The organism is Kitasatospora herbaricolor (genome assembly GCF_030813695.1).
Classification (GTDB): domain Bacteria; phylum Actinomycetota; class Actinomycetes; order Streptomycetales; family Streptomycetaceae; genus Kitasatospora; species Kitasatospora herbaricolor.
This window is the reverse complement of sequence record NZ_JAUSVA010000002.1, coordinates 7118873-7175118: the sequence shown is the minus strand read 5'-3', so window position 1 is coordinate 7175118 and position 56246 is coordinate 7118873. Positions and strand designations below refer to the sequence as shown.

Below are 56246 nucleotides of genomic sequence, written 5' to 3'. Positions count from 1 at the left end.
GGCGCCTGGCGCAACGGCGAGCGGCTGACCCGTACGCCCGCCTCGGCCCGGCCGGGCGACTGGCGCGGCTCGGTCAAGAGCCGGTTCGTCGACCCCGCCGAGCGCGACCGGCTGCGGGCCAACGCGGCCGCCTTCGGCGAGGTCACCCCCGGCCGGCACGCCGCCGGGGTGGAGTACCCCCAGATCGCGGACGGCGAGCAGGAGTTCATCTTCTACTGGCGCACCCTGCCGTGGGACCACGCGCCCGGCTCCCTGCTGGTCACCGAGGCCGGCGGAGTCTCCGCCCGGCTGGACGGCTCCACCTACCGGCCCGACCCGCCGGGCGGCCAGGACGGCCTGCTGGTCGCCGCCGACCCCGCCACCTGGGAGCGCACCCGCGAGATCCTGCTCGGCGTACGGGCCTGACCTCGGAGGCCGCCCGGCCCGGCGCCGGGTCCCCGCGGCCCGGTCGGTGTCCGGCCACGGCCGCCGGACCGTTCCCGGCCGGGACGGACGGGCCCCGACGAGGTCGTCCGGGCCCGTCCCCGGGGTTAGGAGGGGCCCGGCTCGTCCTCCGCGCCGGACCCGACCGACCCGGACCGTGTCGCCGTCACCAGATCACCGGCAGCCGCTCCGGCAGCCGCTTGATGAAGCCAGGACGCCAGGCCAGCTGCTCGATCGGCAGGGCCGGCCGCAGCCCCGGCAACCGCTCCACCAGGGCCGTCAGCGCGATCTCGGCGTGGGTGCGGCCGAGCGCGGAGGCCGGGCAGAAGTGCCGGCCGGCGCCGAAGGCCAGGTGCGGGTTGCTCTCCCGGTCGAAGTCGATCCTCTCGGGGTGCGGGAACACCTCCGGGTCGAAGTTGGCCCCCTCGACCAGGACCAGCACCAGCTCGCCCTCCTTCACCAGCACCTCGCCGAGCCGGACGTCCGCCGTCGCCAGCCGGGGCAGCGCGTCGCCGATCGAGAGGTTGACCCGCAGCAGCTCGTCGACCGCCCGGCCGATCACCGCCGGCTCGGCCCGCAGCCGGTCCGCCAGCTCCGGCCGCTGGAGCAGCGCGATGATCGCGTGCAGCAGGAAGGCGGAGGTGGAGACCGCGCCGGCGCCGAACAGCGAGAGCGCGACGGTGGCCAGCAGTTCGTCGTCGACCCGGTCGGACACCTCGGGCGAGCGGCGCAGCGCCGCGAACCGTCCGAACAGGCCCTCGGTCGGCGCGGGATCGGCGTTGAGCCCCTCCACCATGTAGCCGAGGTCCTTGTACCAGTTCGGCGAGGAGCCCTCGAAGGGCGTCGGGCTGGTGACGAAGGCGAGGTCGATGCCGGACATCAGCCGGCGCCAGTCGTCGACGGGTATGCCGAGCAGCCGGCAGTGCAGGGCCGCCGAGTACGGCTCGGTGAAGCCGTCGCGCAGTTCGCCGGGCGCGCCGTGCGCGACCAGGGTGTCGATCAGCCGGTGCGCCTCGGCCTCCAGCCAACCGTCCAACTCCTTGTCGGCGCGCGGCGAGAGGGTCTTCATCACGGCGTTGCGCAGGCCGGCGCTGTTGATGTTGCCCATGTTGTTGACCACCTCGGGCGGGATGGTCAACGCGTACTGCCGGGGCACCCCGGGGTTGGCGGTGTCCTTGAGGCTGAAGCGGTCGTCCTCCAGCACCTGCTTGGCGAGGGCGTAGCTGCTGACCAGCCAGGCCTCGTCCCCGGTCATGGTGCGGACCCTGGCCACCGGCTGCTCCTCCCGGAGCCGGGTCGCCTCGGCGGGCAGGACGTCGCCGCGCCGGGAGAGGGGGAAGGTCGCTTCGCGCTGAGCACTCGTGGTCATGGAACGGAACTCCTGAGGGTGTGGTGAGGGTGGCACGCGTCGGCGGCCGGTCGGGCGACGGGTCGGGTGGCGGGTCAGGCGGCCGGTCGGGCGGCCGGTCGGGCGGTGGCTTGCGGCGGGACACCCGCCACGGCGGCCTGACGGACCACTGCGTAGCCCTGTCCGGCGGCCGCGCGCAGTCCGGCGTCCCGGCCGAAGAGGACGGGGGTGAGCGGGAGCTGGACGTGGTAGCAACTGACCGAGGAGGGCACCCGGAGCAGCGCGGGGGTGTCCAGGAAGAAGGGCAGCTCGGCCGCGATGTACCGCAGCCCGGCCTCCAGTTGGTCCTCGGTGGGCGGCAGGCCCTCGCCCAGCCTCGCCGTCAGGAAGGAACGGGCCATGCCCTCGGCCGCCTCCCTCAGCACCGGGTCGGTGCGCAGGGCGTCCAGGACGGACCGGTGCAGGCGCTGGTAGACCGGGTCGCCGGTGAAGGAGGAGAGCGGATGGACGCCCACGCCCGGGCGGCCCGACTCCTCGACGCCTCGCCGGATCCGGCGGGCGGTCGCCTTGATCTCCTTGGCGGCCCGGCGCTGGGCCTGCTCGGGCGGGCGGCCGAAGGCCTGGTACTGGACCTCGACGTGCAGGTCGGCGTAGACGATGTCGACGGCGGCGAAGAACTCCGTGGACCAGGAGACGAGTTCGCTGATCCGCTGAGGTCCGAAATAGCTGTTTCCCGGGCTGACGCCGATCAGCAGGTGGTCGCCCCGGCGCCAGATCGCCTGGCAGCGGGGGGAGAAGGGCTGTGCCTCGAACATGGTCGGGGTGGTGCTGAGGAGCGTTTCGCTCATGCCGGGGCCTTCGCGCTCGCAGGAATGGATCACGGTGCTCTGAAAGGTGTTTCGGGCATGGCCGGGCCATGCGCGTGCTCGGTACGGGAAGTCCGCCGTGGTCGGGCGGGAATCACCCGGCTGGATCCGAATGCACCGGCTCGGGTGAGGGTTCCGGCCCGGATGTCGGCTCCGGCACGGATGACGGATCCGGCAGGTGTGACGGCATCGCGGAGCCGGCCGGGGCGCGGTGCGGCACCGGACGGACGGGCGGGCCAGGAGGCGGAGGACCGCCCGGTGGGGCGGCCTGGGCGGGGTCACACGCGGAAGCAAGGTCGCGGCGCCCGGGCGAACGCGGGCGCGGGCGGTGGATCCCCCTTGTGCCGCTAGTCCCGGGGAGCCGTGTGCTCCTGGTGTGGCGGCGACTACAAGAAGTTACCGCCGTTGTTCGGGCGCTCCGCAAGGCCTGTCCGGGGGTTGGCGGAATTCGGTCCTCCGGTGACCTGAATCAGCCTGTACGACCCTGGCATTGGTATGTCTACGGAGACACTTCACCGGCCCCGCCCGGGCGCTTCCGCATTCCCATCCGGCGCTCGCGGGCACCAGTGTACTTTCCTCCAACCCGACCACCCGGAAAGGTCGGTGCATGCATTTCCGCGACCAGTTCGCCGGGGTGGGGGAAGGCCGGTCCGGGCCACCGGGCCGCCGGCCGGGTTCACGTCCCGGCCCCGCGCACACGCCGGGCTCAGACGCCGGACGTCTCGACCTCCCGGCCGGCCCGGACCACCTCGTGCAGCAGGGCCGTCGTCCGCTCGGCGGTGGTGTGCGGATTGAGCAGGGTCAGCTTGAGCCGGACCCGACCCGGACCGCTGCCCGGGAGTTCCGTCCGGCCGACGACGGCCCGGCCCTCGCGCAGCAGCAGCCGGCGCACCTCGGCGTTCACCCGGTCCGCCTCTGCCCCGATCCGGTCCGGGCCGCTCCGGCCGGGCTCGGCCCCCGTCCCGTCCGGGCCGCCGGGCCGGGCCGCGGCCGGGAGGTAGCGGAAGACCACCGTGCTGAGGACCGGCGGGCAGTGCAGGTCCAGGGCGGGCTCGGCGCGGACCGCCTCGGCGGTGGCGAGGGCGAGGTCGTGACAGGCGTCCACCAGGGCGCCGAGGCCGGCCCGGCCGAGGGTGCGCAGGGTGACGGCCAGCTTGAAGGCGTCGGCCCGGCGGGTGGTGCGCAGCGACAGGCCGAGCAGGCTCGGGTAGCCGGCCTCCTCGTCGTCGGCCGGGTTGAGGTAGACGGCGCGGCGCAGCAGCGACACGTAGGTCTCGGCCCGCCGGGCCAGGAAGATCCCGGCGGCGGCCGGCTGCCAGCCCAGTTTGTGCCAGTCGAGCGAGACCGAGTCGGCCCGGGCGATCCCGTCGAGCAGCGGGGCCAGCCGGTCGGAGAGCAGCGCTCCGCCGCCGTAGGCGGCGTCCACGTGCAGCCAGGCGCCGTAGCGGGCGGCCAGGTCGGCGGCCCGGTGCAGCGGGTCGACGGCGCCGGTGTCGGTGGTGCCCGCGGTCGCGACCACGGCCAGCGGGGTGCCGCCCTCCCAGACGGCCTCGGCCATCGCCCGGGCCAGCGCGTCCGGGTCCATCCGCAGGTCGCGGTCGACCGGCACGGCCACCACCGCGCGCTCGCCGAGCCCGAGCAGGGCGGCGGCGCGCTGGACGGAGAAGTGGGCGGCCTGCGAGGCGAAGATCAGCGGCCGGGTGCCGGCCGGCAGGCCGTCCACCTCCACGATGCCGTCGAGGATCTGGTCCCGGGCCAGCATCAGGCCCATCAGGTTGGACTCGGTGCCGCCGGAGGTGAGCACCCCGGTGGCCTGCCGGGGGTCGAAGCCGACCAGCGCGGCGAGCTCGGCGAGCAGGGCGGTTTCCAGGGCGGTGGCGGCGGGGGCCTGGTCCCAGGAGTCCTGGGAGGGGTTGAGGGCGCTGACGGCGAGGTCGGCGGCGACCGCCACGGCCAGTGGCGGGCAGTGCAGGTGGGCCGCGCAGGCCGGGTCCGCGGGGTCGGCGCTGCCGTACGCGAGGAGTTCGGTGAGCCGGCGCAGCGCGTCGGGGCCGGCCGCGCGCCCGGCGAACTCGGCGCTCACCTGCTCCGCGAGCGGCCCCGGTCTGCCGGCCGGCACCGGCCCGGCCCGGCGGGCGGCGCCGGCCGCCAGCGCGTCGAGCACGGTGTCCAGCAGCGGGCGCAGGGCCTGCGGGCCGTCGGCGCCGCCGGAGAGGGCGGCCGGTCCGGGTTCGCGGGGACCACCGCCCGGGCCGGCCCCCCGGGCTCTCCCGGTGCCCGCGAGCCCGAGGCCCGGGCGCCGGCCGGGCGGGCCGGCGGTCACGGACGGGCCCCGGGCAGCGCGGGGCCGGCGGCGGCCGCGCGGATCGCGTCGGCGAGCCGGTCCAGCACCGCCTCGGTCTGCTCGTCGGTGATGGTGAGCGGTGGCAGCAGCCGCAGCACCGCGTCGTGGCGGCCGCCGAGTTCGACGATCAGGCCGCGGGCCAGGCAGGCCTCGCGGACCCGGACGGCCAGCTCCGGCGCGGCCGGCCGCGAACCGCAGGCGTCCGGCTCGGCGTCCGGGTCGACCAGTTCGACCCCGATCATCAGGCCCCGGCCCCGGACGTCGCCGATCACCGGCAGCTCCCCGGACAGCGCCCGCAGCCGGGTGGTGATCCGGGCGCCGACCACGGCGGCCCGCTCCACCAGTCCCTGCTGGGCGACGAAGCGCATGGTGGCGGCGCCGGCCGCCATCGCCAGGGTGTTGCCGCGGAAGGTGCCGGTGTGCGCGCCGGGCCGCCAGCCGTCGTACTCCTGGCGGTAGACCACCACGGCCAGCGGCAGGCTGCCGCCGATGGCCTTGGAGAGCACCATCGCGTCCGGTGTGACGCCGCTGTGCTCGACGGCCCACATCGCGCCGGTGCGGCCGACTCCGGTCTGCACCTCGTCGACGATCAGCGGGATGCCGCGCTCGGCGGTGATCCGGCGCATCTCGCGCAGCCAGCCGTCCGGGGCGGGCACCACGCCGCCCTCGCCCTGCACGGCCTCCAGGATCATCGCGGCGGGCTTGACCACCCCGCCGGCCGGGTCGTCCAGCAGCCGCTCGGTGAAGGTGGCGGCGAGTTCGGCCCCGGCCGGACCGCCGACGCCGAACGGGCAGCGGTAGTCGTAGGGGTACGGGAGCCGGGTGACCTCGCCGCCGCCGGGCAGCGGGGCCTTGACCGCGACGTTGCCGGTCACCGCGAGGGCGCCGGCCGTCATGCCGTGGTAGGCGCCGGTGAAGGCGAGGGCGCCGCGCCGGCCGGTGGCGGTCTGCATCAGCTTGAGCGCCGCCTCGACGGCGTCGGTGCCGGCCGGCCCGCAGAAGTGCACCCGGGAGCCCTCGCCGAACCCGCGCGGGAGGCTGGCGAAGAGGGCTTCGGTGAAGTCGTCCTTCTCGGCGGTGGCGAGGTCGAGCAGGTGCAGCGGAGCACCGCTGTCGAGGGTGCGGCGGATGGCCTCCAGCACCACGGGGTGGTTGTGACCGAGCGCCAGGGTGCCGGCGCCGGACAGGCAGTCGAGGTACCGGCGGCCGTCGGCGCCCTCGACGGTCATCCCGTTCGCGCGGACCGGCACGATCGGGAAGGACCGGGCGTAGGTGCGGGCGGCCGACTCGCGGATGCGCTGTCGGCGCAGCACGGCGTCCCCCGGGGCGGGCGCGGGTGCGGCGGGCTCGGCAGGCTCGACGGTGACGGTCACAGGCAGACTCCCATAAAGTTAGGTAAGCCTAACTTTACTGGATCACGCCGGTCGGGCCGGCGACGGGGGCCGGGGATCACCCGTACGAGTGACACGGGCCGCGCTGACCAACGAGCCGGCCGCCGGAAGGTCACGGCCCGGTTCGAAGTTCCCCGGAGGACCGCTCCCCCGGCGGACCGCACCGGGCCGGCGGTCGCTCGGTACCCTGGCCCCGGGACCACCGAGGGAGCCACCGATGCCGGAGCGGACCGACCGCAGCACGCCGACCGACGCCGCCGATCCGGGCCCGGCCGCCCGCCCGGCACCCGCCGGCCAGGACCCGGCCACCGCCGCCCACCGGGCCGAACTCGCCCGCACCCGCGAGTTCTTCGGCGCCCGCGCGGCAGGCTGGGACGCCAAGTTCCCGGACGACGGGCCGCGCTACGCCGCCGCGGTGGCCGAACTCGGCCTGCGGCCCGGCCAGCGCGTCCTGGACGCCGGCTGCGGCACCGGCCGCGCGCTGCCCGCGCTGCGGGCGGCCGTCGGGCCGGACGGCGCCGTCACCGGCGTGGACGTCACTCCCGAGATGCTGGCCGAGGCCGAGGCCCACCGCGCGCAGGCCACCCTGCTGCTGGCCGACTGCGCGGACCTCCCGCTGCCGGACGCCGCCTTCGACGCGGTGTTCGCCGCGGGCCTGGTCTCGCACCTGCCGGCCCCGGCCCTCGCCCTGCGCGAACTCGCCCGCGTCACCCGCCCCGGCGGTCTGCTCGCCCTCTTCCACCCGGTCGGCCGCGCGGCGCTGGCCGCCCGCCACGGCCGGCAGATCACCCCCGACGACCTGCGCGCCGAGCCCAACCTCCGGCCGCTGCTGGCCGCCGCCGGCTGGGAGCTGGCCTCGTACGCGGACGAGGACGAGCGCTACCTCGCCCTGAGCCGGAGGACCGGCTGAGTGTCGGGGCAGCCTCGGAGGACCGGCTGAGCATCGGAGCGGCGCCGGAGGAGGAGCCAGGTCAGCCCGAGGCGCCGGCCCGCCAGCGGTAGCACAGCTCGGGGCGGCCGACCTGGCCGTACTGGGGTTCGCGGTCGGCGAGGCCGGTGTCGACGAGGTGTTCGAGGTACCGGCGGGCGGTGATCCTGGAGACCCCGGCCGCGGTGCCCGCCGCCGCGGCGGACAGGCCGGCGTCCGCCCCGCGCAGCACGCCCGCGACGGTGTCCAGGGTGGGGGCGCTGAGGCCCTTGGGGAGGGCGCTGCGCTCGGTGGTGCGCAGCACCGCGAAGGCGTGGTCCACCTCGTCCTGGCCGGTGGCGTCGCCGCTGCGGCCCAGCGTCTCGCGGTACCGCGCGTAGCGCTCCAGGCGGTCCCGCAGGGCCGCGCCGCCGAACGGTTTGAGCAGGTACTGGACGACCCCGGCCGAGACGGCCTGCCGGACGGTCGCCAGCTCGCGGGCCGAGGTCACGGCGATGATGTCGGCCGGGTGCCCGGCCGCCCGCAGGGTGCGGCAGAGCTGCAGGCCGTGGCCGTCCGGCAGGTGGAGGTCGAGCAGCACGAGGTCGATCGGGGTGCCGGCGGCCCGGGCCCGGTCGAGGGCGCGCAGCGCGTCGGCGCAGCTGTGCGCGGTGGCGACGGTCCGGAACCCCGGCGCGCGGTCCACGTGGAGGGCGTGCGCGGCGGCGGCCACCGGGTCGTCCTCGACCACCAGAACGCCGATCGGGCGGGCGGCGGGGCGGGTCACCGGGCCGTCACCCCCGCGCGCTGCAGCGGCAGCCGGACGGTGAGCACGGCGCCGCGCTCGCGCCCGACCTCGACGGTGCCGCCGTTGCGGCGGGCGGCCTGGGCGACCAGGGCCAGGCCCAGCCCGTGGCCGCTGCTCTTGGTGGTCCAGCCGCGCCGGAAGACGTCCTCGACGGCCCGCGGGTCGATGCCGGCGCCGGTGTCGGCGACCCGCAGCAGCAGCCGGTCGTCCTCCACCCGCGCGGTGACGGTGACCTCGGGCGCGTCGGCGCGGTCGGCGGCGCCCTCGACGGCCGCGTCCACGGCGTTGTCGAGCAGGTTGCCGAGCAGGGTGACCAGGTCCCGGGCGGGCAGTTCGGGCGGGAGCACGCCGTCGTCGATCCGGCTGTCCTCGGTGAGGGTCAGCTCCACGCCGCGTTCGGCGGCCTGGGCGGCCTTGCCGAGCAGCAGGGCGGCCAGCACCGGCTCACCGACGGCGGCCACCACCCGGTCGGTGAGCCGCTGGGCGAGGGCGAGTTCGGCGGTGGCGAACTCCACCGCCTGTTCGTGGCGGCCGAGTTCGATCAGCGAGACGACGGTGTGCAGCCGGTTGGCCGCCTCGTGGGCCTGCGCCCCGAGCGCCTCGGTGAACCCGCGCACCGAGTCCAACTCACCGGTCAGCGCCTGGAGTTCGGTGTGGTCCCGGAGGGTGATGACGCTGCCGAGGCCGGCCCCGATGGCCGAGGTGTTCAGCACCACCACCCGCTCCGCGGTGAGGTGGACCTCGTCGCGGGCCGGCTCGGGGGCGAGGACGGCCGCCACCAGCGATTCGGGCAGCTCCAGCCCGGCGATCGGGCGGCCCTCCAACCCGCCTTCGAGGCCGAGCAGCTCCCGGGCCGCGTCGTTGCAGAGCACCACCCGGTGCGCGCGGTCCAGCAGCACCAGGCCCTCACGCACCGAGTGCAGGGTGGCCTGGTGGTACTCGTACAGGTGGCTCAGCTCGGCGGCGCCCATGCCGTGGGTGTGCCGGCGCAGCCGGGCGCCGACCAGGTAGCTGCCGAGGCCGCCGAGGGCGAGGGCCGCCAGCGCGACGCCGGCCAGCGCGAGCAGCGGGGCGCGCAGCTCGTCGCTGATCGAGCGGACCAGGATGCCGACGCTGACCAGCCCGGTCACGTGCCGGTCGGCGTCCAGCACCGGGGTCACCACGCGGACGGAGGGGCCGAGGGTGCCGGCGTAGGTCTCGGTCCAGGTCTGCCCGGCGAGCGCCCGGTCGATGTGGCCGAGGAAGGGCTTGCCGATCTGGGCCGGGTCGGGGTGCGTCCAGCGCACGCCGTGGGTGTCCATCACGGTGACGAAGGAGACGCCGGTGTGCGCCACCACCTGCTGCGCGTACGGCTGGAGCACGGCCGAGGGGTCGGGGCCGGCGGCGGCCTCGCGGACGGACGGCGAGTCCGCGACCGAGCGGGCCACCGCGACGACCTGGTTGCGGGCGGCGTCCTCGGCGCGGCTCGCGGTGAACAGGTACGCCAGCACGGCGCCGCCGGCCACCACGGCCGCGACGATGACGATCTGGACGACGAAGAGCTGCCCGGCGAGGCTGCGTACCCGCCGGCGCGAGGAGGGGAGCGGGCGCGCGGACATGCCAGCCAGTGTGCACTGCCGGACGGCGGACGGGACAGGCCCGGGGTGCCGGGCCCGGCGTGAACTCTATGAACGTAAACGTGACCCCGGTCACTGCGGCGCCCCATAGTCGGAGCGGCCCACCACCCGGGGCCGCCAGGACAGCAGGGCGAAGGAGCCGCAGATGACGATCGTCGGAGCAGGAAACGGGAGACGGCGGGACCGCACGCACCACCTCTACCTCGCGGTGATCGCGGCGGTGGTCGCGGGCATCGCGGTCGGACTGCTGGCGCCCGGCTTCGCGGTGGAGCTGAAGCCGGTCGGGACGGGCTTCGTCAACCTGATCAAGATGATGATCAGCCCGGTGATCTTCTGCACCATCGTGCTGGGCGTCGGCTCGGTCACCAAGGCCGCCCAGGTCGGCCGGGTCGGCGGCCTCGCCCTCGGCTACTTCCTCGCCATGTCGACCGTCGCCCTGGGCATCGGCCTGGTGGTCGGCAACCTGCTGGAGCCCGGCTCCGGCCTGCACCTCACCCAGGCCCTCACCAAGGCCGCGCACGCCCAGGCCGCCGCCGGCGAGGCCCAGAACACCACCGACTTCCTGCTCGGCGTCATCCCCACCACCATGCTGTCCGCCCTCACCGAGGGCAAGGTGCTGCAGACCCTGCTGGTCGCCCTGCTGGCCGGCTTCGCCCTGCAGGCGATGGGCCCCGCCGGCGCGCCCGTGCTGCGCGGCGTCGAGCACGTCCAGCGACTGGTCTTCCGGGTGATGTCGATGATCATGTGGGCGGCACCGGTCGGCGCCTTCGGCGCGATGGCCGCCGTGGTCGGCGCCACCGGCACGGCCGCGCTGAAGAGCCTCGCCGTCATCATGATCGGCTTCTACCTGACCTGCGCGCTCTTCGTCGTGGTCGTCCTCGGCCTGCTGCTGCGCCTGGTCGCGGGGGTGAACGTGTTCGCCCTGCTGCGCTACCTCGGCCGCGAGTTCCTGCTGATCCTCTCCACCTCCTCCTCGGAGAGCGCGCTTCCCCGTCTGATCGCCAAGATGGAGCACCTCGGCGTGAGCCGCCCGGTCGTCGGCATCACCGTGCCGACCGGCTACAGCTTCAACCTGGACGGCACCGCGATCTACCTGACGATGGCCTCGATCTTCATCTCGGAGGCGATGGACAAGCCGATGTCGATCGGCCAGCAGCTCTCGCTGCTGCTCTTCATGGTGATCGCCAGCAAGGGCGCGGCCGGCGTCACCGGCGCGGGCCTGGCCACCCTGGCCGGCGGCCTGCAGTCGCACAAGCCGGAGCTGGTGGACGGTGTCGGGCTGATCGTCGGCATCGACCGCTTCATGTCCGAGGCCCGGGCGCTGACCAACTTCGCCGGGAACGCCGTCGCGACCGTGCTGATCGGTCACTGGACCAAGGCGTTCGACCACGACCGGGCCCGGCAGGTGCTGGCCGGCCGGCTGCCCTTCGACGAGACGACGCTGGTCGACAGCCACGCGGCCGCCCCGCAGGCCCAGGTGCCCGTCCAGGGCGCCGCCCCCGGGCAGGAGAAGCTCACCGCCTGACCCGCCCCCGCGCTCCCCGCTCCGGCCGCCGGCTTCCACCCCCGGACGGCGGCCGGGCCGGGGTCCGCGGCCGCCGCCCGGCAGGCTGAACCGGGCGGCGGCCGCTCGTTCCCACCACCGCCGGCTCCCCCGTCGATCGCCCGGGAGCGGCTCACTCCACGTCGTCGCCGCTGACCGCCCAGCTCAGGCCGGTCGCCGGGTCCTCCAGGGCGACGTGCAGGTAGCGCAGCTCGTCCGCCGGGTCGCACCAGGTGAAGCAGCGCAGCCGGGCCACCAGCGCGTTCACCTCGGCGCGGTCCGGCCGGGCGGCGCCGGTCATCGCGACCAGCGCCCGCCAGACCACCAGCCGGCCGCGGGCCACCCCGTGCGCCCGGACCCCGGCCCCGGCCTGGACGAGCACCGGGTACGCGGCGGCGAACGGCACGTAGCCGCCGGTCACCCGGCGGGCCGGCGCGTACTGCGCGGCCGCGTCCGGCGCGGTGCCGCGCACGCAGGCCACCTGGGCCCAGTCGGCGAGCGCGGCGAACTCCTTGGTGGCCCGCTGACCGGCGACCCGCTCGCGGCGGACCGGCAGGTCGACCGGGCCGAGCCCCTCCCGGGTGGCGGGCAGCGCCAGCAGGGAGCTGCGCGAGCCGCCGGCCCGCAGGTAGTCCCGGACCCGTCCGCTGTCGCCCCAGCCGGCCACCTCCCAGGGCTCCAGTACCAGCGGCACGCCGTCCGGGTCGGGTTCGGCGCCGTACGAGAGGTCCTCGCCGACCAGCACCCTGGTGTGCGCGACCAGCCGCCGCACCGGCGCCGGCCCGAGCAGCGGGGCCAGCCGCAGCCAGGAGTGCCGGGTGGCCAGCACCTCCCAGAGGGGGCCGGAGTCGTGGTCCCCCACCCCGGCGGCGGTGCCCGGCCCGCCGTCCTCGTCGAACAGCCGGACGGCCACCTCGGGCGGCGCGCCGTGCGCGATCAGATGGCCCAGCGGCGCGGTCTCGGCGGCCGCTCCGGCCTCCCCCGCCCGGGCCGAGGCCGCGGCCCTGACCTGCCGGTAGATGCCGAGCAGCTCGGGCCAGCGGCCCGCCTCGGCCAAGGCGTTCAGGCTGCGGTCCTGGTACGTGATCACGTTTGGCAGCGTACGTCGCGGCGGGCCGCATCAGCTGACACGACGTCAGGCCGGTGCGTCGCCGCCGGCCCGGGTCGTGGGGCGGGCCCGGGCCGGCGGCGACGCACAGACCCGGGACCGGGCCGGGGCTCAGGCCCCCGGGGCCACGTCCGCCAGCAGCCTGGCCGCGTGCACCTTGCCGGCGTGCTCGACCAGGTCGATCAGGACGCGCTTGCCGGAGGCGCGGGTCCGCGCGTCGCAGAGCACCACCGGGGTGTCCGGGTCCAGGTCGAGGGCCCGGGAGACCTCCTCCGGGGTGTGCTCCCGGGTGCCGGCGAAGCGGTTGACCGCCACCACGAACGGGATGCCGCGGTGCTCGAAGAAGTCCACCGCCGGGAAGCAGTCGGTCAGCCGCCGGGTGTCGGCCAGCACGACCGCGCCGAGCGCCCCCTGGGCCAGCTCGTCCCAGAGGAACCAGAAGCGGTCCTGCCCGGGCGTCCCGAAGAGGTAGACGGACAGGCCCTCGCGGATGGTGATCCGCCCGAAGTCCATCGCCACCGTGGTGGTGGACTTCTGCTCCACCCCGCCGGTGTCGTCGACCCCGCGCCCGGCCTCGGTGAGGCGCTCCTCGGTGCGCAGCGGGCGGATCTCGCTGACCGAGCCGACCAGGGTGGTCTTGCCGACCCCGAAGCCCCCGGCCACCAGGATCTTCAGGGCCAGGACCGGGGAGTCGGGGTGGCCGGGACCGGCCGGTTCACAGCGCACGGAGTCCATGGACGACCTCCTGGAGGATGTGCTCGTCGGGGAGCAGGGCGGGCGGGACGGGCCGGCCGACCCGGATGAGCCCGGCGGCCAGCAGGTCGCCGAGCAGGACCCGGACGACACCGAGCGGCAGGTCGAGATCGGCGGCGATCTCGGCCACGGAGAGGGCGTTGCCCCGGCAGAGGTCCAGGATCAGGCCCTGCTCGGGGCCGGCCGGCAGCTCCCGGCCGTCGGGGCCGCCGTCCGCCCCGACATCACCGACGACCAGCGCGATCAGGTCGAACTCGTGGCCGCCCGGCCTGGTGCGGCCCTTGGTCATCGCGTACGGGCGGACCATCGGCCCGGCCGCTTCGTCGTACCGGCGCAGGTACTGCGCCCCCGGCGGCTCCCCGCGGCCGTTCCCCGCCGGCGGGCCCCCGGGGCCCGGTTCGTGGCGGCGGTGCGGGTAGGGCGCCGGGCTCATTCCCGACCTCCGCCGCGCGGCGACGCGTACAGGTGCTCGCCGACCCGGCGGACCAGCCGGGCCATCTCGTAGGCGACCAGGCCGAGGTCGGCCTCGGCGCCGGAGAAGACGGCCAGGCAACTGCTCTCGCCCGCGACCGCCACGAACAGGAAGCCGTGTTCCAGCTCGACCATGGTCTGCCGGACCTCGCCGGCCTCGAAGTGGCGGCCGGCCCCCTTGGCCAGGCTGTGCAGGCCGGAGGCGACGGCGGCGAGGTGCTCGCCGTCCTCCCGGCCCAGCCCGGCCGAGGTGCCCATCGCCAGGCCGTCGCCGGACAGCATCACGGCGTACCTGACCTGCGGGACCCGCGAGACCAGCTCGTCGAGCAGCCAGTTGAGGCCGCCCGCCTGGTGGGTGGTGCCGATCATCGGAGATCTCCTAGGGGTGACGGACGGTCGGGGGCGGCGGCCGGCCGCTGCGGCCCGCGGCCGCGGGCCCAGCCCTGCTGGAAGGCGGCCATCGCGGCCCGCGCCTCCTCGGGGTTCCGGCCGGTGCCGCCGGCGTCGGACCGGCCCGCGCCGGACCGGCCGGCGGCGACGGGGCCCGGTCGGGTCGGGGCCTCGCGCAACTGCGGGGCGAGGCTGGCCTGCCGGACCCGGCGGGGCAGCTCGTCCGGGTCCTCCGGGACAGGGACGGGGACGGGGGCAGGGGCAGGGACAGGGACCGGCGAGGCGGCGACGAAGGGCCGGACAGGTGCCCCGGCGTCGGGCCGCGGGCCCGCGGACGGACGGGCGGACGGGCGCGCGGAATCCGGCGGTACGGCCGGCCCGGGCCCGCGGCGGGCGGGGTACACCGTCCCGTCCCGGTGCAGGGCGGCGGGGGCGGCCGGCGCGGCGGGCGGCGGCGGGACCTCCGCGCGGGCGCCGTCGGCCCGGAACGGGCTCGGGCGCAGCACGCCCGGGTCGCCGGCCCGGGCGCCGAAGGGCCGCAGCTGCGCCGGCCGGCCCGGCCGCACCGCGCCGGGGGCCCGCCCGCCCGCCGGGTCGGGGGCGTGCGCGGCGGCGCCCCCGCGCCGCGGGGTGCGGTCACGGGCCGGGTGCGCGCCGGCCGCCGGGCGGTGGGCCGGCCGGCCCGCGCGGGCGGGGAGGCCGTCCTCGGCCCGCTCCTCCAGCAGGGCGGTCGGCAGCAGGACCACGGCGGTGGTGCCGCCGTAGGCGGACGGGCGGAGCGAGACCCGGACGTTCTGGCGCCGGGCCAGCCGGCTGACCACGAAGAGCCCGAGCCGGTCGCTGTCGAAGAGGTCGGTCTGCTCGGCGGCGGCGATCCGCCGGTTGGCGTCCGCCAGCGCCTCGGTGCCCATCCCCAGGCCGCGGTCCTCGATCTCCAGGGCGTAGCCGTTGCCGACCCGCTCGCCCCGGATGTGCACCTTGGTGGGCGGCGGGGAGAAACCGGTGGCGTTCTCGACCAGTTCGGCGACCAGGTGGGTGAGGTCCGCGACGGCCGGGCCGGCGAGCGCCGCGAACGGCAGCCGGTGGACCTCGACCCGGGTGTACTCCTCCACCTCGGCGACGGCCGCCCGGACGACGTCCAGCAACGGCACGGGCCGGCGCCAGGCGCGGCCGGGGGCGGCGCCGGAGAGGATGATCAGGCCCTCGGCGTGCCGGCGCATCCGGGTGGTGAGGTGGTCGAGACGGAAGAGGTCCTCCAGCTCGGCAGGGTCCTCGGTGCGGCGCTCCATCGCGTCCAGCAGGGTGAGCTGACGGTGCACCAGCACCTGGCTGCGGCGGGCCAGGTTCACGAAGACGCCGGAGACCCCGGAGAGCACCTCGGCCCGTTCGACGGCGGCGGTGACGGCGGCCCGCCGGACGCTGCCCAGTGCCCCGTGCACCTGCCCGATCTCGTCGCCGCCGTGCGGCGGCAGCGGTGCCTCCGTCGCGATGTCGATCTCCTCGCCGGCCCGCAGCCGCCGCATGGTGGCGGGCAGCCCGCGCCCGGCCAGCTCCAGGGCCGAGTTGCGCAGCCCGACCAGCTCGGTGACCAGGCCGCGCCCGATCTGCACCGAGATCAGCAGCGAGGCGATCACCGCGACCAGCCCGAGCAGCACGGCGAGCCCGGACGGGCCGAGGAGCCCGAAGGCGTACGGGTCGAGGCGCTCGCCGGCCGCGCGGGCCGCGTCGGTGTCGACCGTCCGCAGGGCGCGGGCGACGCCGTCGGCCGCCACCGACCAGCGGTCCGGGTCGACAGCGCCGAGGGCGGCCCGGCCGTCGGCGGCGGCACGGACCTTCTCCTCGTAGCTGGTGAGGTTCTTGGACTCGGGGCCGGCCAGGACGGCCAGCAGGGCGGCCCGGTCGGCGGGGCGCAGGTCGGCGGCCGGTCCGCGCTCGAACTGGCGGCGGGCGAAGACCGCGCCGGAGAACTCGCGCAGCTGGTCCTCCGTCAGCGTGCCGGCGCTCCGGCCGGCCCGCAGCAGGGCGTCCTCGCGGGCGAGCAGTTCGCGCGACCGGGCCAGGTCGAGCAGCACCCGGGCGTCGGAGGCGGCCGCGCCGTCCTGCTGCAGCCGGGTCACCGCGCCGGCCACCTCGAAGGCCTGGTCGACGGCGGAGCCGTAGGCGGCGTACGCCTCGGGCCAGCCCACGGTACGGGCGAGCACCCTGGTCCGCAGGTCGGGCAGGCCCGCGAGCGAGGCGCCGAGCGCGTCCAGCCGGGTGGCGGTCCCGGTGCCCAGGCCCAGGGCGTCGGCCCGGTTGTAGGCGGGGCCGAAGGTGAGGCGGGCGGCCGCCGCGTCGGTACCGGCGGCGGCCTCCCGCAGGGCGCTCTCGCGGGTGGCGTCGGGGGCCGCCAGCAGCAGGCCGGCCGCCGCCCGCTCGGCCTGCAGGCCGGCGACGGCGTCCGAGACCGGGGTGAGCAGGCCGGTTCTGACCTCCAACAGCGTGGTCCGGTCCCAGACGCTCCGCGCGGTGGTGACGCCGGCGAAGGACCAGAGCGCCAGCACCGACACCACCGGGACCATCAGCAGGGCGAGGATCCGGGCCCGGACGGTACGGGGGCGCAGCCGGGCCGGGCCCGTGGGCCGCGGGCCCGGAGGCCGGCGGCCTTGGGGGAGGAACTCCTCGGCGGGCGGGCCGGCGTGGGCGCCGCGTCGGGTACCGGCGGCTGGCGGCCGGGCCGGGCCGCGCGCGGCGCCGGGCGCGGGTGCCGGCGCGCTGCGGGGCGATCCGCGGCGTACTCGCATGGGGCGGGACCTTTCCTGGGGGCGGGCGGTACCGGGGGGAGGGGGTGAGGGAACGGAACGCCGGGGGACGGTGGGGACGGTGCGGGGTGCGGTGGGGGACGGCGCGGTGCCGGGCTCAGCCGGCCGCGTGGCCGGCCGGCTCCCCCGGGTGGAACTCCTCGATCGTCAGCTCGGTGGCCTCCGCGTAGGCGGCGCGCTCCTGGACCGTCGGGGAGAGCGCGACGAAGGCGGAGGTGAGGAAGAGGAAGGAGCCGAGCCCGACGGCGAGCGGGAAGACGAACTCCATCGGGGCGGCCCCGCCGAGGGCGGTGCGGGCGGGCTCCATGTGGACGTGCACGGCGGCCATACCGGTGTAGTGCATGCAGGTCACCGCGACGCCCATGACCAGCGAGGCGCCGCCGGCCGCGACCACGTTGCGGATGGTGACGGCGGCCCAGAGCGCGACGGTGGCGGCGCCGACCGCGATCAGCACCGAGAGGCCGACCGTGCCCGGGTCGTAGTCGATGCCGCCGTGGATCCGGACGGCGGCCATCCCGAGGTAGTGCATCGCGGCGACCCCGAGGCCGGTGGTGAGGCCGCCGAGCAGGATCGAGCGCCCGCGGTGGCGGCCGTGGCCGACCACGAACACCCCGAGGCCGGTGACCAGCACGGCGACGACCAGGCTGAGGAAGGTCAGCGCCACGTTGTAGCGCAGTTCGCTGCCGTCCACGGTGAAGCCGAACATCGCGACGAAGTGCATGGTCCAGATGCCGGAGCCGATCGCGGCGGCGGCGGTGAGCAGCCAGTTGCGGCGGGAGGCGCCGGTGGCGGAGAGCGCCCGCAGGGTGCAGCGCAGGCCGAGCGCGGCGCCCACGCAGGCCATCAGGTAGGAGAGCGTGGGGGTCAGCCAGCCGAAGCTGAAGTGGTGCATGGTGCCCATGGGACCTCCGGTAGACCGGTCGGGCCCGGGGGCGAGCACGACGCTCCCGGGCTTCCCCTCGACCGTGCGGTCTGCGGCGGATCGGCTGACGACGTGTCGTCACATGTCAGTTCGACATATGCCGTCCGCACGTGCGCTTTCGGTCTCGGGTCCGAGGGACGCTACCGAGCGCCCGGAAATGCGCCGGCGAAGATGTGAAAAGCGGCCCGACGCGCACGGGCCGTGTGCTCGAATGGACTCCTCCTGTGCGAGCCGCGGGCCGTACCGCGCCGCGCCCCGGGCGCTCCGGCCGGGACGACCGCACCGGGCCGGCCGCACCGGGCCGGCGAAGGGCCGCAGGGCCGGGCGCACCCGACCCGGCGGCCCCCGGGTCAGAGCCCGCCGTTGACGACGGCGCTGGAGACGGCGCCCGGCCGGATGTTCCACTTGGTCAGGATCTTGTCGTAGGTCCCGTTGCGGATCAGCTGGTCCAGCGTCCTGGCCAGCACGTCCCGCAGCTGCGTGTTGTCCTTGCCCAGCGTGATGCCGTACGGGCCGGACTGCACGAAGTGCCCGTTGGTCAGCTGGAACCTGCCGCCGCGGTCGGGCGCCGTGGTGTTGTACACGGCCACCGGGTAGTCGTTCAGGCCTGCCACCGCCGTCCCGTTGCCGACCTCGGCCAGCGCCTGGTCGTCGTTGGTCAGCGAGTGGAGCTGCAGCGGCTTGCCCAGCTTGGCGCAGGCGACCGTCTGCCGGCCCATCATCGCCTCCTGGAGGGTGCCGCGCTGCACCGCGACGGTGTGGCCGCAGAGGCTGTCCAGCATGTTGATGCCGGCCGGGTTGCCGGTCTTCACGACGATCGAGGTGCCGCTGGTGAAGTAGTCGACGAAGTCGACGCCGGGATCGATCCGGCGGCCGTCGTCGTCGGTGCCGGTCTGCCGTTGGCGGGTGTCGACGACCGCCGACATGGCCAGGTCGATCTGCTTCGACTGGACGGCCGGGGTGAGCTTCTCGAAGGGCATGTCGACGAACTCGGCCCGCAGGCCGAGGTAGCCCGCCAGGGCGTCGGCGAGGTCCGGGTCGAGGCCGGCGGGACGGCCGTCCGGGGTCTTGAAGTCGACCGGCACGTAGTTGAGGTACGAGCCGACCTTCAGGACGCCGGCCGCCCTGACCGAGGCGGGGAGCTTGCCGCGGAGGGCCGCGCCGGAGCCGTCGGACGGGGCCGGGTCGCCGCCGCAGCCGGAGAGCAGCAGGCCGCCGACGCCGAACGCGGCCAGCGCCCGGGAGGGCGCCCGGAGAGGTCTTGGAGGGGCGGGAGGGCATGCGGACATGGAGGTACGGGACATGCTGGTGCTTCGCTCCTGAGGGAAGGAGAGGGGAGAGGAGCGCCAACCGGGAAGGCTGCCGGGGTGTTCGCAGCGCGGGTCTCGTCCGGTGCCCGTTCCGGCCGCCACGGGGTGGGTGGGCGGCCGGCCGGTCGAGTCCCGCCGTCGGGGGCGGAAGACGATCCTCGCATCCCCGGGTGTGGCCCCCACCCCCCAGGGGGCATCCCGGGCGCCGTTTCCCGCCCCGGCCGGGCCGCGGAAAGCAAGCCCGACCTCCTGATGTTTTCCCTGAGCCGGTCATGAGTCCGGCCTGCGCACCGGCCCCGCGCACGCGACCGGCCCGCGCCCTCCAGGGGCGCGGGCCGGTCGGCACGGTCGCTCACTCGTACTCGGTGCCGCCCTTGCGGGTCAGGTAGGCGCCGCTGACCACCTTGGCGATCGCCCGGCCGCCCAGCAGGGGGCTCCAGCGCTCGGTGACCGGGCGGACGACCACGCCCTCGCGCAGGTGCAGCTCCCGTCCGGAGACCGTCTCGCGACCCTCGGCCAGCTCCAGGACGGTGGGCGCGTCGAACGGACCGCGCCACAGCTCGGGCACCAACGGCAGCTCCCCGGCCAGCAGGTCGGCGGCGTCCAGCCACCGCAGCTGCCCGTCCACAAGCGCCGAGACGTCGAAGGCCGCGTAGCCGGGCAGCTCGGTCCGGCCGGACTCGCCGTAGGTCAGGTCCTGCACGCCCGCGCCGAAGACCTCGCCGAAGACGCCGACCCGCTCGGCCCCGAGCCGCTCGGCGAGCCGGGCCGCGACGGCCGGGATGCCGTGGGCCCGGACCGCCCGCCAGTACAGGTTCCGCCCGTCCTCCTTGAGGGCCAGCCCCTGCGCGCCGATCCCCTTGGAGGAGACCTGCACCTCGCCGGTGGCGGCGTGGTACGTGACCAGGCAGCAGCTGCCGTGCAGCTTCTCGGTCAGCACCACCGGCTCGCCGGGCTCGAAGACGTCCGGGAACCGCTTGAGGTTCTCGATGTCGACCCAGGGCAGCAGGTCCGGCGCGTGCTCGACCTCACCGCTCATCGAGGTCGGGATCGGCGGCACCCACTTGACGATGCCCAGGGCCTCGGCGAAGTCCTCGCCCTGCTCGGCGGCGGCCGCCAGGTCGACCCCGGCCAGCGCGGCGGGCCGGCAGACGATGCCCTGGGACAGCTCCCCGCGCAGCCGGACCGCGCGCACCCGGTCGGACCGGGAGCCGGCCAGCCGGCCGGTCAGCCCCAGCTCCTCGATCAACCCGGCCGGCAGTACCGCCTGCTCGGGTATGTAGAGGGCCGACTCGCCGGTGCGGTAGGCGCCCTTGGCGACGACCGCGCGGTAGAGGCCGACCTGTGCCAGCTCCAGGGCGTCGGCGTTCGGGTGCTCAAGGATGGTGAGCCGCTCAGCGGTCACCCTAAGCGTGGACATGGTGGGACCTCCCCCTGGGTCGGACGGCCGGAGCGGCGGACGGGACGCCCGGGCGCCGGCAGCGGCCGGGCACGCCGAGCGCCGGACCGCGCCGGACGGGCCTGGTGATCGAACCCGACCACTCTCCCCGGTCGGCGCCGCGGAGGCGACGGGTTTTCCCCGCCCCGGGGTTACGGGCGGGTTTGAGGCTTCGCACAGCCGGGCAGCAACCCTCCTGGTCGGCCGCCTGTGCGATGGAACAGAGGACGCGACCCTTGCATCTGCGGCAGTATGATCGCCGTATGGACCGCACCTGCGGCATGGCTGGCCCCCGCCGCCCGCAGGTCCCGGGGGCCGCCCTCTTCCGTCCCACCGCCGCGACGGACCGGCCCGCCCACCACTCGCACCCCGCGCCCCTCCCGGCGCGCCAGGAGGGGAACACCCCATGACCACCACCACCCGCAGACTCGTCGTCGCTGCCGCGGCGGCCCTCGCTCTCGGCCTCGGGGCCACCGCCTGCGGCAGCGACGGCGGAAAGACCGGCGCCGACGTCGCCCCCACCGCGACGGGCTCCGCCTCCGCCGCCGCACCCAAGCTCTCCGGCGAGGTCAACGTCTTCGCGGCCGCCTCCCTCACCGGCACCTTCACCGAGCTGGGCAAGAAGTTCGAGACGAACTACCCGGGCGTCAAGGTCAAGTTCAACTTCGGCGGCAGCTCCGCGCTGGCCCAGAGCATCAACTCCGGTGCCCCCGCAGACGTGTTCGCCGCCGCCAGCACCAGCACCATGAAGACCGTCAGCGACGCGGGCGGCGTCAACGGCACCGCCGCGAACTTCGTCCGCAACACGCTGACCATCGCCGTGCCCAAGGGCAACCCCAAGCACGTCGCCACGCTCAAGGACCTCACCACCCCCGGTGTGAAGGTCGCGCTCTGCGCGAAGGAGGTGCCCTGCGGCGCCGCCGCCGTGACCGCCCTCAAGGCGGCCGGTGTCGACCTCACCCCGGTCACCCTGGAGCAGGACGTCAAGGGCGCGCTCACCAAGGTCGAGCTGGGCGAGGTCGACGCCTCGCTGGTCTACAGGACCGATGTGAAGGCCGACGCCGCGAAGATCGACGGCGTGGACTTCCCCGAGGCCGAGAAGGCCGTCAACGACTACCCGATCGCCGCACTCGCCAAGGCGCCGAACAAGGACGGCGCCGCCGCCTTCGTCGCCTACATCCAGTCGGCCGAGGCCAAGCAGGTGCTGACCGCGGCGGGCTTCCAGGCCCCGTGAGCACCCGCACCGCCTCACGGTCGGTTCCCGCCGGTGCGGACGGCCCCTCCCCGGGCCGCCCGCGCCGGCGGCGCGCCGCGGCGCGGCTGCCCGTCACCCTGCTGCTGCCCGCCCTGCTCGGCCTCGGCTTCCTGGTGCTGCCACTGGTCGGGCTGCTGGTGCGGGCGCCGTGGAGCGCGCTGCCCGAACAGCTCACCAGCCCCGGGGTCTGGGAGGCGCTGCGCCTCTCGCTGTTCTGCGCGACGGCGGCCACCGGGGTCTCCCTGGTGCTCGGCGTCCCGCTCGCCTGGCTGCTGGCCCGCACCGAGTTCCCCGGCCGGCGGCTGGTCCGCGCGCTGGTGACGCTGCCGCTGGTGCTGCCGCCGGTGGTCGGCGGCGTGGCGCTGCTGCTGGTGCTCGGCCGCCGCGGCATCGTCGGGCGCTGGCTGGACTCCGCCTTCGGCATCACCCTGCCGTTCCACACCTCCGGGGTGGTGCTCGCCGAGGCCTTCGTCGCGATGCCCTTCCTGGTGATCAGCGTGGAGGGCGCGCTGCGCGCCGCCGACCCCCGCTACGAGGAGGCCGCCGCCACCCTGGGCGCCTCCCGGCTGACGGCCTTCCGGCGGGTCACCCTGCCGCTGATCGCGCCCGGCATCGGCGCGGGCGCCGTGCTGGCCTGGGCCCGGGCGCTCGGCGAGTTCGGGGCGACGATCACCTTCGCCGGCAACTTCCCCGGCAAGACCCAGACCATGCCGCTCGCGGTGTACCTGGCGATGGAACGCGACCCGGAGGCGGCGATCGCGCTGAGCCTGGTGCTGCTGCTGGTCTCGGTGGCCGTCCTGGTCGGTCTGCGGGACCGCTGGATGTCCACCCCATGACGCGCCGCCGGACGGTGCCGGGGCGGCCGGCGCCCGCTGGGTGCCGGCCGCCCCGGCACCGTCCGGTGCACTGCCCCGCGCACGCCCACGACCCGGTGGGCCCGCCCGCCCCGGCCGCCGAACCGGCCCTCCCCCGCAGCCCCTGGACGCCCACGCCATGACATCACGCGCCGAGCACTCCCCCGACGGCCCCGAGGCCCAGGGCCCGGCCGACACCGAAGGCCCCGCCGGGCCCGACCCTACGGCCGATAGCACGGCCGAAAGCGCGGCCGAAGGCACCGCGGGCAGCACGGCCGAAAGCGCCGCTGCCGAACCCGCCCTGGACGCACGACTGCTGGTCGAGCGGGCCGGGTTCCGCCTCGACCTGACCCTCACCGCCGCCCCCGGCGAGGTGGTAGCCCTGCTCGGCCCCAACGGCGCCGGCAAGTCCACCGCCCTGCGCGCGCTGGCCGGTCTGCTGCCGCTGACCGGCGGGCGGCTCCGCCTGGACGGCCGGACCCTGGAGGACCCTCGGCAGCACCTGCACACCCCGGCCGAGGACCGCCCGGTCGGCGTGGTGTTCCAGGACTACCTGCTCTTCCCGCACCTGAGCGCCCTCGACAACGTCGCCTTCGGCCCGCGCTGCCAGGGCCGCCCCAGGAAGGAGGCCCGCGCCGAGGCGGCCGGCTGGCTGGAGCGGATGGGCCTGGCCGACCACGCGGGCGCCAAGCCGGGCAGCCTCTCCGGCGGCCAGGCCCAGCGGGTGGCACTGGCCCGCGCCTTGGCCGTCCGCCCGCGCCTGCTGCTGCTGGACGAGCCGCTGGCCGCCCTGGACGCCCGGACCAGGCTCGACGTCCGCTCCCAACTGCGCCGCCATCTGGCCGAGTTCGAGGCGGTCGCGGTACTGGTGACGCACGACCCGCTGGACGCGATGGTGCTGGCCGACCGGCTGGTGGTGATCGAGGAGGGCCGCCAGGTGCAGGCCGGGACGCCCACCGAGATCGCCCGCCACCCGCGCACCGACTACATCGCCCGGCTGGTCGGCCTCAACCTCTACCAGGGCACCGCCGACGGCCGCCGGGTCACCCTCGCGGACGGTCGGGTGCTCGCCACCACCGAGGAGCTGACCGGCCCGGCCTTCGTGGCCTTCCCGCCGTCCGCCGTCACCCTGCACCTGGCCCGGCCCGAGTCCAGCGCCCGCAACGTGTGGCGGTTGCGGGTCGCCGGCCTGGACCTGCACGGCGACCAGGTCCGGGTCGACCTCACCGGCGAACTCCCGCTCGCCGCCGACCTCACCCCGGCGGCCGCCGCCGAGCTGGACCTCGCCCCGGGCAGTACGGTCTGGGCCTCGGTCAAGGCCGCCCAGACCCACGCCTACCCGGCCTGACCTGGCGGGCAGCCCCCGGCCACGCCCCGGGGGCTGCCCGCCAGGTCAGTCGCCGTCCGGCGCCACGAACCCGGACTCGTACGCGGCGATCACCGCCTGGGTGCGGTCCCGCGCACCCAACTTGGCCAGCACGCTGCTGACATGGGTCTTGACCGTCTGGACGCCGAGGAACAGCTGCCCGGCGATCTCGCCGTTGGAGAGCCCGCGCGCCACCAGGCGCAGGATCTCGGCCTCCCGCTCGGTCAGCGCGGCGCGCGACATCGCCTCCCGGGCCGGGCGGTTGCCCTGGCCGGCCGCCAGCCGGCGGATCGCGGCCGGGAACAGCAGCGACTCCCCCGCCGCCACCAGCCGTACGGCGTGCGCGATCTCGGCCGGACGGGAGCGCTTGAGCAGGAACCCGTCGGCGCCCGCCCGCAGCGCCTGGTACACGTAGTCGTCGTTCTCGAAGGTGGTGACCACCAGGATCTTCGGCGGCTCCGGGCAGCCCTCGATCAGGGCGCGGGTCGCGGTCAGCCCGTCCATGTCGGGCATCCGGACGTCCATCAGCACCACGTCGGGCCGCAAGGTCCGCACCAGGCCCAGGACCTGACTGCCGTCTGCGGCCTCACCGACCACCGTCAGGTCGCCCTGCGCCTCCAGCACGGCCCGCAGCCCGGCCCGGACCAGCTCCTCGTCGTCGACCAGCAGGATCTTGATCATCACGCCCCCAACCTTAGGGGCAGCCGCACGGCCAGCACCCACTCGTCGTCCTGCCGGGCGGCCGTCGCCTCCCCGCCCAGCAGGGAGGCCCGCTCCCGGATCCCGCGCAGCCCCTTGCCCCCGCTCGCCCGTGAACGGCCGCCGCCGTCGGTCGCGTTGACGCAGCGCAGCTCCAACCCGCCGTCCCGGACGGCGATCCGCACCGTGATCGGCTCACCCGGCGCGTGCCGCAGCAGATTGGTGACCGCCTCCTGGACGATCCGGTAGGTCTCGCGCGACAGCACGCCGGGCAACCGCCCCGGCGGGACGTCGATCCAGGCCTCGACCGGACTGCCGGCCGCCCGCGCCGCCTCGAAGAGCTGCGGCAGCTGCTCGATGCCGGGCTGCTCGGTGACGGCGCCGCCCTGGGTGTCGCGCAGCAGGACGAGCGTGCGCTCCAGGTCGTCCATCGCCCGCCGGCCGGTCTCCTCGATCACCTCCAAGGCCTTGGCCACGAACGCCGGATCGCCGACCTCGCGGGCCGCCCCGGCCTGCAGCACGGTCACCGTCAGGGCGTGGCCGATCGAGTCGTGCAGCTCGCGGGCCAGCCGGTTGCGCTCCAGCAGCCGCTCGGCCCGCAGCTCGGCCTCGGCCAGCCGCTCGGCCGGCGAGGGGCCCAGCAGCCGCACCGCCATGGCCAGTTGCAGCCGCCCGGCGAGCACCACCAGCCAGCCGGCGCCGAACAGCACCAGCGGGGCGAACAGCGGGTACCAGAGATCACCGCCGACCGGCAGCGCCTGCCCGTACAGCACGAGCGGCTCGTCCCGGCCGGGGGCGCCGGCCAGCAGGACGGTCACCGTCATCACGTTCACGCTCAGCAGGCCGACCGCCATACCGAGGGCGACGCGGGCGATCAGCCAGGCCGTCGTGCGGCGGCGGTCGGCCCAGGTACGGGAGCGCTCGACCCCGATGTCCTCCTCGCGGTCCGGCATCAGCAGCAGCCGGGCCTGGACGCCCTCGGCCCGCCGCATCGCCGGGACCAGCGCCGCCAGCGCCAGCAGCACGCTGTCGCAGACGGTGGCGGAGGTGACGAGTCGCAGCATGCCGACGCCCTCCTCGATGCCCGGGTACACCATCAGCACCACGCCGGCGAAGACCATGCCGATCAGCAGGTGGAGCCACCGGGCGTAGGTGGCGGCGGCGAACAGCGGCGCGAGGATCCTGGGCACCCGGCCATCGTGCCAGGCCACCGGCGCCACGGGCCTCCCTCCCGGGAGGGAGGCCGGTCCCCTCCCTGGCGGGATCCGCCGCCCCGGCCGCACCGGGTCGAATGGATCCCGTCACCAACGAGTCAGGGAGGCAGCCATGATCGAGGTCCAGGGCCTCAGCAAGACGTACGGGCAGACCCTCGCCGTCGACGACCTCAGCTTCGGCGTCCGCCCCGGGGTGGTCACCGGGTTCCTCGGGCCCAACGGGGCCGGCAAGACCACCAGCATGCGGATGATCCTCGGCCTGGACCGCCCCAATGCGGGCCGGGCGCTGATCGACGGGCGGCCGTACGCCGAACTCGCGGAGCCGCTGCGCCAGGTCGGCGCGCTGCTGGACGCCCACGCCGTGCACGGCGGCCGCACCGCCCGGGGGCACCTGCGCTGGCTGGCGCACAGCAACGGCCTGCCGGACTCCCGGGTGGACGCGGTGCTCGCCCAGGTCGGGCTGGCCGAGGTGGCCCGCAAGCGGATCAAGGGCTTCTCGCTGGGGATGCGCCAGCGGCTGGGCGTGGCCGGCGCCCTGCTCGGCGACCCGCCGGTGCTGCTGCTGGACGAGCCGGTCAACGGCCTGGACCCGGAGGGCATCCGCTGGATCCGGACCCTGCTGCGCGGCCTGGCCGCCGAGGGCCGGGCGGTGCTGGTCTCCTCGCACCTGATGACGGAGATGGCCCTGACCGCGGACCACCTGGTGGTGATCGGACGCGGCCGGCTGCTCGCCGACGCGAGCACCGCGGAGTTCATCGACCGGCACGGCCGGACCAGGGTCCGGGTCCGCGCGGTCGATCCGGACAAGCTAACCGCCCTGCTGCGCGGTCCCGGCGCCGGCCTCACCGCCGAGCCCGCCGAGGACGGCGCCTGGGAGGTCACCGGCGCCGAGCCGGAGCGGATCGCCGCGCTGGCCGCCGCGCACGGCGTGGTGCTGTACGAGATCGCGGTCCAGCGGGACTCGTTGGAGGAGGCCTTCATGCGGATGACCGCGGACAGCGTCGAGTACCGGGCGGTGGCGGCATGACCACCACGACCCTCGCAGGCCGGCCGGCGACCGCCCCGGCCCGGCGCCCGGCCGCCGTCCTGCACGCGGAGTGGACCAAGCTCACCACCCTGCGCTCGCTCTGGATCACCCCGCTGCTCGGCGTGCTGATCACCGTCGGCATCGGCTACGCCGTCAACGACGCGTACGGCGCCACGGACACCTCGCTCACCGAGGACCCGAGCCTCGGCATCTACTACGGCCTCAACTTCGGCCAGGTGGCGGCGGCCTGCTTCGGCATCCTGCTGATCGGGCAGGAGTACAACTCGGGCACCGTCCGGACCTCGCTGACGGCGGTGCCCGCCCGCGGCCGGCTGTTCGGCGCCAAGCTCCTGCTGGGCGGCGGGATAGGCCTTCTGGTGGGACTGTTCTCGACCGCCGGGTCCTACCTCGCCGCCGGCGCCAGTGTGGACCTCGCACTGGACTCCCCGGCGACCGTCCGCAGCATCGTCGCCGGCGTGCTGTACCACCCGCTGCTGGTGATCGTCTGCTTCGGTGCCACGGCCATGCTGCGCAACCTGACGGCGGCCATGGGCCTGCTCTCCCCGATGGTCTTCCTCGGCACCACCGTGCTGGCGGCCGTCCCCGGGGTCCGGGAGGTGGCGCAGTTCCTGCCCGACCGGGCCGGCCAGTACGCGCTGCGCCACCAGGAGACCGCCGGCATCCACTACGGGCACTGGACCGGTCTGCTGATCATGGCGCTCTGGGCCGGGGCGGCCGCGTACGGCGGGCTGCGCTCGCTACGCCGGCACGACGCCTGACCGAACGGCCGGGGGCCGGGCCCCGGCCCGACGCCCGACACCCGACACCCGACATCCCGACGCCCGAGGAGTGACCATGACGGTCAGCGCCGGCACCGCGCTGCGTGCCGAGTGGACGAAGATCACCACCCTGCGGACCACCTGGTCCGTCCCGCTGGCCGGCACCCTGCTCGGCATCCTGGCGAGCGCCCTGGTCTGCGCGCTGATCGGGGACGTCCAGGAGCTGCTGATCCAGGACCCGAGCGTCGGCATCCACTACGGGCTGACGGTCTTCCAGACGGCCTTCGTCTGCTTCGGAGTGCTGCTGCTCGGGCAGGAGTTCAACTCCGGCTCGGTCCTGCCCGCCCTGCTGGCGGTGCCCCGCCGCGGCCTGCTGTACGGGAGCAAGCTCGCCGTGGGGGCCGGCTACGGCCTGGCCCTGGGGCTGCTGCTCTCGGCCGGCTCGTTCGCGGCGGCCCGCGCCACCCTGGACCACCCGGCCGGCTGGACCGATCCGGGCGTACCGCGCAGTCTGGCGGCCGCCGCGCTGTACCCGCCACTGATGATCGTGTTCTGTCTGGGCGTCACCGCCATGCTCGGCAACATGACGGCCGCGATGGGCCTGCTGGTCCCCACGCTGCTGGTCGGCACCACACTGCTGGGCGCCGTCCCCGGGGTCCGCGAGCTCGTCCCGTTCCTGCCGGACAAGGCCGGGCAGTACGGCATCCGCTACGCCACCGACCCGGACGTCCCCTTCCCGCACGGGACCGGGACGCTGCTGCTCGCCCTCTGGGCGGGTGCGGCGGCCTACGGCGGGCTGCGGCGGTTCCGCCGCTACGAAGGCTGAGCCGGGCGGCCCGCCGGCGGGTCGACCCGGTCACGGGACCCGACGGCGGACCGGACGGCGGGGAGCACGACGGCGGGGGCCCGGGGGGACAGTCCCCCCGGGCCCCCGCCGTACGGACCCGCTCGGTCGATCCGCGCCGCACCCCCGTGCGGTGCACCCCCGTTGCCGATCCCCCGTGGGACTCGCCAGGTCGCGCCGCGCGGGCCGTGGGCGCGGTCCCGGAGTCGTTTCCCCGTCCCGGCCCCGCGCGGTGGCGGCCCGCTCGGCCGCACTCCATCCTGGCTCGGGCCGCAGCGCGGCGAAAGCTTCCATCTGCACACCCGGACGGCCGCCCGGGTAACACCACGCCCAGTCACCGCCCGGTCGGCCGCCCCGGGCGCTCGGCCAGCGCGCCCGCCCGCCCGGCCAGCCAGAGGTCGTACTTGGCACTCGGCGATTCGAGCAGCGAGCGCTGCAGCAGCTCCTCGATCCGCAGCAGCCGCTTGCGCAGCGCCGGGGCGCTGATGCCGAGCACGGCCGCCGCCGGGGCCACCCGGGCGTCCTGGGCCAGCCAGGCCCGGACACTGGCGGCCGCGGTCGGCGGGCCGGCCACGTGCAGCGGGCGTAGCAGGGCCTCGGCCCAGTGCGCGGTGGCGGGGGTGGCGAGCAGCATTTCCAGACCGGCCGGACCGGGCGGCACGGCGGGCGCCGCCGGGCCGGCGGGCAGGACGGGGACCGCCCTCAGCCGCAGCGCCAGCGAGGCGGTGGCCTGGCCGGGGAGGCGTTCCAGGTCCAGCCCGAGGAGTTCCTGGATCCGGTCGAGCCGGGCGGCGAGGGTGTTCCGGTGCACCTTGAGATGGCGTACGGCGGCGGTGCCGAAGGCCAGCCAGGAGGACAGGGTGCCCAACAGCTCGGCCGCCCCCGGATCGGCCCGGCGCACGGGGGCGTACTCGGTCAGCGGGCGGAGCAGCTGCCGCGCCCAGCCGGCCCCGGCCGGCCCCAGCAGCGGGGCGAGGTCGCCGTGTCCGTCGAAGACCACCTGCCGGCCCGGCACCGACCGGGCCGCGGCCAGCGCGTGGAAGGCCTGCTCGTAGCCGAGCGCGGTCTCGCGCAGCGGGACGGCGCCGCTCACCCCGATCGCGCAGTCGGCGGGCACGGCCGGCTCGCCCCCGGCGGTCGGCGCGAGGTCGGCCGGGGAGACGGCGATGAGGTGGCCGTGGTTGACCGGGCAGGGCACGATCCAGGACCGGTCGCCGGTGGCCGCGGCCCATTCGACGGCGATCTCGGCCCGCCGCCCGACCGGCCCCTCCACCACCCGGATCCGGACCGGGTCCGGCAGCTCGGGCCCCAGCGCCGCCGCGATCCGGTGGGCCGCCGGCAGTTCACCGATCATCAGCAGGTGCAGGACCGCCTCGCGGCTGCCCGCGTCGGCCCGTTCGGACCGCTCGCGGTCGCGGGCGGCCGCCTCGACCTGCCGGCAGAGCCCCACCAGCCGGGCGGCGTCGGCCAGCAGCCGTGGCAGGCCGGCCGGGCCGGCCCCGCGGCCGGCCGCCGCCAGCACGGGGCGCGCCGGACCGCCGCCGGCCGCCACGAACCAGCCGGTCAGGCCCGCCCGGTCGATCCGCGCCGAGCCGGCGCCCTGCGCCCGCAGCAGCGCCGCACCCTCGGCGGCGAGCCCGACGAGGGCGCCCTCCGGCGCCTCTCCGGCCGGAGCCCCGCCGGTCGGGGCGGCCGCCCGGAGGACGGCGCCGTCGGCGTCCAGCAGCGCGGTCCACCGGCCGCCGCGCCGGGCCAGCCAGCCCAGCAGCGCGGCCGTGGCGTCGGGCCCCACCGCCAGTCGGTGCATGGCCAGCAGGTGCTCCGCCCGGTCACCGGGCACGGCGGGACGGGGCCCGGCGGCCCCGGAGGCGACGTCGTCCCCCTCGGACGGCGGTCGCCGTTGCGTCAGTTCCGGCACCGGTGGTCCCCCTTGTCGGCCTCTGCCCTGTGCGCCTGTGCCCCTGAGCCCCGTACGTACCGCCCGGCCCCGCCGGTGCGGGCGCCGGCTACCCCTCGCGCAGCGCCGGGTGGTCGGCCACCACGGTGGAGCTGCCGGGAGCGATCTCGGTGAACCCCGCGTCCTGCACCAGGGGCAGGCCACTGGCCGTCAGCTCGGCCCACGCCTGCGGCGTGGCAGTCCGGACGGCGAGGGCGAAGCCGTTCCCGGCCCATTCCTTGCGCTGTGCCTCGTCCAGGCGCCACCAGGCGAGCTGGGCGGCGTGGCCGGTCTGGGCCATGGTCTTGCCGGCGCTCATCTCCAGCTCCGGGTTGAGCCAGAGCACGGGCAGGCCGGGCTCGGGGGCGGCCGGCGGCGTGGTCTCCTCCAGGTCGGTGCCGGAGACCTGGAGCTTGGCCAGCTCCTTGGGCCAGCCGTCCAGCGGGACGGGCGGGAAGACCCGGACCTCGGCCTCGGCGCCGGTCACGGTGATGCCCGGCAGCTCGCCGGCCTTGCGCCACTCGCCGCCCCGGGCCCGGCGGACCACCTTGCGGATCCGGCCGTCCGTCCAGGCGACGACCAGGGCGGCCCACTCGCCGTCCGGATCGGTCACCCGGGGGTCGTCCAGCAGCGTCAGCACGGCGCGGGCCGAGGTCTCCAGCGCGTCGGTGCGGCCGGGCGGTTCGGACCGCTCCATCCGGACGACGAGCGGCAGCACGTACTGGGGGTTGGCGTCGCGCCCGGCGGGCGCGTCTTCGGGGCTGGGGGCGTCGAACGGTGTGGTCACCCGTCAAGGATGCCAGCCGCCGCCCGCTCCCCCGCCGCCCGGCCCGGGCCCGCCGCGGTCCGCCCCCGCCCGGCCCGCCCCGCGGGCCCGCGGCCGGCGGGGCGGGCCGGGCGGGACCGGGCCCGCCGTCAGCGCCGGTAGCCGCGCTGCGGGTCCCGCTCCTCGGCGTCCTCGTACGGGAGGAACCAGCCCTCGGGGTGGGTGGCGGCGATCAGTTCCTCGGTGCGACTGGCGGTGTCCGCCTCCGGGTCGCCGTCCTCGGGGCCGTAGACGCCGAACAGCTCGTCCAGGCAGCCGTCCCAGTCGTAGTCGTAGAGGTCGGCGGGCAGGTCGCCCATCATGTCGGCGACGGATTCCGGCTGGGCGCCCAGCAGGTTGCGGGCGTCGGCCAGCGCCATCCGCAGGGCGATGTCCTCGGCCGGGCAGCGCGGCAGCGGCCACTCACCGAGGGCCAGGTCGTCGGCGAGGTCGTCGAAGGCGCGGGCCATCGAGCGGCGCCAGCCGCGGTGCAGGCCCCAGGTGCGGGTGGGCAGGCGGCCGAGGACCGCCCATTCGTGCTCCTCGCTCTCCAGCACGGGCTCGCCCTCGTGCTCCTCCAGGTCGTCGTAGGCCGCGTCGGCCAGGCCGAGGAGCTGGGCGTGCAGGAGGCAGGCGGTGCGGGGGGTGAGGGTCCAGTCGCCGACGCCGCCGCTGCCCTCCTCGTCGCCGTCGAGCGGGAAGAGCTCGGCGAAGTCGGGTGCGAAGTCCTCGGTGACGCTGATCTCCAGGGTGCCGCCGAGCGCGTCGACGCCCGGCATGGCGGCCACCAGCCGGTCCGGGTGCAGCAGCACGCCGAGGGCGGCGTTCGGGTCCTCGGACACCTCCCGCAGCAGTTCACGGCGCTGCCCGGCCGGGTCGACGCCCTCGAAGTCCAGGTCCTCGACCGCCGCTCTGGCGGCGGCGCGCAGCGCGGGCCAGTCGGTGATGCGCAGGCCCAGCACCACCGTCGCCTCGATTTCCCGCGCGCCGGAGTCCTCCGTGGCGCCCTGCCCCTGCGGATGATCGCTTCGCTCGCCCATGCGCCTACGGTACGGCTTTTCCGGCGCCCGATCACCGGTCTGGCCCACCTTCTCGGCCCTGCCTCCGCCGAGCGGGCCGGGTGGCGCGCGCAGGATGGGCCCATGAGCAACCTTGACGAGTTCGGCGGCGGGCAGGGACAGAACGCCCAGGTGATGGTGGTGACCACGAACGATGTGCCGGGTTTCCGGGTCGACCATGTGATCGGCGAGGTCTTCGGGCTGACGGTCCGCAGCCGGCACGTCGGCAGCCAGATCGGCGCCTCGCTGAAGTCCCTGGTGGGCGGTGAGCTGAAGGGGCTGACCAAGACCCTGGTGCAGAGCCGCAACGAGGCGATGGAGCGGCTGGTCGCGCAGGCCCAGGCGCGCGGCGGCAACGCGGTGCTGATGATGCGCTTCGACGTCTCGGAGGCCGCCGACGTGGGCACCGAGGTCTGCGCGTACGGCACGGCGGCGGTGATCTCGCCGCTGACCTGAGCACCGGGCCCGGCAGGCGGCGCGGAGCCTGGCGGGGCCGGCCCGGGGCGATGCCGGTGCGGGGCCGGACCCGGCGGGAACAGGCCCGCCGGGTCCGATGTTTCATGGGCGTGAATGTTTACGGGGCAACTGTTGTCGGCGGTGCCGGGGCCGCCACCCGCACGGTCGACGTCGACGTGGTCGTGATCGGTGCCGGGCAGGCCGGCCTGTCCGCCGCCTACCACCTGCGCCGACGCGGCTTCGCCCCGGTCACGGCCCGCCCGGGCGACCTGCCGGCCGGAGCGGGCACCGGGGACGGCGGCGGCTTCGTGGTGCTGGACGCCGACGGGGCACCCGGCGGCGCCTGGGCGCACCGCTCCCCCTCGCTGCGGATGGCCACCGTGCACGGCTTCCACGACCTCCCCGACTTCGAACTCCCCCCGCCGGACCCGGACGCCCCGGCGCGCGAGGTGGTGCCGGGTTACTTCGCGGCGTACGAGGCCCGGCACGCGCTGCCGGTTGTGCGCCCGGTGCGCGTCCACGCCGTCCGCACGCTGCCCGACTCCCGGCTGCTGGTGGAGACCGACGCCGGCCACTGGACCGCCCGGGCGCTGATCAACGCGACCGGTACCTGGACCAGGCCCTTCCTGCCGCACTACCCAGGCCGGTTCGGCGGGCGGCAGCTGCACTACGCCGACTACCGGGGCCCGGAGGAGTTCGCCGGGCGCCGTGTGCTGGTGGTCGGCGGCGGCGCGTCCGCGATCCAGGTGCTCTCGGAGGTCGCGGCGATCGCCGAGACGGTCTGGGTGACCCGCACCCCGCCGGTCTACCGCGACGGCCCGTTCAGCCCTGAGGCCGGGCGGGCGGCTGTGGCCATGGTGGAGGAGCGGGTCCGGCAGGGGCTGCCGGTGCGCAGCGTGGTCAGCGTGACCGGGCTCGGCCCGTCCGTCGCGTACCGGCGGGCCCGGGAGCTGGGCGCGCTGGACCGCCGGCCGATGTTCGACCGGCTGACCGAGCACGGCGTCGCCTGGGGCGAGGAGGAACTGGCGGTGGACGCGATCGTCTGGGCCACCGGGTTCCGGCCCGAGGTCGGGCACCTGGCGCCGCTGGGGCTGCGCGGCCCGGGTGGCGGCATCCGGATGGACGGCACCCGGGCCACCGACGACCCGCGGATCCACCTGGTCGGGTACGGGCCGTCGGCCAGCACCGTCGGCGCCAACCGGGCCGGGCGGGCGGCGGTCAACGGGATCGTCCGGCTGCTCGGCGACCCGGCTCGCCGCCCGGCCGCCGCCGTACCGGCTCAGCGGTCGTAGTCGACCGTCACCCGGTCCGTCACCGGCCTGGCCTGGCAGGTCAGCACGTAGCCCTCGGCCAGCTCCTTCTCCTCCAGCGCGAAGTTCCGCCGCATCTCGACCTCGCCCTCGGTCACCAGGGCGCGGCAGGTGCCGCAGACGCCGCCCTTGCAGGCGAACGGCAGGTCCGGCCGGGAGCGCTGGGCGCCGTCCAGGATCGAGCGGTCGCGCGGCAGCGCCAGGGTGCTGCCCCGCCCGTCGAGCACCACGGTGACCTCGCTCGATTCACCGTCGACCGGCGCCTCGGGGCGATCCGCGACGGGCTCGTCGTCCGCGTGGAACAGCTCCTGGTGCACCCGCTCGGCCGGCACGCCGAGCCCGGCCAGCAGCTCCTTCGCCCCGGTCACCATGCCGAACGGGCCGCAGAGCCACCAGTGGTCCACCTCGGGGACGTCCACCAGGGCGTTCAGCAGCGCGCCGACCCGCTCGGGGTCCAGCCGCCCGGTGAGCAGTTCCGCGTCGCGGGTCTCCCGGGAGAGCACGTGCAGCAGCTGGAACCGGCCGAGGTAGCGGTCCTTGAGATCGGCGAGCTCGTCGGCGAACATCACGGTGTCGCTGCGCCGGTTCCCGTACAGCAGGGTGACCTGGGACGTCCGGTCGGCGGCCAGCACCGAGCCGGCGATCGACAGCATCGGGGTGATGCCGGAGCCCGCCGCGACCAGCACGTGCTCGCCGGGAACGTCGGTCTCCGGGCTGAACAGGCCGCCCGGCGGCAGCACCTCGATCTCGTCACCCGCGCGGGCCTCGCGGACCAGCCGCCGGGAGAACAGCCCGCCGGGCACCTCACGGACGGCGATCCGCAGCGGGCCGCCGGCCGGGGCGCAGATCGAGTACGAGCGGCGCTCGTCGACGCCGCCCAGCACCAGGCGCAGGGTCAGCGTCTGGCCGGGACGGAACGCGAACTCCTCGGCGAGCGCGTCCGGGACGTCGAAGGTGACCGCCACGGCGTCCTCGCAGAGCTGCTCCACCAGGGCGATCCGCAGCGGGTGGAAGACCGGTCGGCGGGCGGTCATTCAGATCTCCTTGATGCGTTCGAAGGGCTCACGGCAGTCGCGGCAGCGCCAGAGCGCCTTGCAGGCCGTGGAGCCGAAGCGGGACAGCTCCTCGGTGTCGGTGCCGCCGCACTGCGGGCAGGTGACCGCCCGGTGCCTGGTCGGCCCGAGCCGCAGCAGCGGCGGGCCGGCCGGCCCCGGCGGGGCGATGCCGGCCTCGGCGAGCTTGCGGCGGCCTTCCTCGGTGATCCGGTCGGTGGACCACGGCGGGTCCAGCCGCAGCCGGACCCGGACCTCCGGGTAGCCGGCCGCCCGCAGCCGGGCGTCCACGTCGGCGGCCATCTCGGCGATCGCCGGGCAGCCCGAGTAGGTCGGGGTCAGCCAGGCCGTGACGGCCCGGCCTTCGGTCTCCACCTCGGCCAGTACGCCCAGTTCGGCCAGGGTCAGCATCGGCAGCTCGGGGTCGGGGACGGCCGCGGCGACGTCCCAGGCGGTGGCCGGGGCCGTCACCATGTCGCACCCGGATGCGCCCTGGCCACCACCTGGAACTCCGCCAGCAGCGGCCCGAGCGCCTCGGTGTGCACGCCGTCCCGCCCCGCGCGTCCGCCGACGAAGGCCAGCGGCCGGGCCTCGGGCACGGTGAGGCCCGCCTCGGCGAGCACCGCGGCGAGGGTGCGCAGCACGGGCTCCCGCAGCGCGGACGGGTCGGCTCCGATCCGCAGCTCCACCGGGTGCGGGGTGAACAGTTCGTCCAGCAGCGGCCAGACGGCGTCCAGGCCGGCCTGCATCCGGGCCGCCGAGTACGGGGTGCCGTCGCCGAGCCGCAGCGTCCAGGCGGTGGCGTACTCCTGGTGGTAGGCCAGCTCCAGCACGCCGCGCGCCGCCACCGCGGCGAGCACCGGGTCGGGGTGGCCGGCCAGCAGTTCGTACAGCGCCTTGCGGGCGGTGGCGAAGAGCAGCAGCCGGGCGACCGAGTGGGCGAAGTCCCCGTTCGGCGCCTCGACCAGGCGGACGTTGCGGAACTCGTGCTCCTCCCGCCAGTACGCCAGCTCGTCCTCGCCGCGGCCGGTGCCGTCGGCCTGGCCGGCCCGGGTGAGCAGCAGCCGGGCCTGGCCGAGCAGGTCGAGGCCGAGGTTGGCCAGCGCCACCTCCTCCTCCAGCTCGGGCGCCCGGGTGCACCACTCGGTCAGCCGCTGGGCCAGCACCAGCGCGTCGTCGCCGAGCATCAGGCAGTAGGCGGCCAGGTCGGCGCCGTCCAGGCCCTCCGGCACGGTGGTGTCCACGCCCAGCAGCGGGTCGGAGAAGCCGGTGCCGTACGCCCACCGGGCCTCGCCGTCGAGTTCCGGACCGGCCTCGCTGAGGGTCAGGTAGACGTGGTCGTCGCCCGCCCCGTGGTGGCCGGGCATCACGTGGTGGTCGGTCATCGCGTGGTCCGTTCCCGTCACTGTGTCCACTTCCGTCTCGCGCTTTCCGCTCCCGCCGGGTACCGCCCGCCTCAGATGTGCGGGACGTCCTCGGGGATGTCGTAGAAGGTCGGGTGGCGGTAGACCTTGTCGCCGCCGGGCACGAAGAACGGGTCCTGCTCGTCCGGGGCGGAGGCGGTGATCGCGTCCGAGCGGACCACCCAGAGGCTGACGCCCTCGTTGCGGCGGGTGTACAGGTCGCGGGCGGAGAGCAGCGCCATCCGGTCGTCGGACGCGTGCAGCGAGCCGACGTGGACGTGGTTCAGGCCCCGCCGGGGGCGGACGAACACCTCGTACAGCGGCCAGCCGGCCCGGATCCCGTTCATCGCTGCTCCTCCGTGCTCTTCGCCGCTTCTCCGTGCTCTTCGCCGCCCCGGGCCGCCAGAGGCAGCTCCGGGCCGGCCGGTACAGTCCCGCCGTCGGCCGGCCCCGGCTCCCGGGCGGCCTCGGCCCGGCGCTTCGCCGCGTAGGCGAGGGCCGCCTCGCGGACCCAGGCGCCGTCCTCGTGGGCCTGACGCCGGCGGTCCACCCGCTGGGCGTTGCAGGGCCCGTCGCCCTGGATCACCCGCTTCAGTTCGGACCAGTCGGGCTCGCCGAAGTCCCAGCTGCCGCGCTCCTCGTTCCAGCTCAGCGCCGGGTCGGGGAGGGTGACACCGAGGTGCTCGGCCTGCGGTACGGACATGTCGACAAAGCGCTGCCGCAGTTCGTCGTTGCTGTGCCGCTTGATCCGCCAGGCCATCGAGCGGGCGGTGTTCGGCGAGTCCCCGTCCGGCGGGCCGAACATCATCAGGGACGGCCACCACCAGCGGTCCACCGCGTCCTGCACCATCCGGCGCTGGCCCTCGGTGCCGCGCATCATCGTCATCAGCAGCTCGTAACCCTGCCGCTGGTGGAAGGACTCCTCCTTGCAGATCCGCACCATCGCGCGGGCGTACGGCCCGTACGAGCACCGGCAGAGCGGCACCTGGTTGCAGATCGCGGCCCCGTCCACCAGCCAGCCGATCACGCCCACGTCGGCGAAGGTCAGCGTGGGGTAGTTGAAGATCGAGGAGTACTTCTGCCGGCCGGAGACCAGCTTCTCGGTCAGCTCGGCCCGGTCCACGCCCAGCGTCTCGGCGGCGGCGTAGAGGTAGAGCCCGTGGCCCGCCTCGTCCTGGGCCTTGGCCAGCAGGATGGCCTTGCGGCGCAGCGAGGGCGCCCGGGTGAGCCAGTTGCCCTCCGGCTGCATGCCGATGATCTCGGAGTGCGCGTGCTGGGCGATCTGGCGGACCAGGGTCGCGCGGTAGGCGTCGGGCATCCAGTCGCGGGGCTCGATCCGCTGCTCGGCGGCGATCACCGCCTCGAACCGCTCCGTCCGCACCTGCTCCGCCACTTCTGCTGTCACCACGGCTCCCATCTCGGTAGCGCCGCCCCGGGCGGCCCGGCACGGTGGCCGGGCCTTGGCGATCATCCCGACTGACCGTTCGGTCGGTTCCATTGTGCGGGCTGGGCACCGCCGTGACAAGGCTTGCGGGGCGGGACGCGGCGACCGGCGGAGACGGTTGACCCGTCCGGGCCCGCACCCGGGCTCGCCCGGGCCTTTGCGGGCCCGCGCCGGCCCGGGCGGCACGGGCGGCACGGGCGGCACGGGCGGCACGGGCGGGACGGGCGGGACGGGCGGGACGGGCGGGACGGGCGGGACGGGCGGGACGGGCGGGACGGGCCCACCGGCCGCGGCGCCACCGCACTGGGAGGGCTGGAACGGGACCGGGGGCGGCCCCGCCGTCCGGAGTTCGCGCCCGGACCTGGCGCCTAGCCCTTCGGCCGCTCCCGGAGGCGTGGCAGCGGGACGGCCAACAGGGCTGCCAGCAGGGCGATCCGGGGTGCCAGCTGGTCCACCCGGATGTGCTCGTGCCGGGCGTGCGGGCCGGCGCCGACCGCGCCCAGGCCGTCCAGCGTCGGCAGGCCGCGCGCACCCGCGATGTTGGTGTCACCGGCGCCGCCGGCCGGCGCGCCGTCCACCTGCTGGCCGAGCGCCGCCGCCAGCGAACGCACGTGGCGCAGCAGCGGGTTGCCCGAACGCTCGGGCCAGGCCGGGCGGCTGGACAGCACCTCCGTCCGCACCCGGGCCCCGGGCCGCAGCGCGGTCAGCTGGGCGAGGTGGTCGAGCGTGCGGCGCTGGGCCTCGGGGGTCGCGAAGCGTAGACCGAGTTCGGCCTCCGCCCGGCCGGCGATCACGTTGGCCCGCGACCCGCCGCTGATCCGGCCGGTGTTCAGCTCGGTCCCGGGCTGGCAGGCCAGCCCACGGACCGCGACCAGCTGGTCGACGAGCTCGTCCACCGCCGAGGTGCCCTCCGCCGCGTTGAGCCCGGCGTGCGCCTCCCGCCCGGTGACCGTCAGCAGCACCCGGGTACTGCCCCGCCGGGCGGTCTTCAGCCGGCCGTCCGGATGCGGCGGCTCCAGCCCCAGGACGGCTGCCGCACCGGGGAGTTGACGCTCCACCAGACGCTTGCCGTCCGGACTGCCGACCTCCTCGTCGGAGACCACCACCAGCCGCACCGGGCGGTGCGGACGCCGGCCCAGGTCGGCCAGCAGGGCGAAGGCACCCTCCAGGAGGGCGAGTCCGGCCTTCATGTCGAGCACACCAGGACCACTCAGCAGGCCGTCCTGCTCGGTGACCGGCCAGTCGGCGAGCGTCCCGGCCGGCCAGACGGTGTCGTGGTGGCCGACCACCAGCAGGTGGGCCAGGCTCTCGTCCTCGCCCGCCCAGGTCAGTACCAGGTGGTCACCGGCCGGGCCGGGTTCACGCCGGGCCACCGCACCGGTGGCCTCGAAGCCCGCCACCAGTTCCTCGGCCAGCGCGTCCAGCCGGGGCGCGTCACCGCTCGGCGACTCCATCCGGGCCAGGTCCGCACACCGGCGCCGGACGGCACCGGCGAGCGTGCGGGCCCGCGCACTGAGCGCCCGCGGCAGGCCGGGCAGCGCGGCGGTGGCCATCGCCTGACCGTCCGCCTCGCCCTGGAGTGAGAAGCCGGGGGTGACGGAGGCGGTGGGGGTGACGGAGGCGGTGGGGGTGACGGGGGCGGTGGGGGTGACGGGGGCGGTGGGGGCGGTAAAGGTGGTGGAGGCGGTGGAGACGGCCACGGTGGGACGATCCGCCGCAGTGGCCGGCTTCGCCGGGACGGACGTGACGGTCGGGGCCGATGCGGCGGACGAGACGGTGGTGGGGGCCGCCGAGACCGCGCGGGCACCGGCCGCCGCCACGGGCGGCACCGGGAGCGCGGGGGACGACGCGACAGCGGCGAGAGGACCGAGCGGGACGACGGGGGTGACGGATGCGACGGGGGTGACGGGCGGCCTGACCGCGTGCGGGCTCAACGCACGCCTCCCCGGCCGCCGCCGGTACTCGACGGCCTGACCGGTGCGCCCTGCCCGGCGCACGAACCGAACCGTCCGGGACAACCGGTGACGGTGGAGACCGCCGGTGGTCGGGTCGTCCTGGACGGCACGGACGGCCGGGATGTGGTGGAACGGCTGGGCGGCATGACTGGCAACATTGCGTCCTCCTCGCTCGATCCGGTGACCCCGGTCCGATCCGGCGCCCCCGTGTACGGCGGCTTCGGTGCGACGGCGCAGTGGCGGCACCGCCGCAGGGGTAGCCGAGACGTGAGCCTAGAAGAACCGTTCGGTTTCCTGCGAGGTGGCCCTGCTCCCAGCACGCCGGTTCCGGACCCTGCCACGGACGTCCCGCCGGAGGATCGGCGCAGGGCGCACGGCGCGCGGGCCTGGATCGGCGCGCGAGCGCGGTCGCCGGATCGCGCCCATCTCCACCATGGACCTGCCGTCGCGGTTCGGCAGCGCAAACGGCCCGGGCACGCCCGATCCACGCCGGATGGGTGACACGAGGTCAGCGTCCGGTACGAGACGGAGGGCCGAACCGGCAGTTGCGGCCACGGGAGTTGTGCGCCCGGAGCGACCGGCCCGGGCGGGCGCCGACGCGGGCCGCCCGCGCCGCCGGCACCCCGCCGACAAGGCGCGGGCAAGGGGCGGGCAAGCCGAGGACAAGGCGCGGGCAAGGCGGGGACAAGGGCCCGACGCGGCGGCGCAAGGACCCCGCAAGGGAGGTCGGGCGGCGGCGGGAGGGCCGCAGGGGTGGGCCGGCGGCCAGGGCGGGCGAGTCTGCCGCCGGGCCGGCGAAGGCGCCTCGAAGATGGCCGGGGGCCGACCCTGGCTCCGGATCGGGTCGAGCAGAGGAGTCCGGGATGGCGGTCGCGGTCCGCGACAACGCGGAGCAGGGCAGGTTCGAGGCCTGGGCGGGGAGCACGCTCGCCGGGTTCGCCGAGTACATCCGCAACGACCGGCTGGTGGTGTACCCGCACACCGTGGTGGAGCCGGCCTTCGAGGGCCGGGGAATCGGCGGCGAACTGGCCCGCACAGCCCTGGACGACGCCCGGGCACGGGGGCTGCCGGTACTGGCCACCTGCCCGTTCATCAAGGCGTGGATGCTCCGGCACCCCGAGTACGTGGAGCTTGCGTACGAGAGCGGGAGCCAGGTGACCGACTGAGCGGTCCGGCGCGCGGGTGGCGGGCGGGGAGCCTGAAGGCCCGGCGGAGACCCCCGGAGTTGCCGCGGGCGTGAGCCCAGCGCCGCCGTCGGGAGATGACCGATAACCGATCACGGATGACGAACGACAGGTATGCGATGACGGATGTCGGATGACAGATATTGAAATCTGTCATCCGATACGCCATAGTTGACAGCAGTCGCCCCGACCCGTCCCCCGGACGCACCCGCTCCCGCTCCACCCATCGCGCAAGGACCTCTCATGACCGCCACGCCCACCCACCCCCACATGCCCACCCGCACCCTCGGCACCACCGGCCCCGTCACCTCCGCCCTCGGCCTCGGCTGCATGGGCATGTCCGACCTCTACGGCCCCGCCGACGAGGCCGAGAGCATCGCGACCGTCCACGCCGCCCTCGACGCGGGCGTCACCCTGCTCGACACCGGTGACTTCTACGGCATGGGCCACAACGAACTGCTCATCCACGAGGCGCTGCGCGGACGCGACCGCGACTCGGTGCAGATCAGCGTGAAGTTCGGCGCACAGCGCGGCCCGGACGGCAGCTGGCTCGGCTACGACGCGAGCCCGGCGGCGACGAAGACCGCGCTCGCCTACACCCTGCGCCGGCTGCGCACCGACCACATCGACATCTACCGCCCCGCCCGCCTCGACCCGCGGGTCCCGGTGGAGGAGACCGTCGGCGCGATCGCCGACCTGGTGAAGGCCGGCTACGTCCGCCACATCGGGCTCTCCGAGGTGGGCGCCGAGACCCTGCGCCGGGCCGCGGCCGTGCACCCTGTCAGCGACCTGCAGATCGAGTACTCCCTGCTGTCCCGGTCGATCGAGACCGAGATCCTGCCGACCGCCCGCGAACTCGGCATCGGCGTCACCGCCTACGGCGTGCTCTCCCGCGGCCTGCTCAGCGGCCACTGGAAGGACACCCGCGACCTGTCCGGCACCGACTTCCGCGGCTTCAGCCCGCGCTTCCAGGGCGAGAACCTGACCCACAACCTGCGGCTGGTCAGCGCACTGCGGGAGATCGCGGACGCCAAGGGCGCGAGCGTGGCACAGGTCGCCATCGCCTGGGTCGCCTCGCGGGGAGAGGACATCGTGCCGCTGGTCGGCGCCCGCCGCCGGGACCGCCTGGCCGAGGCCCTCGGCTCGCTGGAGGTCGCGCTCGACGCCGCCGAGCTGGCGGCGGTGGAAGCCGCCGTCCCGGCCGGGTCCGCCGCCGGGGACAGGTACGCTGCGGCTCAGATGGCCGACCTCGACAGCGAGCAGTGACCACCTTCGCCGGCGGCCGCCGGCGGGCCGGCGCGGCACGCCGCATCACCCCGTAAGGACGTACCTCCCCGTGACCACGGACAACGCACTCACTCCCGAGCAGATCCTGAGCGCGGCGGAGGACGTCCTCCGGCGGTTCGGCCCGGCGAAGGCCACCGTCGTGGACATCGCCCGCGCGCTGGGCGTCAGCCACGGGAGCGTGTACCGCCACTTCCCGAGCAAGGCGGCGCTGCGCGAGTCCGTGACCCAGCGCTGGCTGGACCAGGCGCACGACCAGCTGGCCACCATCACCGTCGAGCGCGGTCCGGCCGTGGAGCGCCTGCACCGCTGGCTGGCGACGCTCTTCGCCGCGAAGCGCAAGAAGGCGCTGGACGACCCCGAGCTGTTCGCCACCTACATGACCCTGGTCGGCGAGGCCAGCGACACCGTCGAGGCGCACATCGAGACGCTCACCGGCCAGATCGCCTCGATCCTCCAGGACGGCATCCACCAGGGGGCGTTCACACCGTCCCACGCCGGGAACGCGGCCCGGGCGGTGTTCCACGCGACGGCACGCTTCCACGACCCCGAGTACGCGGGCCAGTGGTCCGCCCCGAGGATCGAGGAGGACTTCGAGGCCGTCTGGTCGCTCCTGCTGAACGGCCTGCGCTCGCACTGACCGGGCGGCCTTCGCCGGGGGCGCCGCCTCGTCCGGCGGAAAAGCCCTGGCCGCCGCCGGACGGCGGCGGCAGACTGGCCCGCATTCGTCCGCTCCCCCAGGAGGGAACCATGCGCGCGCCCGTCCCGGCCCTCGACAGTCTGCGGGGTCTCGCCCTCGGCGACGCCTTCGGCGACCGGTGGTTCTCCGTCCCGGCCGACCGGGCGGAGGCCGAGCTGGCCGCCCGGACGCCGCGGCCGGCGCCCTGGCACTGGACGGACGACACCGCGATGGCCCTGGTGCTGGTCCGTCACCTGATCGACCACGGCGCCGTGCGGCAGGACGAGTTGGCGCGCGGCTTCGCGGCGGAGTACACCGCCGTGTACGGGCGCAAGTACGGGCCCTCGATGCACCAGGTGCTGCAGGCGGTGCAGGAGGGCGCCGACTGGCGGGTGGTCACCGCGGGGATGTTCGGCGGCCAGGGTTCGCACGGCAACGGCGCGGCGATGCGCGTGGCCCCGCTCGGCGCCTGGTTCGCGGAGGACCTCGACCTGGTGGCCGAGCAGGCCGGACTGCAGGCGCTCACCACGCATTTCCATCCCGAGGCGACGGCCGGGGCGGTGGCGGTCGCGCTGGCGGCGGCGCTCGCCGCGCGCAGCCGTGGCCAGCAGGCGCCCGGGCGGGCCGAGTTGCTGACGGAGGTCGCCGACCGGCTGCCCGACAGCGACGTGCGCTCCGGACTGCGGGTGGCCGCCCGGCTGGCGGACGGGACGTCGGTCCGGCATGCCGCCGTGGTGCTCGGCTCGGGCTCGCAGATCTCGGCGCCCGACACCGTGCCGTTCGCCCTCTGGGCGGCCGCCGGGCGGCTGGACTCGCTGCCCGAGGCGATCTGGCACACCCTGGCCGGCTGGGGGGACATGGACACCACCTGCGCCGTCGCGGCCGGCGTGGTCGCCGCCCGGACGGGCCTGGCCGAGGTACCGGCAGCCTGGCTGGCGGCCCGTGAGGAGCTGCCCGGCTGGGTCACGGCCGAGGCCTGACGCGTCGGCGTGCCCGGCACCCGAGGACCGGGAGCCGGGCGCGCCGGGCCGGATCGCCGGGCCCCGCTCCGGCCGCCCGGCCCTGGGGCGCTTTTCAGCTCCGGGAGTTGCCGAAGAAGATCCGGTAGAGGATCAGCAGCACCAGCGCACCGCCGATCGCCGAGACCCAGGTGGTCAGGTCGAAGAACTGGGCCGTGACCGGCCGGTCGAAGACCCGCGAGGAGATCCAGCCGCCGACGAAGGAGCCGGCCACCCCGATGAGCGTGGTGACCACCAGGCCGCCCGGGTCGCGGCCCGGCAGCAGGAACTTGGCGATGGCTCCGGCCACCAGCCCCAGGACTATCCACGCGACAAAACCCATGACGTCTACCTGCCCTCCACCGCTCGGCCCGCCTCGGACCGGCCTGCCGGGTAGGACGCCGGCGACGCGGTCCGCGGTTGCACGGCCCGCCCGTGACCGAGCGGGCGGGCCGCCCGCCGGCCCGCCCGGCGGACCAGCTGCACGGCGGTGGTACGGCAGCGGTACGGCGGCCGTCCGGCGGGCGTCGACTTGGTCGTCAGGTCACCGGATGATCGTCCCAACGCCTAGGCTGTGCACGGACGGATCGGACGGAAGAGCGCCGGACCGGTCGGCGGCGCCGGCCCGGGACAGCCGATGAAGGCGGAGGTCGTCGTGGGGGAGCAGAACAGCGCCCGGCAGCAGGAGGCCGCGGGCTCCGCGGAACTGCGGCCCGAGATACCGCACCCCGCCCGGATGTACGACTACTACCTCGGCGGGAAGGACAACTTCCCCGCCGACCGCGAGGCGGCCGAGCGTGCCCTGGCGGCGAACCCCGAGTTCCGGTCCACCGCCCGGGCCAACCGCGGCTTCCTGCAACGCGCGGTGCGCCATGTCGCGCAGCAGGGCGTGGACCAGTTCCTGGACATCGGTACCGGCATCCCGACCGCCGGCAACACCCACGAGATCGCCCAGCAGGTCGACCCGCGGGCCCGGGTGGTGTACGTCGACAACGACCCGATCGTGCTGACCCACGCCCGCGCGCTGATGGCGGGCATGGGCCGGGGCCGCACCGACGTCCTGCAGGCCGACCTGCGCGACCCGGCCGGGATCCTGGCGGCCGCCCAGGTGCGCGAACTGCTGGACTTCGACCGGCCGGTGGCGCTGGTGCTGGCCGCGGTCCTGCACTTCCTCCCCGAGGACGAGAAGCCCTACCGGATCGTGGAGGAGCTGCTGACGGCGCTGGCACCGGGCAGCTACCTGGTGCTCTCGCACGGCACGGCGGACTTCATCCCGCCCGAGGTCCGCGACCGGGTGACGGGTGTCTACACCAAGGCGACGGCGCCGCTGGTGGGACGCTCGCGGGCGGAGGTCCGCCGGTTCTTCGACGGCCTGGAGCTGCTGGAGCCGGAGGTGGTGACCGTCCCGCTCTGGCGCCCGGAGGCGGAGCCGGCCCGGGGCGCGGACCGGGTGAGCATGTACGGCGGAGTGGCCCGCAAGCACTGACCTCGGCACGGCCTCGGCACGACGACCTCGGCACCTGGTCGAGCCGTGGCCGGCCGGGCCTCGCCGGGCCCGGGCGAGGTTCAGCGCAGGGTCGGCACCGATCCCCCGGGCACCAGCTCCAGGCCGGCGCCGGGCAGGCCGCGGCCCCACCGCTCGGCGATCGGGGCGAAGCGGGCGGCGTCCGGCGGGGTGCGGCCCAGTCCGATCGCGTACCGGACCGCCGCCGGGCCGCTCTCGAACGGGTGCGGCCAGGCGTGCGCGTCCACCGCGCCGGCCTCCTGCAAGGCGGCGAGCAAGGCCCGGACCCGGCCGCGGACCCGGCCCAGGACGGCCTCGAACTCCTCGCCCCCGCCCGGCCGTACGGTCAGCACCGCCCAGGCCGCGTGCCGCCGGTGCAGCGGTGGCGGTGACAGCAGCCGGGGCCACGGATCGGCGCCGGTGCCCGCCGCCGTCTCCAGGATCTCCCAGGCCCGGTAGAGCTCCTGGGCCAGCAGCTCCGCGCTGCCGGCGCCGACCTGCTCGGTGCAGCTGCGGACCGGGGCGCTCGGGGTCAGCACGGTCACCGCGGCGGACGCCGGCGCGGCCGCCGCGGGCCCGGCCGGGCCCGCCAGCGTGACGGGCTCCCGCCAGTCCCAGGCCGCCCAGGTGCCGAAGAACTCCCGTAGCAGCTCGCCCTCCGGGAGCGGACCGGACTCCCGGACCGTCCGGGCCGCCAGCACGGTCCAGGCCAGGCCGGGCAGCATGCCGTACGCCGCCGAGTCGAGGCCGCGCGCCTTCGCCCAGGCCTTCACCCGCCCGGCCAGCCGGGCGAAGGCGAAGTGGTCCTCCCCCACCGCCGCCAGGACGGCGGAGGCATCGCTCACCGCGCTCAGCGCGATCGCGGCCGCCTCGCCCAGCTCGGCCCGCCGGGGCACGGCCTGGAACGGCGGCAGACCGCCGGTGCCGACCACGACCAGGTCGACGTCCAACTCCCCGACGCTCAGGCGCAGTCCGGGCACCCGGGCGCCGGTCACCTCGCGCAGCCGGCTCGCCCCGGGCAGCGCGGCCGCGATCCGGTCCCGCACCTGTGCCAGGTCGACGGTGCCGGGCAGCGCTGCCACCAGATCCAGGTCGGCATGCTCGGGCGCGCAGCCCGTCCGCCGTGATCCGACCACCTGGACGGCTCCGTCCCCCAGCGCCTCGGTGACCCGGCGGAGGATGTTCTCCGCCGGGTCCTCCTGCGGGCGTACGGCGCCGGTCCGGGCGGCGGACCCGGACAGGGCGGCGGCCGCGGGCCGGGGCCCGCTGTCGGGCAGCCAGCGCAGTTCACCCGTCCCCAGCGCGACGGTGGCACGCGGCCGCATCGGCTCCTCGCCGCGGCGGGAGAGCAGCACCACCTCCCCGACCCGGGCGGACAGCGGGCCGAGCCCGGCCGCGCAGGCGGCCCGCACCACCCGGGTGTCGACGGACCGGCCCAGCGTCAGGTGCGGGGTGAAGCCGGTGGCGCGGCCCCGGCAGCACGGGAACCGCTGTTCCAGGACGTGCCGCAGCTCCGCCCAGGGGGCAGGGTCCTCGGCCGCCGGGTCGAGCCAGAGGGTGCTGTCCTGCCGGTGCCGGAAGGTCCGCACCCCGGCCAACCGGACGCCGAACGGAGCGACCCCGGCCAGAGCGGCGGTGAGCAGCGGCGCGGCCTGCTCGAAGTCGGACTCGGGGACGAACCCGAAGAGCAGGTTGACGTGCGGCGGCCACCGGTCGATCTGCGGGTCGTGATCGCGGCGGATCTCCTGGATCGCCGGCCACAGCTCCTCGGGCGGCAGCCAGGCCACGGCCGTCCGGGCGGTCGGCGCGAGGTCGAGTGCCTCGGCGGGCCCCGCCCCGCTGAGGTCGAGGTCGAGGTCCGTCCGGACGCCGTAGTGGTCGGAGACGTGCAGGCCGTCCGGGGTGGGCGTGTCACCGAGCAGGGTCGCCGAGACGGGGTGCGGCCGCCCGGGCCGCAGCAGGATCCGGTCCAGCCGGGAGGCCCGGCCGGACAGCGAGGAGACCGCGGCCAGCGGGTTGGCCACCGGGTCGAAGGTCGGGCTCCGGTCGCCGGGGCCGTGCACCTCCGTCCAGGTGTCGCGCAGTCCGAGGACGGCGGCCGGACCGGCCGGACCGTCGGACCCGTCGTTGAAGTCGCCCAGCAGGGCCAGATCACCGTCCACCCGGGCCAGGCCCTCGGCGATCCGGGCCAGTTCGGCCCGCCGCCGGACCGCGCCGTCCTCGGTGTGATCGCTGGTCAGGTGGGTGGCGGCGACCACCAGCGGCCCGGTGGCGCTCTGCACGGTGACGGCGGCGACGGCCTTGTGGGGGCCGAGCCGGTGGTAGCCGGCCTCCCGGACGGGCAGCCGGCTGAGCAGCAGCAGGCCGCTGTCCTCGACGTCGTCCGCGGCCGGGTCGGTGCCCAGCGTCCAGCCGGCCCGGACCCAGGGGGCCCGCATCAGCAGGGCGAGCAGCGGGGCCTCGACCTCCTGCAGGGCGATCACGTCCGCGTCGGCCCGCTCCAGGGCGGCCAGCAGCAGCGGGCGGCGGCGGGCGGTGTCGATGCGGTCGCCGTCGTACCGGTCCCAGAGGGTGTTCCAGGTCAGCAGCCGCAGCCGGGGCCGGGCCGGCGGGTCCGCCGGCGGCGGGGTGTCGCCGACGGGGTGCCAGTCCCGGTCCTGGTCCCAGGCGTGGGCGGTGCGGGTGAGGAAGAACGGGGCGCGCAGGCGGCGCGGTTCGCGGACCCGGCCGGCCCCGGTGGAGTCGATGCGGTCCAGGCCGGTGGCGCGGTCCCAGACGAGTTCGCCGTCGGCCTCGACGAAGAGCACCCGGTGCCAGGGGATGTCGCCGCCGGGTACGAAGGCGGGCAGCGGCACCCGCTCGGGCCCGGCGGCGCGCCGGCCGACGCCGAGCACGAACCGGGCGGGGTCGAACCGGGCGTCCCAGCACACCTGGTGGTAGATCTGCTCGCTGGTCCGCATCATCGCTCCCCGGTGGCGTGCAGGGCGCCGTACGTGCGCAGGACGCCGTCCGTGCGCAGGCTGCCGTCCGTGTGCGGAGCCCCGTCGGTGGTGTACAGGGTCCCGTCGGTGTCCTCGACGGTACCGCCGGCGCCGACGTACCAGGTCCGGTGCGCCTCCCCCGGGTACGGCGGGCTGTAGCGGTGCAGCTGGCCGGTGAGCACCTCGGGCGGCACCGGGTGGTCCCGGACGGAGTTGCGCCGGGCCAGTTCGTCCTCGTCGACGAGCAGGACGGCGTGGGTGATCAGGGCGTCCCGGCGGTGCGCGATCCGGTGCACGAGGGAGCGCTGGTGCTGGTTGAGGGAGGTCGCGTCCCAGACCACCGTCCGGCCGGCGGCGAGTGCGCCGTCGAGGCGGTCCAGTCCCTCGCGCAGCACGTCGCCGTTGGCCCGCTGGTCGGCCCGGGAGCCGCGGGCGGTACGCAGGTCGTCGAGCGAGATCCGGGTGTCGACGCCGGTGAGCCGCGCCGCGAAGGCGCTCTTGCCACTGCCGGCCGGGCCGGTGAGCTGCACCAGCCGGGGGAAGGCGCCGTCGCGCCAGCGCCAGCCGGCCGCCACCGCCTCCTCGACGGTGCTGGTGCGCCCCTGCGCGTGGCTTTCGCGGGCCTGCGCCCAGCAGCGGTCGGCCGCCTCCGGGCCGAGGCCGGCGAGGGCCTCGCGCAGACCGGCGCGCAGCGGCTCCAGCGGGGCCTCCGCCAGCAGGCCGGCCTCCTCGGCGTGCAGCGCGGACCATTCGACCTGCTCGCGCGCCGACTCCGCCTCGGGGCCCGGCCTGCCGGCCAGGACGGCCGCCGCGACGGCGTGCAGGGTGCCCAGGTCGGCGGCGAGGGCGAGCCGGGCCAGGCCGCGGCGGCGCTCCTCGTCGGGGTACGGGCGGTGCGGAGCGGGGTGCAGCCCGACCAGGTCGGCGACCCGGCGGGCCGCGGCCATCCCGAGCGGGGCGGCCAGCCGGGGCGCCAGGGGCGCCCGGTGGGTGTCGTGCAGGAGGGCGGCCAGGACGCCGGCCAGGCGGGCGTCGCCCGAGCGGCCGAGCACGTCGAGGCGGGCGCAGACGTCGGCCACGGCGGCCTCGGCCGCGTCGGCGACGGCTCCGGGTGCAACTCCGGCTCCGGGTTCGGCTCCGGCTCCCGCTCCGGCTCCGGCTTCCGGACGGCCCGCGGGCAGGCCGAGGGCCGCGCGCAGGGCGGCCGGGTCGGCGGTGCCCCCGGAGCGCACCGCCCAGAGCGCGGCGGCCGGCCCGAGGCCGTTCTCCACCACGGCGGCGTGCATCCAGTGCGTGTCGGTCCGCACGTGCCGGGGCCGCACCCACTTGGCCACCCGGAGGCCGAACTCCGCCCGTCCGAAGCCCTCGACCGTCCGGACGACGTAGCCCTCCTGCCGTTCGGGGTCGAGCCGCAGCGCGCGCAGCGCCCGCTCGTCGAAGGTGCCGCGCCAGAGCACGGGCGGGACGGGGACGCCCAGCCCGCGCAGCAGGCGGACGGTGTCGTCCCAGCCGAGGCAGCGCGGGCCGTCCCAGACCGAGAAGCCGTAGAACCAGCTCTCCAGGGCGCGGTACGGGATCGAGTGCCGGGCGAACACGTTCTCGCCGCAGATCCGCAGGCCGGGGGCGAGCCGCGGACCGATCCTGCCCTGCAGGGCCTTGACCCAGGTGCGCGAGGGGTGGTGGGCGGAGTCGAGGGACCTGGCGTGCAGGCCATCCGGATAGAGGGTGGTGTTCTCGCCGTCGAGCTTCTCGGTGACCACGACCTCGGCGCCGCGCAGGCCGGAGAGGTCCCCGGTCCGTACGTCGTCCGCGGTCGCCCCCGGTGACCAGGGCAGATGTGGCGTGCGAGGGTACTGCACGCGCATGATCCGCTCCTGGTGACGACGACTGGCCCCGGTCACTGTAGGAGTCCGCACCGGGCGGATCCATCGAATAACCGGGGCCGGTCGCCCCGCTGACGCACCGGCGGCGGGCGCGGGCGGGGAGGGCGGGGAGGGGCGTACCGGGCTCGGGTCAGCCTCCGGCGGAACGCCGGACGCCGGCGCCGAGCGCGGTGTGCAGCAGCAGCGCGGAGCCGAGGCCGACCGCCCAGCCGTAGTCGGCGAGCGGCTTGAGGAACGGGATCAGACCCTCGGCGGGGAACGGGCCGCCGTAGGAGCCGCCGACCGCGAGCAGTCCGCCGACGACCAGGGCGGCGACGGCACGCCGGTTCCAGCCGCCGGTGTACCAGTAGCGTCCGTCGGGGCGGTAGAGGTCGGCGAGGTCGAGCCGGGTACGGCGGAGGATCCAGTAGTCGGCGATCAGGATGCCCGCGACGGTGCCGAGCAGGCCGCCGACCACACCGAGCCAGGTGAAGATGTAGACGTGCGGGTCGGCGATCAGCTTCCAGGGGAAGATCACGATGCCGATCACGCCGGTGATCAGGGCCCCGGTACGGAAGTTGACCCAGCGTGGGACGAGGTTGGCGAGGTCGTACGCGGGGCTGACCACGTTGGCGGCGATGTTCACCGACAGGGTGGCCACCAGCACGACCAGCAGGGCGAAGAGGGTGCCGGCCACGTTGTCCATCTTGGCGGCCAGGGCGATCGGGTCCCAGATCGGTTCGCCGTAGACGGCCTGGGAGCCGGAGGTGACGAGCACCGAGAGCAGGGCGAAGAGCGTCATGGTGGTGGGCAGGCCGAGGGCCTGGCCGCGGATCTGGGCCCGCTGGCTGCCGCCGAAGCGGGTGAAGTCCGGGATGTTCAGCGAGAGCGTCGACCAGAACCCGATCATGCCCATCAGGGCCGGGAAGAAGACCTTCCAGAAGTCGCGGTCCCAGCCGAGCCTGGACGGCTGGTCCAGCAGCGGCCCGAACCCGCCCGCCTTGACGGTGATCCAGGCCAGCAGGGCGAGCGCGCCGACGATGACGAAGGGCGCGGCCCAGTTCTCGAAGCGGCGCAGCGCCTCCATCCCGCGGGCGATGACGGCCATCTCGATCACCCAGAAGACCAGGAAGGACAGCCACTGCGTCCAGGGGTGGCCGCCGATCTCCCCCGCGGTCTGCCAGCCGTCCCCGAAGAGCTTGCCGGCCAGCAGGAAGATGCCCTCGCCGCCGATCCAGGTCTGGATGCCGAACCAGGCGCAGGCGACGGCGGCCCGGATCAGGGCCGGCAGGTTGGCGCCGCGCAGTCCGAAGGAGGCCCGGGCGAAGACCGGGAAGGGTATCCCGTACTTGGTGCCGGCGTGGCCGGTGAGGAGCATCGGCACCAGCACGACGAGGTTCGCGAGGGCGATGGTCAGCACCGCCTGCTTCCAGTCCATGCCGAGCGCGACCAGGCCCGAAGCCAGCGTCCAGGAGGGGATGTTGTGGGCCATGCCGACCCAGAGCGCGAGGAAGTTGTAGGTGGTCCAGGTACGCCTGGCGACGGGGACCGGCAGCAGGTCGTCGTTGGTGAAGCCGTTCGGGGGCACCGGCCGGGCGGGATCGAGTTCGATCCGGCCGTCCGGGTGGTGGACCTGGCCGGCCGCGGGCCCGCCGTCCGGGTTCGGGAGGGAATCGCCGCCGGGCCTGCCGGCCGCTGTCTCGGTCACGAGCACCACCTGTCTCGGGTGTGGGGGTTCGGGACGGGCACGGGCACCCGCGCGGCCACGCCCGCGGCCGTGCGCACCGGCCCGGGGGCGGGTGCGACGGTCACAGGTGCGGCCGCGGGGCCGGGTACGGGTACGGGGTCACGGGTGCGGGGTCACGGGTGCGGGATCAAGGACGAGCGGTCAAGGGCCTCGGGGTCAAGGGCGCGGGCACCGGCGTGGGGGCACCGGGCGGCGTGGGGGCACCGGGCAGGGTGGCTGCGGGTCACCAGGGCCCGGTCACAGGCGCGGGATGACGTCGCTGCCGTAGGCGTCGATGGTCTGTTCGACGGCGTCGTGCATCGCGTAGACGGCGAACTGGTCGACGCCCAGGGCCCGCAGGCGCTCCAGCTTCTCCACCTGGGCGTCGGCGGTGCCGATCAGGCAGAAGCGGTCGACGATCTCGTCCGGGACGAACGCGGTGTCCGGGTTCCCGGCGCGGCCGTGGTGGCTGTAGTCGTAGCCCTGCCGGCCCTTGATGTACTCGGTGAGTGCCTCGGGCACCAGCGACGAGTGCTCGCCGTAGTGGCCGACCAGGTCGGCGACGTGGTTGCCGACCATGCCGCCGAACCAGCGGCACTGCTCCCGGGCGTGCGCGAGGGACTCGGGCGAGTCGTCGGCGGTGACGTACGCGGGCGCGGCGACGCAGATGGTGACGGCGGCGGGGTCGCGCCCGGCCTCGGCGGCGGCCGCCCGGACGGCCTTGATCATGTACTCGGTGAGGTAGGGGTCGGCGAGCTGCAGGATGAACCCGTCGGCCTGCTGCCCGGTGAGGGCCAGCGCCTTGGGACCGTACGCGCCCATCCAGATCGGCAGCGCGCCGTCGGTCACCCACGGCAGGTGCATCTCGGTGCCGTCGACCTCGACCGTACGGCCCTCGGCGAGTTCCTTGATGGCGTGCATGGCCTGGGAGAGCCGGGCCAGGGTGGCGGGCTTGCGGCCGGCCACCCGCATCGCGGAGTCGCCGCGGCCGATGCCGCAGACGGTGCGGTTGCCGTACATGTCGTTGAGGGTGGCGAAGGTCGAGGCGGTCACCTCCCAGGTGCGGGTGGAGGGGTTGGTGACCATGGTGCCGACGCGCAGCCGCTGGGTGGCGGCGAGGATCCGGCTGTGGATGACGAAGGGTTCCTGCCACAGCACGACGGAGTCGAAGGTCCAGCCGTGGCTGAAGCCGGCCTGCTCGGCCCGGACCATCCGGTCGATCAGCAGGCTTGCGGGCGGGTCGGTCTGCAGGACGAGCCCGATGTCCATGAGGGGTCCACCAATCCTGGGGTACGTGCGGCTCGCGCGGTGCGGGTGCGCGGTGCGGAAGTGCGAGGTGCGGTACGAGGTGGGTACGCGGCCGTGCCGCGGGGTCGTCGAACGCCGCCCGGGACCGGCCCACCGGCCCCGGGCGGTGCTGTCGGACGGGTCAGGTCAGGTACTGGCAGGTGTCGCGGCGCAGGAAGGCGCCGTGGCCGGCCCGGCCGAGCCACCGGCCGTCGTCCAGCACGACGGTGCCGCGGGACAGGACCGTCCTGGCGCGGCCGGTGAGCTGCCGCCCCTCGTACGCCGAGTAGTCGACGTTCATGTGGTGGGTGGCGGCGGAGACGGTCTGCACGGCGGCCGGGTCGTAGATCACCAGGTCGGCGTCGGCGCCGGGGGCGATGGTGCCCTTGCGCGGGTAGAGGCCGAACATGCGGGCCGGTGTGGCGCAGGCGATCTCGATCCAGCGGCGGCGGCTGATCCGGCCGGCGACCACGGCCTGGTGCAGCAGGTCCATCCGGTTCTCCACCCCCGGCAGACCGTTGGGGATCTTGGAGAAGTCGCCCCGGCCGAGCTCCTTCTGCCCGGCGAAGCAGAACGGGCAGTGGTCGGTGGAGACCACCTGGAGGTCGTTGGTGCGCAGGCCCCGCCAGAGGGCCTCCTGGTGCTCGCGCGGGCGCAGCGGCGTGCTGCACACGTACTTGGCGCCCTCGAAGTCCGGCTCCGCCAGGTTGTCGGTCGAGAGGAAGAGGTACTGCGGGCAGGTCTCGCCGAAGACGTTGAGCCCGTCGTCCCGCGCCCGGGCCAGCTCGGCGAGGGCACTCCCGGCCGACACGTGCACGACGTACAACGGGCTGCCCGCCACCTGGGCGAGCTTGATCGCGCGGTGGGTGGCCTCGGCCTCCAGCAGCTCGCGGCGGACCTCGCCGTGGTAGCGCGGGTCGGTCTTCCCGGCGGCCAGCGCCTGTTCGACCAGGACGTCGATGGCGATGCCGTTCTCGGCGTGCATCATGATCAGCCCGCCGTTGACGGCGCTGCGCTGCATGGCCCGCAGGATCCGGCCGTCGTCGCTGTAGAACACGCCGGGGTAGGCCATGAACAGCTTGAAGGAGGTGGACTCGCCGGAGTCGACGAGGCTGTCCATCTCCTTGAGCACCGACTCGTTGACGTCGGAGACGATGGTGTGGAAGCCGTAGTCGATGGCGCAGTTGCCCTCGGCCTTGGCGTGCCAGGTGTCCAGGCCCTCGCGGAGCGAACCGCCGACCGGCTGGACGGCGAAGTCGACGATGGTGGTGGTGCCGCCCCAGGCGGCGGCGCGGGTGCCGGTCTCGAAGGTGTCGGAGGCGGCCGTGCCGCCGAACGGCAGCTCCATGTGGGTGTGGACGTCCACCCCGCCGGGGATGACGTAGTGCCCGCCGGCGTCGATGACGGTGTCCGCGCTCCAGGCCTCGGCGGCGGAGCTGCCGGTGGTGGCCAGCGCGGCGATCCGGCCGTCCTCGATCAGGACGTCGGCGTGCAGTTCCTCGGCGGCGGTGACGACCAGGCCGCCCCGGATGACTGTGCGGGTCATGGCCTCGCCCTCCCCTCAGGCCTCGCTCAGCGGCCCGTAGGCGTCCGGCCGGCGGTCCCGGTAGAAGGCCCACTGCTGGCGGACCTCCTCGATCTGGCCGAGGTCGAGGTCGCGGACGATCAGCTCCTCCTCCTTGTCGGAGGCCGGCTCGCCGACGAACTGGCCGCGCGGGTCGACGAAGTAGGAGGTGCCGTAGAAGTCGTTGTCGCCGTACTCCTCGACGCCCACCCGGTTGATCGCCGCGACGAAGTACTCGTTGGCGACGGCGGCGGCGGGCTGCTCCAGCTGCCAGAGGTAGGCGGAGAGCCCGCGGCTGGTGGCGGAGGGGTTGTAGACGATCTGGGCGCCGGCCAGGCCGAGCGCGCGCCAGCCCTCGGGGAAGTGCCGGTCGTAGCAGATGTAGACGCCGACCTTGCCGACCGCGGTGTCGAAGACCGGCCAGCCGAGGTTTCCGGGCTTGAAGTAGTACTTCTCCCAGAAACCCTTGACCTGCGGGATGTGGTGCTTGCGGTACTTGCCGAGGTAGCTGCCGTCGGCGTCGATCACGGCGGCGGTGTTGTAGTAGATCCCGGGCTGCTCCTCCTCGTACACCGGTACGACCATGACGAGGTTCAGCTCCCGGGCGAGCGCCTGCATCCGGACCACGGTGGGGCCGTCGGGCACCGCCTCGGCCCAGCGGTAGTGCTCGGGCTCCTGCACCTGACAGAAGTACGGCGCGTTGAACACCTCCTGGAACCCGATGACCTGCGCGCCCTGGGCGGCGGCCTCCCGGGCGTACCGCTCATGGAGGCCGATCATGGACTCCTGATCACCCGTCCACTTCGTCTGGACGAGGGCCGCACGGACGATTCGAGACATGGGTACCTCCGCAACTCCGTGGCCCGTCGGGGGAACGGGCCTTCGGTTCGAGGGTCGACGGGGCGGATCTACGTGCGTAGACCGTAGGCCCGGCCTCTGGGGCCTGACAATACGTCGGACGTAACGCGGCAGGGTCGGTCTGGTTAACCGGACACGCAGGAACTCCCGTATCGGATGAAACGGTGATGTACCCCGCCGGTGCGGCCGGTACGCATGCGACGCCTGACCACTCCCGGACGCCGGGCCGCACGGCGCCGCCGGGGGCGGCCGGGCCGACCGCCGGCCGGCGGTCGCCGGCACGGCCGCGGAGCGCGCGACACGGCCGCCCGGATCGCGGACCCGGCTTGACGTGCGGTCCTTCTCTCGGGAACTATCGGCCCATGGAATCCGGCACCACTCTGGTCTGCCGCCTGCACGTCGATCTGCGACGCCAGGCGAGTT

The 56246-nt window shown here is 75.6% G+C and carries 48 protein-coding genes (1 of these 48 cut by a window edge); 16 read left to right on the top strand and 32 right to left on the bottom strand.

Going from position 1 to position 56246, the window contains the following annotated elements; genetic code table 11:
- Positions 1 to 405: the 3' portion of an inositol monophosphatase family protein gene (locus tag J2S46_RS31175; RefSeq protein ID WP_191288292.1), read on the top strand. Its footprint begins 399 nt before the window's first position; only the last 405 of its 804 coding nucleotides appear in the window; its start codon lies beyond the left edge, outside the window; it ends in the stop codon at positions 403 to 405.
- A 184-nt stretch (positions 406 to 589) separates the two neighbouring features.
- On the opposite strand, the gene J2S46_RS31170 is transcribed toward J2S46_RS31175, so the two are convergent.
- From J2S46_RS31170 to J2S46_RS31155, 4 genes are all read right to left on the bottom strand, one after another.
- A complete protein-coding gene (locus tag J2S46_RS31170; protein WP_191287882.1) occupies positions 590 to 1792 on the bottom strand; it encodes a cytochrome P450 in 1203 nt (400 codons plus the stop codon).
- A 74-nt stretch (positions 1793 to 1866) separates the two neighbouring features.
- Positions 1867 to 2619, bottom strand: a complete 753-nt coding sequence (locus J2S46_RS31165; protein ID WP_229911982.1) for a tRNA-dependent cyclodipeptide synthase — start codon at positions 2617 to 2619, stop codon at positions 1867 to 1869.
- Positions 2620 to 3343: 724 nt separating this feature from the next.
- A complete protein-coding gene (locus J2S46_RS31160; protein ID WP_191287881.1) occupies positions 3344 to 4960 on the bottom strand; it encodes a pyridoxal phosphate-dependent decarboxylase family protein in 1617 nt (538 codons plus the stop codon).
- On the bottom strand, positions 4957 to 6354 hold the full coding sequence (locus J2S46_RS31155) for a diaminobutyrate--2-oxoglutarate transaminase family protein (protein ID WP_191287880.1): 1398 nt from the start codon (positions 6352 to 6354) through the stop codon (positions 4957 to 4959). The genes J2S46_RS31160 and J2S46_RS31155 overlap by 4 nt, the downstream gene beginning before the upstream one ends.
- Before the next feature lie 235 nt (positions 6355 to 6589).
- Here J2S46_RS31155 and J2S46_RS31150 point away from each other — a divergent pair, with 235 nt between their 5' ends.
- Complete coding sequence (locus J2S46_RS31150; RefSeq protein WP_191287879.1) at positions 6590 to 7282, top strand: class I SAM-dependent methyltransferase; 693 nt, start codon at positions 6590 to 6592, stop codon at positions 7280 to 7282.
- A 61-nt stretch (positions 7283 to 7343) separates the two neighbouring features.
- On the opposite strand, the gene J2S46_RS31145 is transcribed toward J2S46_RS31150, so the two are convergent.
- Together J2S46_RS31145 and J2S46_RS31140 are read right to left on the bottom strand one after the other, a co-directional pair.
- Entirely contained in the window at positions 7344 to 8066 is a 723-nt protein-coding gene (locus J2S46_RS31145) for a response regulator (RefSeq protein ID WP_191287878.1), read from the bottom strand.
- A complete protein-coding gene (locus J2S46_RS31140) occupies positions 8063 to 9685 on the bottom strand; it encodes a sensor histidine kinase (protein ID WP_191287877.1) in 1623 nt (540 codons plus the stop codon). Before J2S46_RS31140 ends, J2S46_RS31145 begins: the two co-directional genes overlap by 4 nt.
- 163 nt (positions 9686 to 9848) lie before the next feature.
- On the opposite strand from J2S46_RS31140, the gene J2S46_RS31135 reads away from it, so the two are divergent.
- The gene (locus J2S46_RS31135; protein WP_191287876.1) at positions 9849 to 11228 is read left to right on the top strand and encodes a cation:dicarboxylate symporter family transporter; all 1380 of its coding nucleotides are present in this window, start codon (positions 9849 to 9851) and stop codon (positions 11226 to 11228) included.
- Between the two features lie 151 nt (positions 11229 to 11379).
- Here J2S46_RS31135 and J2S46_RS31130 read toward each other — a convergent pair whose 3' ends face one another.
- The 8 genes from J2S46_RS31130 to J2S46_RS31095 form a co-directional block, all read right to left on the bottom strand.
- Positions 11380 to 12336 carry a hypothetical protein gene (locus tag J2S46_RS31130; protein ID WP_191287875.1) on the bottom strand — a complete coding sequence of 319 codons (957 nt, stop codon included), beginning with the start codon at positions 12334 to 12336 and terminating at the stop codon, positions 11380 to 11382.
- Between the two features lie 129 nt (positions 12337 to 12465).
- Complete coding sequence (locus J2S46_RS31125; RefSeq protein WP_191287874.1) at positions 12466 to 13089, bottom strand: GTP-binding protein; 624 nt, start codon at positions 13087 to 13089, stop codon at positions 12466 to 12468.
- On the bottom strand, positions 13070 to 13414 hold the full coding sequence (locus tag J2S46_RS31120) for a DUF742 domain-containing protein (RefSeq protein ID WP_229912124.1): 345 nt from the start codon (positions 13412 to 13414) through the stop codon (positions 13070 to 13072). The genes J2S46_RS31125 and J2S46_RS31120 overlap by 20 nt, the downstream gene beginning before the upstream one ends.
- 122 nt (positions 13415 to 13536) lie before the next feature.
- Complete coding sequence (locus J2S46_RS31115; RefSeq protein WP_191287872.1) at positions 13537 to 13947, bottom strand: roadblock/LC7 domain-containing protein; 411 nt, start codon at positions 13945 to 13947, stop codon at positions 13537 to 13539.
- Positions 13944 to 16751, bottom strand: a complete 2808-nt coding sequence (locus J2S46_RS31110) for a sensor histidine kinase (protein WP_229911981.1) — start codon at positions 16749 to 16751, stop codon at positions 13944 to 13946. Before J2S46_RS31110 ends, J2S46_RS31115 begins: the two co-directional genes overlap by 4 nt.
- A 115-nt stretch (positions 16752 to 16866) precedes the next feature.
- Positions 16867 to 17670: an MHYT domain-containing protein gene (locus J2S46_RS31105; protein ID WP_073922679.1), complete on the bottom strand. Its 804-nt coding sequence runs from the start codon at positions 17668 to 17670 to the stop codon at positions 16867 to 16869.
- Positions 17671 to 18041: 371 nt separating this feature from the next.
- Entirely contained in the window at positions 18042 to 18980 is a 939-nt protein-coding gene (locus J2S46_RS31100; protein WP_191287871.1) for an ABC transporter substrate-binding protein, read from the bottom strand.
- 373 nt (positions 18981 to 19353) lie between these two features.
- On the bottom strand, positions 19354 to 20421 hold the full coding sequence (locus J2S46_RS31095; RefSeq protein WP_191287870.1) for an RNA ligase (ATP): 1068 nt from the start codon (positions 20419 to 20421) through the stop codon (positions 19354 to 19356).
- A 424-nt stretch (positions 20422 to 20845) separates the two neighbouring features.
- Here J2S46_RS31095 and modA point away from each other — a divergent pair, with 424 nt between their 5' ends.
- The 3 genes from modA (at position 20846) to J2S46_RS31080 (ending at position 23896) form a co-directional block, all read left to right on the top strand.
- Entirely contained in the window at positions 20846 to 21673 is an 828-nt protein-coding gene (modA, locus tag J2S46_RS31090) for a molybdate ABC transporter substrate-binding protein (protein ID WP_191287869.1), read from the top strand.
- Positions 21670 to 22530, top strand: coding sequence for an ABC transporter permease (locus tag J2S46_RS31085; protein WP_191287868.1), 861 nt, complete (start codon positions 21670 to 21672; stop codon positions 22528 to 22530). Before modA ends, J2S46_RS31085 begins: the two co-directional genes overlap by 4 nt.
- A 157-nt stretch (positions 22531 to 22687) precedes the next feature.
- The gene (locus J2S46_RS31080; protein ID WP_191287867.1) at positions 22688 to 23896 is read left to right on the top strand and encodes an ABC transporter ATP-binding protein; all 1209 of its coding nucleotides are present in this window, start codon (positions 22688 to 22690) and stop codon (positions 23894 to 23896) included.
- A gap of 45 nt (positions 23897 to 23941) precedes the next feature.
- Here the strand turns inward: J2S46_RS31080 and J2S46_RS31075 are convergent, their stop codons facing one another.
- Both J2S46_RS31075 and J2S46_RS31070 read right to left on the bottom strand, forming a co-directional pair.
- The gene (locus J2S46_RS31075; protein ID WP_370882336.1) at positions 23942 to 24595 is read right to left on the bottom strand and encodes a response regulator transcription factor; all 654 of its coding nucleotides are present in this window, start codon (positions 24593 to 24595) and stop codon (positions 23942 to 23944) included.
- Complete coding sequence (locus J2S46_RS31070) at positions 24595 to 25803, bottom strand: sensor histidine kinase (RefSeq protein ID WP_229911980.1); 1209 nt, start codon at positions 25801 to 25803, stop codon at positions 24595 to 24597. Before J2S46_RS31070 ends, J2S46_RS31075 begins: the two co-directional genes overlap by 1 nt.
- A 136-nt stretch (positions 25804 to 25939) precedes the next feature.
- Here J2S46_RS31070 and J2S46_RS31065 point away from each other — a divergent pair, with 136 nt between their 5' ends.
- The 3 genes from J2S46_RS31065 to J2S46_RS31055 all read left to right on the top strand — a co-directional run bounded on the left by J2S46_RS31065 (position 25940) and on the right by J2S46_RS31055 (position 28459).
- A complete protein-coding gene (locus tag J2S46_RS31065; RefSeq protein WP_191287865.1) occupies positions 25940 to 26854 on the top strand; it encodes an ABC transporter ATP-binding protein in 915 nt (304 codons plus the stop codon).
- Complete coding sequence (locus tag J2S46_RS31060) at positions 26851 to 27633, top strand: ABC transporter permease subunit (protein ID WP_191287864.1); 783 nt, start codon at positions 26851 to 26853, stop codon at positions 27631 to 27633. The genes J2S46_RS31065 and J2S46_RS31060 overlap by 4 nt, the downstream gene beginning before the upstream one ends.
- 76 nt (positions 27634 to 27709) lie before the next feature.
- The gene (locus J2S46_RS31055) at positions 27710 to 28459 is read left to right on the top strand and encodes a hypothetical protein (protein WP_190209652.1); all 750 of its coding nucleotides are present in this window, start codon (positions 27710 to 27712) and stop codon (positions 28457 to 28459) included.
- 352 nt (positions 28460 to 28811) lie between these two features.
- On the opposite strand, the gene J2S46_RS31050 is transcribed toward J2S46_RS31055, so the two are convergent.
- From J2S46_RS31050 to J2S46_RS31040, 3 genes are all read right to left on the bottom strand, one after another.
- Positions 28812 to 30395, bottom strand: coding sequence for a helix-turn-helix domain-containing protein (locus J2S46_RS31050; protein WP_229911978.1), 1584 nt, complete (start codon positions 30393 to 30395; stop codon positions 28812 to 28814).
- Between the two features lie 88 nt (positions 30396 to 30483).
- On the bottom strand, positions 30484 to 31200 hold the full coding sequence (locus J2S46_RS31045) for an aminoacyl-tRNA hydrolase (protein ID WP_229911977.1): 717 nt from the start codon (positions 31198 to 31200) through the stop codon (positions 30484 to 30486).
- Between the two features lie 128 nt (positions 31201 to 31328).
- Positions 31329 to 32258, bottom strand: coding sequence for a hypothetical protein (locus tag J2S46_RS31040; RefSeq protein ID WP_191287863.1), 930 nt, complete (start codon positions 32256 to 32258; stop codon positions 31329 to 31331).
- Positions 32259 to 32360: 102 nt separating this feature from the next.
- Here J2S46_RS31040 and J2S46_RS31035 point away from each other — a divergent pair, with 102 nt between their 5' ends.
- Together J2S46_RS31035 and J2S46_RS31030 are read left to right on the top strand one after the other, a co-directional pair.
- On the top strand, positions 32361 to 32732 hold the full coding sequence (locus tag J2S46_RS31035) for a YbjQ family protein (RefSeq protein ID WP_073922696.1): 372 nt from the start codon (positions 32361 to 32363) through the stop codon (positions 32730 to 32732).
- A 104-nt stretch (positions 32733 to 32836) separates the two neighbouring features.
- On the top strand, positions 32837 to 34024 hold the full coding sequence (locus J2S46_RS31030) for an NAD(P)-binding domain-containing protein (protein WP_191287862.1): 1188 nt from the start codon (positions 32837 to 32839) through the stop codon (positions 34022 to 34024).
- Here J2S46_RS31030 and paaE read toward each other — a convergent pair.
- From paaE to J2S46_RS31000, 6 genes are all read right to left on the bottom strand, one after another.
- The gene (gene paaE, locus J2S46_RS31025; RefSeq protein WP_191287861.1) at positions 34012 to 35076 is read right to left on the bottom strand and encodes a 1,2-phenylacetyl-CoA epoxidase subunit PaaE; all 1065 of its coding nucleotides are present in this window, start codon (positions 35074 to 35076) and stop codon (positions 34012 to 34014) included. The two genes, J2S46_RS31030 and paaE, sit on opposite strands and share 13 nt — an antisense overlap.
- A complete protein-coding gene (gene paaD / locus J2S46_RS31020; protein WP_191287860.1) occupies positions 35077 to 35568 on the bottom strand; it encodes a 1,2-phenylacetyl-CoA epoxidase subunit PaaD in 492 nt (163 codons plus the stop codon).
- A complete protein-coding gene (gene paaC / locus J2S46_RS31015) occupies positions 35562 to 36479 on the bottom strand; it encodes a 1,2-phenylacetyl-CoA epoxidase subunit PaaC (protein WP_229911976.1) in 918 nt (305 codons plus the stop codon). Before paaC ends, paaD begins: the two co-directional genes overlap by 7 nt.
- Positions 36480 to 36550: 71 nt before the next feature.
- Positions 36551 to 36844: a 1,2-phenylacetyl-CoA epoxidase subunit PaaB gene (gene paaB, locus J2S46_RS31010; RefSeq protein WP_191287859.1), complete on the bottom strand. Its 294-nt coding sequence runs from the start codon at positions 36842 to 36844 to the stop codon at positions 36551 to 36553.
- Positions 36841 to 37914, bottom strand: a complete 1074-nt coding sequence (paaA, locus tag J2S46_RS31005; protein ID WP_229911975.1) for a 1,2-phenylacetyl-CoA epoxidase subunit PaaA — start codon at positions 37912 to 37914, stop codon at positions 36841 to 36843. The genes paaB and paaA overlap by 4 nt, the downstream gene beginning before the upstream one ends.
- 395 nt (positions 37915 to 38309) lie before the next feature.
- Positions 38310 to 39641, bottom strand: a complete 1332-nt coding sequence (locus J2S46_RS31000; RefSeq protein WP_268255671.1) for a M20/M25/M40 family metallo-hydrolase — start codon at positions 39639 to 39641, stop codon at positions 38310 to 38312.
- Positions 39642 to 40759: 1118 nt separating this feature from the next.
- Between J2S46_RS31000 and J2S46_RS30995 the strand changes: the two genes are divergently transcribed.
- The 4 genes from J2S46_RS30995 to J2S46_RS30980 all read left to right on the top strand — a co-directional run bounded on the left by J2S46_RS30995 (position 40760) and on the right by J2S46_RS30980 (position 44023).
- Positions 40760 to 41062 (top strand): GNAT family N-acetyltransferase, encoded by a 303-nt coding sequence (locus J2S46_RS30995; protein WP_191287858.1) that lies wholly within the window; start codon positions 40760 to 40762, stop codon positions 41060 to 41062.
- A 288-nt stretch (positions 41063 to 41350) separates the two neighbouring features.
- Positions 41351 to 42346 (top strand): aldo/keto reductase, encoded by a 996-nt coding sequence (locus tag J2S46_RS30990; RefSeq protein WP_191288284.1) that lies wholly within the window; start codon positions 41351 to 41353, stop codon positions 42344 to 42346.
- A 70-nt stretch (positions 42347 to 42416) separates the two neighbouring features.
- On the top strand, positions 42417 to 43004 hold the full coding sequence (locus tag J2S46_RS30985; RefSeq protein ID WP_191287857.1) for a TetR/AcrR family transcriptional regulator: 588 nt from the start codon (positions 42417 to 42419) through the stop codon (positions 43002 to 43004).
- 110 nt (positions 43005 to 43114) lie between these two features.
- Positions 43115 to 44023 (top strand): ADP-ribosylglycohydrolase family protein, encoded by a 909-nt coding sequence (locus J2S46_RS30980; RefSeq protein WP_191287856.1) that lies wholly within the window; start codon positions 43115 to 43117, stop codon positions 44021 to 44023.
- 94 nt (positions 44024 to 44117) lie between these two features.
- On the opposite strand, the gene J2S46_RS30975 is transcribed toward J2S46_RS30980, so the two are convergent.
- Positions 44118 to 44384, bottom strand: a complete 267-nt coding sequence (locus tag J2S46_RS30975; protein ID WP_190209643.1) for a GlsB/YeaQ/YmgE family stress response membrane protein — start codon at positions 44382 to 44384, stop codon at positions 44118 to 44120.
- A gap of 294 nt (positions 44385 to 44678) precedes the next feature.
- Between J2S46_RS30975 and J2S46_RS30970 the strand changes: the two genes are divergently transcribed.
- Positions 44679 to 45527 carry an SAM-dependent methyltransferase gene (locus J2S46_RS30970; RefSeq protein ID WP_191287855.1) on the top strand — a complete coding sequence of 283 codons (849 nt, stop codon included), beginning with the start codon at positions 44679 to 44681 and terminating at the stop codon, positions 45525 to 45527.
- Positions 45528 to 45607: 80 nt separating this feature from the next.
- On the opposite strand, the gene J2S46_RS30965 is transcribed toward J2S46_RS30970, so the two are convergent.
- The 6 genes from J2S46_RS30965 to J2S46_RS30940 form a co-directional block, all read right to left on the bottom strand.
- Complete coding sequence (locus J2S46_RS30965) at positions 45608 to 48505, bottom strand: poly(A) polymerase (protein WP_191288283.1); 2898 nt, start codon at positions 48503 to 48505, stop codon at positions 45608 to 45610.
- Positions 48505 to 50391 (bottom strand): RNA ligase family protein, encoded by a 1887-nt coding sequence (locus J2S46_RS30960; protein ID WP_191287854.1) that lies wholly within the window; start codon positions 50389 to 50391, stop codon positions 48505 to 48507. The genes J2S46_RS30965 and J2S46_RS30960 overlap by 1 nt, the downstream gene beginning before the upstream one ends.
- A 148-nt stretch (positions 50392 to 50539) precedes the next feature.
- Positions 50540 to 52096 (bottom strand): NCS1 family nucleobase:cation symporter-1, encoded by a 1557-nt coding sequence (locus J2S46_RS30955; protein WP_370882265.1) that lies wholly within the window; start codon positions 52094 to 52096, stop codon positions 50540 to 50542.
- A gap of 276 nt (positions 52097 to 52372) precedes the next feature.
- Positions 52373 to 53383, bottom strand: coding sequence for a TIGR03842 family LLM class F420-dependent oxidoreductase (locus J2S46_RS30950; protein WP_191287853.1), 1011 nt, complete (start codon positions 53381 to 53383; stop codon positions 52373 to 52375).
- A 160-nt stretch (positions 53384 to 53543) separates the two neighbouring features.
- Entirely contained in the window at positions 53544 to 54947 is a 1404-nt protein-coding gene (gene hydA, locus J2S46_RS30945) for a dihydropyrimidinase (RefSeq protein WP_191287852.1), read from the bottom strand.
- Between the two features lie 15 nt (positions 54948 to 54962).
- Positions 54963 to 55805, bottom strand: a complete 843-nt coding sequence (locus J2S46_RS30940) for a nitrilase-related carbon-nitrogen hydrolase (protein WP_191287851.1) — start codon at positions 55803 to 55805, stop codon at positions 54963 to 54965.
- Positions 55806 to 56246: the final 441 nt, after the last annotated feature.

Excerpts from the sequence above, each read along its gene's own strand:
- J2S46_RS31150 (WP_191287879.1), top strand. The coding sequence starts at position 6,590 with ATGCCGGAGCGGACCGACCGCAGCACGCCGACCGACGCCGCCGATCCG.
- J2S46_RS31120 (WP_229912124.1), bottom strand. The coding sequence starts at position 13,414 with ATGGTCCGCCCGTACGCGATGACCAAGGGCCGCACCAGGCCGGGCGGC.
- J2S46_RS31030 (WP_191287862.1), top strand. The coding sequence starts at position 32,837 with ATGGGCGTGAATGTTTACGGGGCAACTGTTGTCGGCGGTGCCGGGGCC.
- J2S46_RS31075 (WP_370882336.1), bottom strand. The coding sequence starts at position 24,595 with ATGATCAAGATCCTGCTGGTCGACGACGAGGAGCTGGTCCGGGCCGGG.
- J2S46_RS31040 (WP_191287863.1), bottom strand. The coding sequence starts at position 32,258 with ATGGGCGAGCGAAGCGATCATCCGCAGGGGCAGGGCGCCACGGAGGAC.
- J2S46_RS30975 (WP_190209643.1), bottom strand. The coding sequence starts at position 44,384 with ATGGGTTTTGTCGCGTGGATAGTCCTGGGGCTGGTGGCCGGAGCCATC.
- J2S46_RS30940 (WP_191287851.1), bottom strand. The coding sequence starts at position 55,805 with ATGTCTCGAATCGTCCGTGCGGCCCTCGTCCAGACGAAGTGGACGGGT.
- J2S46_RS30950 (WP_191287853.1), bottom strand. The coding sequence starts at position 53,383 with ATGGACATCGGGCTCGTCCTGCAGACCGACCCGCCCGCAAGCCTGCTG.
- J2S46_RS31170 (WP_191287882.1), bottom strand. The coding sequence starts at position 1,792 with ATGACCACGAGTGCTCAGCGCGAAGCGACCTTCCCCCTCTCCCGGCGC.
- J2S46_RS31165 (WP_229911982.1), bottom strand. The coding sequence starts at position 2,619 with ATGAGCGAAACGCTCCTCAGCACCACCCCGACCATGTTCGAGGCACAG.
- J2S46_RS31105 (WP_073922679.1), bottom strand. The coding sequence starts at position 17,670 with ATGGGCACCATGCACCACTTCAGCTTCGGCTGGCTGACCCCCACGCTC.
- J2S46_RS31065 (WP_191287865.1), top strand. The coding sequence starts at position 25,940 with ATGATCGAGGTCCAGGGCCTCAGCAAGACGTACGGGCAGACCCTCGCC.
- J2S46_RS30960 (WP_191287854.1), bottom strand. The coding sequence starts at position 50,391 with ATGCGCGTGCAGTACCCTCGCACGCCACATCTGCCCTGGTCACCGGGG.
- J2S46_RS31080 (WP_191287867.1), top strand. The coding sequence starts at position 22,688 with ATGACATCACGCGCCGAGCACTCCCCCGACGGCCCCGAGGCCCAGGGC.
- paaD (WP_191287860.1), bottom strand. The coding sequence starts at position 35,568 with ATGGTGACGGCCCCGGCCACCGCCTGGGACGTCGCCGCGGCCGTCCCC.
- J2S46_RS30965 (WP_191288283.1), bottom strand. The coding sequence starts at position 48,505 with ATGCGGACCAGCGAGCAGATCTACCACCAGGTGTGCTGGGACGCCCGG.
- J2S46_RS31135 (WP_191287876.1), top strand. The coding sequence starts at position 9,849 with ATGACGATCGTCGGAGCAGGAAACGGGAGACGGCGGGACCGCACGCAC.
- J2S46_RS31095 (WP_191287870.1), bottom strand. The coding sequence starts at position 20,421 with ATGTCCACGCTTAGGGTGACCGCTGAGCGGCTCACCATCCTTGAGCAC.
- J2S46_RS31035 (WP_073922696.1), top strand. The coding sequence starts at position 32,361 with ATGAGCAACCTTGACGAGTTCGGCGGCGGGCAGGGACAGAACGCCCAG.
- J2S46_RS31060 (WP_191287864.1), top strand. The coding sequence starts at position 26,851 with ATGACCACCACGACCCTCGCAGGCCGGCCGGCGACCGCCCCGGCCCGG.
- J2S46_RS31110 (WP_229911981.1), bottom strand. The coding sequence starts at position 16,751 with ATGCGAGTACGCCGCGGATCGCCCCGCAGCGCGCCGGCACCCGCGCCC.
- J2S46_RS30980 (WP_191287856.1), top strand. The coding sequence starts at position 43,115 with ATGCGCGCGCCCGTCCCGGCCCTCGACAGTCTGCGGGGTCTCGCCCTC.
- J2S46_RS31055 (WP_190209652.1), top strand. The coding sequence starts at position 27,710 with ATGACGGTCAGCGCCGGCACCGCGCTGCGTGCCGAGTGGACGAAGATC.
- J2S46_RS30995 (WP_191287858.1), top strand. The coding sequence starts at position 40,760 with ATGGCGGTCGCGGTCCGCGACAACGCGGAGCAGGGCAGGTTCGAGGCC.
- paaA (WP_229911975.1), bottom strand. The coding sequence starts at position 37,914 with ATGGGAGCCGTGGTGACAGCAGAAGTGGCGGAGCAGGTGCGGACGGAG.
- hydA (WP_191287852.1), bottom strand. The coding sequence starts at position 54,947 with ATGACCCGCACAGTCATCCGGGGCGGCCTGGTCGTCACCGCCGCCGAG.
- paaB (WP_191287859.1), bottom strand. The coding sequence starts at position 36,844 with ATGAACGGGATCCGGGCCGGCTGGCCGCTGTACGAGGTGTTCGTCCGC.
- J2S46_RS31125 (WP_191287874.1), bottom strand. The coding sequence starts at position 13,089 with ATGGACTCCGTGCGCTGTGAACCGGCCGGTCCCGGCCACCCCGACTCC.
- J2S46_RS31100 (WP_191287871.1), bottom strand. The coding sequence starts at position 18,980 with ATGTCCGCATGCCCTCCCGCCCCTCCAAGACCTCTCCGGGCGCCCTCC.
- modA (WP_191287869.1), top strand. The coding sequence starts at position 20,846 with ATGACCACCACCACCCGCAGACTCGTCGTCGCTGCCGCGGCGGCCCTC.
- J2S46_RS31140 (WP_191287877.1), bottom strand. The coding sequence starts at position 9,685 with ATGTCCGCGCGCCCGCTCCCCTCCTCGCGCCGGCGGGTACGCAGCCTC.
- J2S46_RS30990 (WP_191288284.1), top strand. The coding sequence starts at position 41,351 with ATGCCCACCCGCACCCTCGGCACCACCGGCCCCGTCACCTCCGCCCTC.
- paaC (WP_229911976.1), bottom strand. The coding sequence starts at position 36,479 with ATGACCGACCACCACGTGATGCCCGGCCACCACGGGGCGGGCGACGAC.
- paaE (WP_191287861.1), bottom strand. The coding sequence starts at position 35,076 with ATGACCGCCCGCCGACCGGTCTTCCACCCGCTGCGGATCGCCCTGGTG.
- J2S46_RS30970 (WP_191287855.1), top strand. The coding sequence starts at position 44,679 with ATGAAGGCGGAGGTCGTCGTGGGGGAGCAGAACAGCGCCCGGCAGCAG.
- J2S46_RS31115 (WP_191287872.1), bottom strand. The coding sequence starts at position 13,947 with ATGATCGGCACCACCCACCAGGCGGGCGGCCTCAACTGGCTGCTCGAC.